The organism is Aeromonas sp. R9-2 (genome assembly GCF_040908025.1).
Lineage (GTDB): Bacteria > Pseudomonadota > Gammaproteobacteria > Enterobacterales > Aeromonadaceae > Aeromonas > Aeromonas veronii.
The window spans coordinates 1-53424 of the sequence record NZ_JBFOCX010000029.1 but is presented as its reverse complement, the minus strand read 5'-3'; the positions used below and the strand labels follow the sequence as shown (position 1 = coordinate 53424).

The following is a 53424-nucleotide window of genomic DNA, read 5'->3' as shown; positions in this document are numbered from 1 at the left end:
CTTGTCGGACACCACACGATTGTTGAACACAGTTTCAAAGGCTGCGAATAATATAGGAAATGCCTGAGATCAGGCAAGTGGCTTCGCAGAAAAAATAGGCAACCCCTGGTGAATTCTTCCCAAACGCTGGATCTGGTTCGTGTCGCTGTCCCGGTACCGTTACGCCGTCACTTCGACTATCTCTCTCCCCTGCCGTTACCTGCCCCCGGTTGCCGGGTCGAGATCCCTTTCGGTCCCCAGACCCTGGTCGGGCTGGTGGTGGATCATCCGGCTGACAGCCAGGTGCCCCGCAACAAGCTCAAGCCCATCAAACGGGTATTGGACACGGCTCCGGTGCTGGGGCCGGATATTCTGGCGCTGATGAACTGGAGCGCCAGCTACTACCAGCATCCGCTGGGGGAAGTGCTGCCTCACGCCCTGCCAGTGCTGGTGCGCAAGGGGGAGCCTGCCGCTTATCGTGAACTGGAGTTCTGGTTTGCCACCGAGGCAGGCATGGCCATCGACCTTAACGAGCTCAAGCGGGCGGCCAAGCAGCAGCAAGCGCTCGCCCTGCTGCGCAAAGGGTCGCAGACCCCCTCCGCCCTCAAGCAGGAGGAGATCCAGAGCGCCGCTCTCACCGCGCTGGAGAAGAAGGGGCTGCTGGAGAAGCGCTCGCTGGAGCCAAGCCATGACGGCGAGTGGGCTACCCGTTTCGAGCCGGGGGAGGGGCTGCGCCTCAACGGCGAACAGGCACTGGCCGTCTCCGCCGTTACCAGCCAGAGCGACAAGTTCGGTGCCTTCCTGCTCGATGGCATCACAGGTTCCGGCAAGACCGAGGTCTACCTGAGCATCCTCGAGCCGTTGCTCAAGGCGGGCAAGCAGGCGCTGGTGATGGTGCCGGAGATCGGCCTCACCCCACAGACCATCAACCGCTTCCGTCGCCGCTTCAACGTGCCTGTGGTGGCGATGAACTCCGCCATGAACGACAGGGAGCGGCTCGATGCCTGGCTCGCCTGTCGAGACGGCGCCGCCGCCATCCTGATCGGCACTCGCTCTGCGGTGTTCACCCCGTTTCACAACCTCGGCATCATTATCATCGACGAGGAGCACGACGGCTCCTTCAAGCAGCAGGACGGTTTTCGCTACCACGCGCGGGATCTGGCGGTGATGCGGGCCCATCGTGCCGGTATTCCCATTTTGCTTGGCTCGGCTACCCCGTCGCTGGAGACATTGCACAACGCCCGCACCGGCAAGTATCACCATCTCACCCTGACTCGCCGTGCCGGCAATGCCCAGACCGCCCGTCAGGTGATCCTGGATATCAAGAACGTGCGGCTGCAGGCCGGGCTCTCTCCCCAGCTGGAGCAGCTGATGGCAGAGCATCTGGCGGCGGGCAATCAGGTGATGCTGTTTCTCAACCGCCGTGGCTATGCCCCGGCTCTGATCTGCCACCAGTGCGGCTGGAGCGCCGCCTGTGAGCGCTGTGATGCCTGGTACACCTGGCATCAGGCCGGGCGACGGCTGCACTGCCACCACTGTGACAGCGTGCGCCCGTTGCCCCACCACTGCCCCGAGTGTGGCAGCAACGAACTGATCGGATCGGGAGTCGGCACCGAGCAGCTGGAACAGCTGCTCACCACGGTTTTCCCGCAATATCCGGTAGTACGCATCGATCGGGACAACACCCGCCGCAAGGGGGAGCTGGAGACCCATCTCGGCGACATCAAGGCGGGCAAGTACAAGATCCTGATCGGCACCCAGATGCTGGCCAAGGGCCACCACTTCCCGGATGTGACCTTGGTGGGTCTGCTGGATGTGGATGGCGCCCTGTTCAGCGCCGATTTTCGCGCCGCCGAGAAACTGGCCCAGCTCTACACCCAGGTGGCGGGCCGCGCCGGTCGCGCCAGCAAACCCGGGCTGGTAGTGCTGCAGAGCCACCATCCCGAGCACGCCCTGCTGCAGGATCTGACCCAGAATGGCTACGGCCACTTCGCCGATACGGCGCTGAAAGAGCGCCGCCTGCTGGGGCTGCCGCCGTTCAGCTATCAGGGGCTGTTTCGGGCCGAGGCCAACGGCCGTGACGAGGTGCAACTGTTCCTCTCTCGCCTCGCCGATACTCTGCGCAGCGCCCGCTATCCCCACGTTCAGGTGCTGGGGCCCATCAGCGGCTTTATGGAGCGCAAGGCGGGCAAGTTCCGCATGCAGTTGCTGGTGCAGGGGCCGAACCGGGCACCGCTGGCCCAACTGCTGGATTGGGCGGTGAAGGAGCTGGAAGGCTGGCCGGAAACCAAAAAGGTGCGCTGGAGTCTGGATATCGACCCCACCGAGCTGAGTTGATGGTGGCACCGGAGCCGGTCGCTGGCAGTTATCGTCAGCGACCGATGGGTGATTGCATTTCAAGGCTCAGACCCGCAGATCGATCTGCTGCACCCAGCCTCCTTTACCCTGTTCGGTGAGATAGAGGCCGGATTGGCGCAGCACCCCCTGATTGCCGCTCTCCCCCAGATGGTTGAAGGGGGTGTCGAGGGGGCGCAGCAGGATGGCGCCGATCCCCAGTTCGACCAGTGCGATAGGTGCGTGCTCCGGATGCCAGAACTGCAGGGCTGAAAACTGGCTATCCCCCTCATCCAGCACCCCGTTGCCATCCTCATCCAGGGTGGCCAACTCGCCGAAGCCATTGCCGGAGTGAGCACCAAACAGCTCGCCCCCATCGTCTATGGTGCCGTTGCCATTGCGATCCAGCGCCACAAAGCCGCTCCCTTCACTCAAGCCCGGCAGGCTATCCTCTTTGCCATCCTGATCTATATCGAAAGTGACCCGAGCCTCGGTCAGATCGGCAATCTTGCCATCCAGACTGAGCACCAGCGGATCCTTGAGGGCATTGAGGGTGGTGCGCCGCTGGCTCACCTCCAGCTGGCGCCAGTCGAGCACAAAGCCGAGATCGAGCTGAATAGTCTGACCATCCCGAGTCGCTACGCTGGCCGATGCCACCACGTTGAGCTGCTCCTGTTGCAGCAGGCTGTCGGTTACTTCCACCAGTTGATCCGGCTCGGCGGCTTGAGCCGCGGCGTCTCCTTGGGTCACCCCTTCGCCCCCCTCTTCGGTGGGCTTGATCGGCTTGGGCAGCTCGATTTCGTGGCCCAGCATCGCCTCGATCATCAGCTTGATCAGCCGCTGGCGGTTATCCAGCCCATCGTCGGGAATACCATCCTGCTCTTTGCCGACGTCCGCTGCGGGCGGGGCGGGAGGTGTTGCCGCTTGCTGGTTGGCGGCGGATTGCCTTGCGGTTTGCAGCGTCAGGGCGCTGGTGAGGGTCAGGGTGCTGTTGCGTTCGCCGGCCACTGCCGTGTTGTTGCCCTCCGGTGGATTAACGACGGGTGGCACGGGCCCGAGGTTGCGCACCTTGCGGCTCTGGGTCTGTTGTTGCCGGTATTGCACCTCCCCCCGGAGGTCGTAGTGATCGATGCGCATACGTTCGCCCTCGGTGCTATACATCTGGTCAGTTATCGACCAGTCAATGAGCAGGGCTTAACACCAAATCGGACTAATCAGAGAGGTGGTTAGTACTAGGTTGCAAGGTGGTGGCGTGGCAGGATGGCAAGAGACTGGATGGTGGCGCTGTAGTTGAACATTTTCAGGTAACGCGGCGCACTCTGGCTGACAAGCGGCATCGGTAAGGATAGGGAGAATTGCATGAGAAATTGTCTGGTGATGGACGTGGCGGGCTATGGTGGATTCCTGTCTGGCGCCCCTTGCATCAATGATGTTGAGGGCTGCACGCATGCGTAACTGTCTGGTGATGGGTGCGGCAGGATATATCGGTTCCTATCTGGTCCCTCACCTGCAAACGCTGGGCTACAGGGTGATTGCCGGGGCGCGACGTCCCTGCCGCTTGCCTGAGGGAGTCGAGTTTCGCCTCGCCGACAGCCTCAAGCCGATCTCCTTGCTGCCTGCGCTGGCGGGCATAGATACCGTCTTCTATCTGGTGCATGCCATGGGGGCGGGGGCAGATTTTCACCGATTGGAGCAGCAGGGGGTAAAGAACTTCGCTGCCGCCGCCCGTGCTGCCGGGGTGCGCCGTATCATCTATCTCGGGGCAATCCAGCCCGAGCAGTGCAACAGTCGCCATCTCAACTCCCGCCGCCATTGCGGCGAGCTGTTTCGTGACTCCGGTGTGCCGACGGTGGAGCTGCGCGCCGGCATCATCATCGGGCCAGGGTCAGCGGCGTTCGAGGTGATGCGGGATCTGGTGTTCAACCTGCCGATGATGGTGACGCCCAAATGGGTGCGCTCGCGCACGCCGCCGATTGCGCTGTCCAACCTGCTTCACTATCTGGGTGGGCTGGTGGAAGCCGACGAGGTGGATGGGCGCATCTTCAATGCGGTCGGCCCCGAGCTGCTCAGCTATCAGCAGCAGTTGCAGAAGTTCGCTGCCCATATCGGCAAGCGCTGCCCCATCATTCCCATCCCGTTTCTGAGTCCGCGCCTCTCCGCCTGGTGGCTGCAGTTTGTCACCTCTGTGCCGCAGCCGGTGGCCAAGGCGCTGGTGGGCGGTCTCAAGCACGATATTCCGGCCGACGATGGCCCGCTGCGTGCCCTGCTGCCGCAGACCCTGCTCAGCTTCGACGAGGCGCTGGCGGAGAGTCTGGCGCTGGAGCAGAAGCTGGGTGCGGAGCAGCAGGGGCAGGAGACGCCGCTCGGCCTGCGCTGGCGCCATCCCGAATATGGTTTCTATGACCGTACCGCCAGCGGCGAGGCCATCTGCCTCGCCTCTCCCGAGGTGGTGTGGCAGGTGTTGCAGCAGCTGGGGGGTGAGCAGCGCTACTTCTACATGAACCAGCTGTGGGTGGTGCGCGAATGGATGGATCATCTGAGCGGTGGCCCGGCCCGCACCCGTGGCCGCACCAATCCCGATCGCTTCGTGAAGGGGGATATGCTCGACTCCTGGCAGATCCTCGGGGTGGATGAGGGGCGCAGGCTCGATCTCTTGTTCAACATGAAGGCCCCGGGCGTCGGGCGGCTGGAGTTCAACATCCTGCCGGAGGAGTCCGGGTTGACCCGCATCCGGGTCACCGCTCACTGGCACCCGCAGGGCGCCTGGGGGTTGGCCTACTGGCTCGCCATGCTGCCGTTCCACCTCTTCATTTTTCAGGGGATGACAGAAGCCATCGCCCGTCAGGCCGAAGCGAGGGCAGGTATCCCGGTGATGGATTAACCCCTCTTCACACCATTCCCGCTGATAGAGTGCCCCGTTCGGGGCATTTTTTATGCGGCGACCATGCCCGGTAATGGCAGATAGTGGTAGGCGTCTCATGGCAAAGGCTGGCATCATGCCGCGGTCTTGTTTACCGCGGATAGATAATCAGTCAGAAAAAGAAGGGATTATGAAGAAAAAACCGTCAATTTTGGGGGGCGCCTGCATCATTGCCAGCGTCTGCGTGGGAGCCGGCATGCTCGGTCTGCCGAGTTCGGGGGCGGGGGCCTGGACCCTCTGGTCGGTGCTGGCGCTGACCGTCACCATGGTGATGATGACCCTCTCCGGCTGGATGTTGCTGGAATCCTTCCAGCACCACGATATGCGGGTCTCCTTCAATACCGTGACTCGCGAGCTGCTGGGGGAGAAGCTCAATCTCCTCAACAACCTCTCGGTCTACTTTGTTGGCGGCATTCTGCTCTACGCCTATATCACCTCCTCCGGTGCCATCCTGCAGGGGATACTGGGGATCGACAGCAAGCTCGCGTCCGTGCTGTTCGTGGCGCTCTTCTCTGCGGTGGTGTGGCACTCGACTCGCGCCGTTGACCGCATCTCTGTGGTGCTGATCGCCTTTATGATCCTCAGTTTCGCCCTCGGTGTGGCCGGGCTGCTCGGCAGTATCAAGCTGCCGACCCTGCTCGATCTGGCGGGCAGCGAGAGTCGCTACGCCCCCTATGCCATGGCAATGCTGCCGGTGGCGCTCACCTCGTTTGGCTATCACCACTCTGTTGCCTCCCTGCGTGCCTATTACCAGAACGAGCAGCAGGCCAGATGGGCCATTCTGGGGGGAACCCTGATCGCGCTGGCGCTCTACGTGCTCTGGCTGCTGGGGATCTTCGGCAACCTGCCCCGTCAGGATTTTGCCCCTGTGATTGCCAAAGGGGGAGACGTGAGTGTGCTGCTCTCCGCGCTTTCAGGGGTGATCGAATCGGAGAAGGTGGCCAGCGCCATCAACGGCTTCTCCATGGCGGCCATTCTCTCCTCCTTTATCGGGGTGGGGCTCGGGGTGTTCGACTATCTGGCTGATCTGTTCAAGTTCGACAACAGCCGCGTCGGTCGCAGCAAGACCTGGGCGGTCACCTTCCTGCCGCCGCTGGTGCTCTCCCTGCTCTTCCCGTTCGGCTTCCTGCTGGCCATCGGCTATGCCGGTGCCGCCGCCACCATCTGGACCTGCATCATCCCGGCATTGCTGGTGCTGCGCACCCGGGCGCGGGCCGAGCGGGGCGAAGTGACCCCCCACTTCGTCACCCCCGGCGGCAAGCTGATGGCCTGGCTGCTGATCCTGTTCGGATTGGCGACCGCGCTGTTCCACTTCCTGTCGATGGCAAATCTGTTGCCGGTCTATCTGGGCAACTGAGTCAGGTCTACAGCACTGACAGAAAGGGCGGCAAGGCCAATTTGCCGCCCTTTTTGCTCCATTTTTATCCCACGCGGCAGAATCTATAACTAAAGTGGTAGGTGTGGGTGGGGTAAGGTGCTGAAATAACTGGTCTGATCTGGCTAGCGGCAGCATGATCTGCTGGGCATGCCCACCGCTTTCTTTTATGATCCCCGCCCTTCTGTGTGCCCCCTGTCGGCACCTCATTTGCACCAACCACATCGGGGTCCCCCATGTCCGATCTGCGTCAAGAAGCACTCGATTACCACGCCCTGCCCGTACCGGGCAAAATTGCCATCGCCCTGACCAAGCCTGCCGAAACCGCCCGTGATCTGGCGCTGGCCTACAGCCCGGGTGTTGCCGAGCCGGTGCGCGAGATCGCCGCCAACCCGGCCGATGCCTATCGCTATACCGGCAAGGGCAATCTGGTGGCCGTCATCTCCAACGGCACCGCCATTCTGGGTCTGGGTAATCTGGGGCCGCTGGCCTCCAAGCCGGTGATGGAGGGCAAGGCCCTGCTGTTCAAGCGCTTTGCCGGCATCGACGCCATCGACATCGAGGTGAAGCACGAGACCAGCCAGCAGTTCATCGACACGGTGGCGGCCATCGCCGATACCTTCGGTGGCATCAATCTGGAAGATATCAAGGCACCTGAGTGTTTCGAGATTGAAGAGGCGCTGATCGCACGCTGCGATATTCCGGTGTTCCATGATGACCAGCACGGTACCGCCATCGTCACCGCCGCCGGTCTGCTCAACGCGCTGGAAGTGCAAGGCAAGCAGATCAGTGACAGCCGCATTGTGTGCATGGGGGCTGGGGCTGCCGCCACCGCCTGCATGGATCTGCTGATCAAGTGTGGCGCCAGAGCGCACAACATCTTCATGCTGGATCGTCAGGGTGTTATCCACACCGGCCGCAGCGATCTCAACAAGTACAAGCAGCGCTTCGCCAACGAGACCCCGCTGCGCACCCTGATGGATGTCATCGAAGGGGCGGATGTGTTTGTCGGTGTTTCCGGCCCAGACGTGTTGCCCGCCGAAGCGGTCGCCCTGATGGCGCCCAATCCGGTGATCTTCGCCTGCTCCAACCCGGATCCGGAGATCAAGCCGGCGCTGGCCCACGGGGTGCGCAGCGACCTCATCATGGGTACCGGTCGCTCCGATTACCCGAACCAGATTAACAACGTGCTCTGTTTCCCCTTCATCTTCCGCGGTGCCCTCGATGCCCGTGCCAGCCGCATCAACGATGCCATGAAGATTGCCGCGGTCGAGGCGATCCGTGCGCTGGCCAAGGAGCCGGTGCCGGCCGAGGTACTGACCGCCGCCGGGGTGAGCGAGCTCGCCTTCGGCAAGGATTACGTTATTCCCAAGCCGATGGATGCCCGTCTGCTGCCGCGCGTAGCCCGCGCCGTGGCGCTGGCGGCGGTGGCCTCCGGCGTCGCCCGCATCGAGCTGGCTGCGGACTACATGCTGTAATCCGGCGTTGCAAACGGCCCCATATCGGGGCCGTTTTTATCTCTGCTTCTGGCGACAGACAGAGACGCCATACGGGTGACAGGTTGGGGGAGATGGGGGCAAATCGGGTTCAAAGGTGGTCAAACAGCGCTCTCCTCTGACACAATATTGCCACTATGACGCTAACGAGAATCAAGATGCAGCAGCCTGTCAGCGGCCGTTTGGCCCACGCCCTCTCCTTCTTGCGCCATGATGGTCGCCACTTTGCCCAGTTTGTCTGGGGCCGTTTCCAGCAGGACAGATTGACGGTTACCGCCGGCTATCTGGCCTATGTCACCCTGCTTTCGCTGGTGCCGATGATTGCCGTGGTCTTTGGCATGATGTCCGCCTTCCCGGTGTTCCAGAGCCTCAAGCAGGCGATGGAGCAGTTCGTCTACCACAACTTCGTACCGACGGCGGGAGAGGTGCTCAAGGAGTACATCGATGGCTTCGTCGCCAATGCTACCAACACCACTGCGGTGGGGATCGGGGCGCTGGTGGTGGTGGCGCTGATGCTGATCTCCGCCATCGACAAGAACCTCAACTACATCTGGCGTTCGACCCAGGGCCGCCCGCTGGCGCAGGCCTTTGCCATGTACTGGATGATCCTGACCCTGGGGCCCGTGCTTATCGGGGCCAGTATCGCCATCTCCTCCTACATCTTCTCGCTGCGGCTGTTTGGCGCCGAGAGCCTGTTTGGCATCGGCTATCTGCTGCTGCGCGGCTTGCCGTTCCTCTTCTCGGTGCTCACCTTCCTGCTGGTCTATACCGTGGTACCGAACTGCAAGGTGCGGCTGGCACACGCCTTTATCGGCGCGCTGGTGGCGGCGACCCTGTTCGAGCTGGCCAAGCGCGGCTTTGCCATCTACATCACCAGCTTCCCCTCCTATCAGGCCATCTACGGCGCGCTGGCCACCATCCCGATCCTGTTTGTCTGGGTCTATTTGAGTTGGCTGGTGGTATTGCTTGGTGCTGAAACCACGGCCTGCCTCGGTGAATACGAGAAGCCAGCCAGTGAAGAGCTGGGCTAAGCCATCGTCTTGCCCACCGGTTTATTGGTAGCATCGACGACCGCCCCCGCGAGGGGGCGGTCGTTCTGTTTTCAAAGGAGAGGGATGTGATTGCATTGATTCAGCGGGTCAGCGAGGCCAGCGTGACTGTCGAGGGGGAGGTGACCGGCGCCATCGGTCAGGGATTGCTGGTACTGCTCGGGGTAGAGCAGGGGGATGACGAGGCCAAGGCCGACAAGCTGCTGCACAAGGTGAGCGGCTATCGGGTCTTCAGTGACGAGAACGGCAAGATGAACCTCAATGTCAGCCAGATCGGTGGCAGCCTGCTGGTGGTCTCCCAGTTTACCCTGGCGGCCGATACCAAGAGCGGGATGCGCCCCAGCTTCTCCTGCGGTGCCCACCCGAGCGAGGCCGAACGCCTCTATGACTACTTCGTGGCGAAGGCTGCTGCCAGCGGCATCCCGACCGCAACCGGGCGTTTTGCCGCCGACATGAAGGTGGCGCTGGTCAACGACGGCCCGGTTACCTTCTGGCTACAGGTCTGAGGATGCCTGATCCCGCGGTATGACGTGGACGATCACGTTGATGAGCCCTGCGACCGGATAGGGGGTGGCCGGGCCAATCCACTGTTCTATCAGTGTCAGGGCGTGGGTTAGCTCAAGTGCGGTGCGCGGCAACAGGTTGATGACCAGAGTGCCGCAGAGGCGGGGAGCCAGCGCCCGGTAGAGCCGCTCCTGAAACAGCAGCAGCGGGTTGCCATCCTGACTGAAGAGATCGAGCAGGATGAGGTCGTACTGCTGCTCGCTCTGCTCCAGAAAGGCGAGGGCATCGGCCTGATGGAGTGCCGGAGCAGCGCGTTCATCGCTCTCCTGATGCTGGAAAAACTGCTGATAAACGGTCAGCACCTCTTCGTCGAGGTCGACGCACTCGTGGCGTGCATCGGGCCAGCGCTGACTCAGGTGGCGGGTGAGATCGCCGCCACCCAGACCCAGTTCGAGGATCTGCTCAGCCCGCTCCGGCAGCAGGCAGGCGATGACCCGTTGATGGGGCAGACAGAGGGTCGCGGGGTCGGCGAGCGACATGGCGGATTGCACCACGCCGTCTATCTCCAGCCAGCGGTGCTGGTCATTTTCCTGTACCGTGAGGCGGCGCTGGGGTTTGACGCTGAGGTGCAACAAGAGATCGGCTTGGTACGCTTGCAGATTGAAGTCCATGAATTTGCACGGCAAGATGGTTTCCGACCAGTGTAACTCAAGGATGAAACTATGTACCGGGTAGTCACCCCTCAGACAGTCGCCGAGCTGGATGCCTACTACCAGTTGCGCTGGGAACTTCTGCGTAAGCCCTTCAATCTGCCCGTCGGTTCCGAGCGGGACGAGTACGATACGGTCGCCATTCACCGGCTGATGCTGGCACCCGATGGCACTCCCATCGCGGTAGGCCGCCTCTTTATCGGCGGTGACGAGGCGCAGATCCGCTTTATGGCGCTGCGGCCCGAATATCGCGGCCAGGGGCTGGGTGCCCAAATGGTGGAAGATCTCGAGCAGTTGGCCCGCAGCGAGAAGGTGAAACGGCTGGTGATGAACGCCCGTCAGGAAGCGGTGGAGTTCTATCGCAAGTGCGGCTTTCTCGAAGTGGGGGGCGGCCCCGTCTCCTTTGGTCGGATTCCCCATCGCCAGATGATCAAATCCCTGAGCCCGTTGCAGACTATCCAGTACCGGCCGGAGTGGTGTCAGGATCTCACCACCCGCTGGTCGCGCGGGGTACCCATCAGCGAGAAGATGGGGATGCACATCAGCCACTACGATGGCCAGACTTTCCACCTCAAGGCCAATCTGGCGGCCAACTTCAACGTGCATGGCAGCATGTTTGCCGGCAGTGTCTACAGCCAGTGCGTGCTGGCGGGCTGGGGGCTGATCTGGCTGCAGCTTAAAGAGGAGGGGCTGGTGGGCGAGCCGGTGCTGGCCGAGAGCACCATCAAATATCATGGCCCGGTCGATGAGGAGCCCGAGGCGCGAGTGGCCCGCGAGGGGATGCCCGCCGTGCTGCAGCCGCTCAAACGGGGCGAGCCTGCCACCTTCAGCCTCAAGATCCAGATGTTCAGCGGCAGCAAGCTGGCGGCGGAGTTCTGCGGTCACTACGTGGTGCAGCCGCCCCGCCGCCCGGGCCAGTAACCGCGTCGTTTCCCCATCAAACAACAAGGCCTCATCATGAGGCCTTGTCTGTTTTTACCCTTGCTGGCTGTCGCTTGTCTGCCCGGCTTGGGTCTGCACTTGGGCCTGGTTTTGGGCTTTCGGTGCGGGAGCCGGTCGCCAGAGCGGGGCGCTGTTGCCTTGCGGCGGATAGCGTACTCCCACTTCCCAGCCGCAGGCGTCCTGCTTCTGCGGGAAGCTCCAGGCCAGTGTGGGTTCCGTCAGCGGCCCGCGCCACTGGCCGAGCAGCTCGGCGCAGCGGTTGCCATTGAGCACTCCCAGATCGAGCTGCCACTGTTCGTTGACCAGATCGATCCCCCCTTGCAGCGCCAGCAGATGGGTGATGGTGGAGGCGCCAGCCTGCTCGACTTGTAGTTGCCCCTTGTCGATCTTGCCCAGCAGCTTGATGCGGTAGAAGGGGGTGTCACCCTCCTGCATCGCCTGCCACAGCTGATCCGGCGTCAGGGTGGGCGGGGTCGCCCCCTTGAACCACTCATCCAGCAGCGGATCTATCTTTACCTTGTCCCAGAACGGCTCGTCGGCATCGAGGGCAAAGCTCCCCTGCAGGGTCTGGCGCCACTCGCCTGCCGTTTTGCCATGTTCGGCTTGCAGATCGGCGCTCACGTCCGCCTTGCCTGCGAACGAGACAGGGGAGTGGAATATCTTGCCCCATTGCTGCAGATCCAGCTTGGTCGCCTGCAGTTGGAGGCGGCTGCTCTGGCCTGGTTCGCGGCCCCACTGGCCGCTCATGCTGAGGCTGCCCTCATCCGGCAGCGAGCTGGTGAGCTTGCCCAGTTGCCAGGAGCTGGGGGTCAGCTCCCCATCCAGCTCGCCGTTGCGGGCGCTGAGGCCATCCCACACCAGCTCGAACCACTTGCTCTCGATACGGGCACGGCCGAGCAGCGGGCCGGGTTGGTTATCGCGCAGGGCGAGATCGCTCAGATAGAGCTGCCAGCCGGTCAGCGACAGAGGGATGGAATCGTCGAAGGAGAGCACCTTGAGCTTGTCGAACGCCAGCTTGCGGATATCGACCTGCTGCGGGCGCCAGCTCTGCCAATCCTGCCACCACCCTTGCGGCAGGCTGATATCCATGCCGCTCAGCGCCACGTCTTTCAGGGTCAGCTTCTGCTGCTGGGTATCGAGGGAGAGCTCGACATTGAACGCCCCTTCATAGGCCTTGCCCTGCAGTTCGCCGTCGATCTGCTGGGGCGAGAAGGCGAGCTTGCCCTTGATCTCCTCCAGCTGGAACAGACCACGGCCCATGTCGCCCAGGGTGCCGCTCAGATAGCCGGTGGGCTGGTTGCCCGCCTGCCAGTTGAAGGCGGTGAGCTGGCCGCTGAAGTTGTTGAAGGAGAGCTCCTGATTGATGTCGTTGAGGCTGACGCCGTCCAGCTGACCGCGATCCAGCGACACTCTTTGCAACGGGAAGCGCTGCGGAAAGCCTTGCTGTGTCAGGTCACCCAGCTCTACCCGCATGCCGCGCGCCTTGAGATCGTGCAGTTGCAGGGTGCGGGCGGGCCAGTCCAGGACCATGCCGGTCTCCAGCAGACCGTCGAACAGGTTGGTCACCAGCTTGTCGCTGCGCAGCACTTCCCCCTCCAGCCGTCCTTGCAGGTTGAGACGGGCGAAGGTTAATTGCGGGGTCTCCAGCTGGCCGATATTGAGGCTCAGGTTGGCCTGTGGCTGCCGTTTCGGATCGATCAGCTCCCAGTCGCTCAGGGTGGCGTTGAGACCGCGCAGGGTCAGCTCGGGGCTCTCCAGACTGAGGCGATCGATAGTGCTGTCACTGATGGTGAGGGAGTGCACCGGCAGGCTCGGTAGCAGATTGGATAACGATTGAGGCAGCGGCAGCTTGATGGCGGGACGAATGAGATCGAGATGGGCGATGCGCACGTCGCGGCTCAGCCAGTCGATGCTCTCGATCTCCAGATAGATCTTGTCGAGGGAGACTGCATCGCCGTAGCGTACCTGCTCTGCCAGCAGGGTGTAAGGGTGGAGCGGGTTGAACACCAGTCGCCCTATGGTGACCGGCACGCCGGTCTGCTGGCTGATCCAGCTGGCGATGGGGCCTTTGGCGCGCTCGGCGTCGAACAGGCCGAGGGCAACCCAGACAAAGAGCAGCAGGAAGGCAAAGGTGTAGAGCAGGCCGCGTAGCCAGGAATTCATAAGTGCTTTCCTCCTGTATTATTGGTTGAGTGATCAGGCGTTGGCAGCGTGATTCCGCAGGTCAGGCATTGGAATAGTGATCCCGTAAGCCGAGCCAACGGCGAATCAAGGGTTCGACATGGCTTGGGTGCCTATCCATAAGGAAGCGCGCCATTTTTTGCACCTGCGGAATAAGCGGCTGATCCCGCACCAGATCGGCGATCTTGAGATCGGCCAGACCGGTCTGGCGAGTGCCGAGCAGTTCCCCCGGGCCGCGCAGTTCCAGATCGCGCTGGGCGATGAGGAAGCCGTCGTTGGTCTCCCGCAGCACCCCGAGTCGGCTCTGGGCCGTCTTGGACAAGGGGGCATGATAGAGCAGCACGCAGTGAGAGGCCACCGCCCCCCGGCCAACCCGACCGCGCAGCTGGTGCAACTGCGCCAGCCCGAGCCGTTCCGGGTTCTCGATGATCATCAGGCTGGCGTTGGGCACATCCACCCCCACCTCGATGACGGTGGTGGCGACCAGCAGCTGCAGTATGCCTGCCTTGAACTCCTCCATCACCCGCTGTTTCTCCACCGGCCGCATCCGGCCGTGTACCAGCCCGATATGCAGACCGGGCAACAGGTTCTGCAGCTCGGCGGCGGTATCCTCGGCGGCCTGGCACTCCAGCACCTCCGACTCCTCGATCAGGGTGCAGACCCAGTAGGCCTGCTTGCCCTCGGTGCAGGCGAGCTTGACCCGCTCGATCACATCGCCGCGACGGCTGTCGGGCAGCGCGACTGTGGTGATGGGGGTTCGGCCCGGCGGCAGCTCGTCGATGACCGAGGTGTCGAGATCGGCATAGGCGGTCATCGCCAGGGTGCGGGGGATGGGGGTGGCGGTCATGATGAGCTGATGGGGATGTACCCCTTCCCGCTCCCCTTTCTCGCGCAGGGCGAGGCGCTGATGCACCCCGAATCTGTGCTGTTCATCGATGATGACCAGCGCCAGACGCTGGAACACCACCTGCTCCTGAAAGATGGCGTGGGTGCCCACCACCATCTTGACGCTGCCATCGGCGATGGCGGCCAGCGACTCTTCCCGCGCCTTGCCTTTCTGCTTGCCCGCCAGCCAGCCGACTCCGATGCCGAGCGGCTCCAGCCACTTGGCGAAGTTGATGGCGTGCTGTTCCGCCAGCAGTTCGGTCGGCGCCATCAGGCCCACCTGACAGCCGTTGCCGATGGCCTGCAGGGCGGCCAGCGCTGCGACCAGCGTCTTGCCGGATCCCACATCCCCCTGCACCAGCCGCATCATGGGGTGGCTCTGTTGCAGATCCTTACTTATCTCGGCTACCACCCGGCTCTGGGCGCCGGTCGGCTTGAACGGCAGGGCGCCGAGCAGCTGTTCGACCAGCGCAGGCGCCGGTTTGAGGGCGCGGGCCAGCTGGGTTTGTGCCTGAGCGCGCACCTTCAAGACCGAGAGGTTGTGAGCCAGCAGCTCCTCCAGCACCAGCCGCTGCTGGGCCGGATGCTGGCCGCTTTCGAGCAGCGGCAGTGCCACCGAGGGGGGCGGACGGTGCAGCAGCTTCAGAGCAGCGGCCAGCTCAATCTGGTGGGGATAGAGGCCGGCGGGCAGCAGCTCCTCCACGCCGTAGAGGTCGAGCTGGGCCAGCGCCTGATCGGTGAGGCTGCGCAGGGTGAGCTGGCGCAGCCCTTCGGTCGTCGGGTAGACGGGGGTGAGCGCCTCTTCGGTCTGGCCGGCCTGCTCCTCGCCGAGCAGCTTGTACTCGGGATGGGCCATCTCTAGCCCGTATTTGCCGGGGCGCACCTCGCCAAAGCAGCGGATCAGGCGGCCCGCCGCCAGACTGTTTTTCTGGGCGGCGGTGAAGTTGAAGAAGCGCAGGGTGAGGGTGCCGGTACCGTCGCTGATGCGACAGACCATCATGCGGCGGCGCCCCATCACCAGTTGAGTGTCCTGGATTTCGCCCTCGACAGCGCCGTGCAGGCCGGGCGGCAGATCGCCGATGGGCCACACCTGGGTGCGGTCCTCGTAGCGCAGGGGAAGGTGGAACAGCAGATCCTGTACCGTGGCCAGCCCCAGCCGCTCGAGCTTCTCCAGCATCTTGCTGCCGACACCCTTGAGGCTATCGAGAGGAATTTTATCCAATTTCATCAATTAGATGCCCGAAAACACTGTAAATATGTCCAGATGATAGGGGTTGTTGAGGGGCCGATGCAAGCCGAGTTGCTGCTGGCTGGGCCGTCAAAGTGGGGGAAACGGCGGATACAACAAAGGCCTGCCGAAAACGGGAGGCCTTTGTGCGGCTGCCAACAGGCAAGGTGCGGGCGCATGGCGCCCGGAGTCAGATGATGCGTTTGAGCAGCAGGTGGGCCTTGACCCTGTGGATCCGTCCCAGCAGCTTGCGCACCTGTTCCGGGTAGTCCTGAATCTGCTCAACCTGATCAAAGTGGCTGATCCGCTTGGTGTTGGTCAGGATGTTCTCCCGCTCCGCGTTGAACTGGGGACGCAGCAGGTGGCGACGATCGTGCACCAGAAGGCCGTTCTCCAGATCCAGCGCCCAGGCGCGGGGGTTGAGGTTGTTGCCGGTGAGCAGGGCCCACTCGTCATCCACGAAGATCCCCTTGAGATGGTAGGAGTTGCGCTCGCAACACCAGAGCATCAGGTTGAGGCGACCGTCGTCGATGTGACGCTGGTTGCGCTCGGCGAACTTGCGCAGGTTGGTCTCGTAGAGATAGGGCAGGCCACCGATGGTGGAGAACTTCTCTTCCGGCGGAATGAAGAAGTCGTTGGCGGTCTTGTCGCCCACTACGATGGTGACTTTGCAACCGCGCTGCAGCAGATCCTCGATATCCTTGCTCAACTCCTTGGGCGGGTTGAAGTAAGGGGTGCAGATGAAGATCTCCCGCTCGGTGGCGCGCACCAGATTGCGGATCATCAGGTTGAGCTGATTGTTGCGCTTGCCCAGACCCACCATGGGGGTAACGGCCACCTCCTGGGTGTTGACCGGCATGGTGCTGAAGCGGTACTGGCTCTGGCGCAGGTTCTGCTTGAAGCGGCGGATTGGCCCCTTCAGCTGCTTGGCGCTGGGGATATCGCTGTGATCCAGTCGCTGCACCGCGTCGCTCTTCACGAACAGGTCATCCACATAGTTGACCATGCTGCGGGCCAGCTCCGGGCTGGTGATCTGGTGATAGCGATCGAAGCGGTAGCGATCCTGCTGGTGCAGGTAGATGTCGTTGAGGCTGGCACCGGAGTAGAGCACCACATCATCAAAGATGAAGCCCTTGAGGTGGAGCACGCCGAGCAGCTCGCGCCCCTTGACCGGCACGCCATAGATTTCGATCTGGTGCTCGTGTTCGGCAGCCATGGCCTGATACATCAGGTGGTTGCCGCCCTGCTTGCCCTTGCCGATCAGGCCGCGCTGGGCACGGTGGAAGTCGACGAACAGCTTGATGTCGAGGGCCGGATTGCGTTGCTTGGCGGCGTAGAGGGCGGAGAGGATCTCCCGGCCTGCTTCGTCATCCTGCAGATAGAGCGCGACCAGATAGATGCGCCGGGTGGCACTGGCGATAAGCGCAAGAATGCGGCGTTTGAAATCCTGGGCGCTGTAGAGCACTTCAAACTGATCCGCTGCGACGGCGATCTGGGGCAGGCGCGCCAGCAGTTGTCGATAATGGGCCGATGAATGCATAGATAAACCTGAAATCACGGGGTTAAGCGTTCCACTCGGAGCGATGAATAGGCGATTCTAGCAATCTAGCCCTCTCAGCCAAAGAAAGAATCATCAGAAAGATGAAAAAGGCCTCACGAGTGAGGCCTTTTTGTCAGCATTTCGCCCATGTCAGAGGAAGCTGTAGATGATCATCGCCATCACGCCGCCGGTGGTGCCGATGATGGTCTCCATCACGGTCCAGGTCTGCAGGGTCTGCTTCTCGGTCAGGCCGAGGTAGCGGTTCGCCAGCCAGAAACCGGAGTCGTTGACGTGGGAGAGCACGATGGCACCGCCGCCGATGGCGATGGTGACGGCAGCCAGCTGGGCACCGTTCAGACCGAGGGGCTCCAGCATCGGCAGCACCAGACCACAGGCGGTCAGCATGGCGACGGTGGCGGAGCCCTGAATCACCCGTACCGCAGCGGCCAGAATGAAGGCCAGCGCGACGATGGGCAGACCGGAATCGGCCAGCATGTTGCCAAGGGCAGCACCCACACCGGAATCAACCAGCACCTGCTTGAACACGCCACCGGCACCGGTAACCAGAATAATGACGCCAGCCGGCTGGATGGCGCTGTTGCAGACGCTCATCACCTCGTCGCGGGACATGCCACGGCGAATACCCAGCAGATAGAAGGCGGCCAGACAGGCGACCATGATGGCGGTGAAGGGGTGACCGATGAACTCCAGCCAGTTGTGCAGGGTGGAGCCCGCCTCGACGAAACGACCGACGATGGTCTTGAGGCCGATCAGCAGCAGCGGCAGACCGATGAGGCCCATGGCCAGCCCGAAAGAGGGCAGAGATTTGCTGTCATCGTGGACGCTGTTCTGGGCATCGGCAGGCAGCGGTACATCGACGATCTTGCTGATGAAGTCACCGAACAGCGGGCCAGCCAGGATCAGCGCCGGTACGGCGGCGATCAGGCCGAACAGGATCATGTAGCCGAAGTCGGCACCCAGCTGGGAAGCGACCAGGATCGGGCCCGGCGCCGGGATAAGGAAGGCCTGGCAAGTGGCGATACCGGCCAGCAGGGCGATACCGATTTTCACCACGCTGCCGCCGCCACGACGGACGATGGCGAAGGCGACGCCGATCAGCAGCACCACGGCCACGTCAAAGAAGAGCGGCAGGGCGCAGACAAAGCCGGTCAGGGCCATGGCCCAGTTGGCGCGCTTGACGCCGAACTTGCCGAGCAGAGTGTGGGCTACCCGGTCGAGGGCTCCGGTCACTTCCATCACCTTGCCGAACATGGCGCCCAGCGCCACCACTACCGCGACGAAACCGAGGGTGCCACCCATCCCTTTCTGGATGGTGTTGGCGATGTCGGCCGGGTTCATGCCAGCGGCGAGACCCGCCACCATGGAGACCAGGATCAGGGCTACCACGGCGTGGAGCCGGGCCTTCATCACCAGGAAGAGCAGCAGCACAATCGAGCCGGCGGCTGTCATGATCAGGGAGAGGTCAGACATTGTTATGCGTTCCTTTTTCCAAGTTCAGTCGTGACACCTTGCCGATCCGTCGGCAAACCATATCTTTATGATTTATTTAGATTTATGGCAAGGGCTCAACATCATATGCCCAGGTGACTATGGGTTTGCTCAGTCTGTGGCAGACTTCACATTTTCAATCGTTACCGGTAACATGTTACCGGTAACGTGTTAGATTAGAACCCATCAACAGCTGGTTTTTTGAAAAGTGGGACAGAGGTCAAATTATGGCGGGTAAGTGCATTATCGTGATGGGTGTGTGTGGTAGCGGCAAATCCAGCGTGGGTCTGAAAGTGGCCGAAGCGCTGGGCGCCAAGTTCATCGATGGTGATGACCTGCACCCCAAGGCCAACATCCAGAAGATGGCTGGCGGCAACCCCCTCAACGATGAGGATCGTGCCCCCTGGCTGGAGCGGATCCGCGACGCCGCCTACAGTCTCGAGCAGAAGAACGAGACCGGCATCATTGTCTGTTCCGCCCTCAAAAAGAAGTACCGCGACCAGATCCGCGAAGGCAACGAGTCGGTCAGCTTCATCTTCCTCGATGGCAGCCAGCCGCTGATCCTCGAGCGGATGCGTGCCCGCAAGGGCCACTTCATGCGTGAAAGCATGGTACAAAGTCAGTTCGATACCCTGGAGCGCCCGGATGGCGAAGCTGGTGTATTCCACATTGATATAGACGGCACCTTCGAACAGGTGGTTGACCGCGCCGTCACAGCATTGGAGCAAGCCCAATGATTCATAAGGTAATTTCCGACGTCACCGCCCGCATCCGCGAGCGCAGTGTCGCCCGTCGTCAGGCATTTCTGGCCCGCATCCAGCGTCAGGCAGAGCAGGGCAAGACCCGCGCCGCGCTGGCCTGCGGCAACCTGGCCCACGCCGTGGCCGCCTGCAGCAGTGACGAGAAGGGTCGCATTCTCGATATGACCCGCGCCAACGTCGGCATCGTCACCGCCTACAACGACATGCTGAGTGCCCATCAGCCCTATCAGGGCTATCCGGATATCATCAAGGGCGCGCTGGCCGAACTGGGCCACAGTGCTCAGGTTGCCGGTGGCGTGCCCGCCATGTGCGACGGTGTGACTCAGGGTCAGCCGGGGATGGACATGTCCCTCTTCTCCCGCGATCTGATCGCCCAGGCGACCGCGCTGTCTCTCTCTCACAACACCTTCGACGCCACCCTGCTGCTCGGCATCTGCGACAAGATCGCTCCGGGTCAGATCATGGGGGCCCTCTCCCACGCTCACCTGCCGACGGCATTTGTTCCTGCCGGCCCCATGGCGAGCGGCATCAGCAACGACGAGAAGGTGAAGGTGCGTCAGCAGTACGCCGCCGGTGAAGTGGGTCGCGATGCCCTGCTGGAGATGGAGTGCGGCGCCTACCACGCGGCAGGCACCTGCACCTTCTACGGCACCGCCAACACCAACCAGCTGGTGTTCGAGGCCATAGGCCTGATGCTGCCGGGCTCCGCCTTTGTGCACCCGCATAGTGAGCTGCGCCGCGCCCTGACCGCCGAAGCGGCCCGCCGTATCAGCGCCATGATCCCGGGATCTCCGGCCTATCGCCCGTTGAGCGAGGTGCTGGATGAGCGCTCGCTGGTCAACGGTCTGGTGGCCCTGCTCGCCTCCGGCGGCAGCACGAACCACAGCATTCACATGGTGGCACTGGCCCGTGCGGCCGGTCTGGTACTGACCTGGGATGACATCAGCGATCTCTCTGACGTGGTGCCGCTGCTGGTTCGCATGTACCCGAACGGCCCGGCCGACGTGAACGCCTTCGAACAGGCGGGCGGCGTGCCCGGCCTGATGCGCCGTCTGGCAGAAGAGGGGCTGATCCACATGGACGCAACTCCGGTCTTTGGCGAGATGCAGGATTACCTCAGCCGTCCGGCATTGGTCGATGGCCAGCTGGTATGGAAGCCGGTGGGCGAGAGCGGCGATGCGAGCGTGCTGTCGCCTTCCGGCAGCGTATTCCAGGCCACCGGCGGCACCAAGCTGCTGGCGGGCAATCTGGGCCGCGCCGTGGTCAAGGTATCCGCCGTGGCTCCCGAGTATCGGGTTATCGAAGCGCCAGCGCGGGTCTTCTCCTCCCAGCATGCGGTGGAAGCGGCCTACAAGGCGGGCGATCTCAATCAGGATGCCGTGATCGTGGTGCGCCACAATGGTCCGGCCGCCAACGGCATGCCGGAGCTGCACAAGCTGATGCCGGTGCTCGGCAACCTGCAGAAGGCGGGTTACAAGGTGGCGCTGGTCACCGATGGCCGTCTCTCCGGCGCCTCCGGCAAGATCCCGGCCGCCATCCACGTCACCCCGGAAGCGCTGCACGGCGGGGCCATCGGCCTGCTTGCCGATGGCGACCTGCTGCGGGTTGATGCGGTAAACGGCAGCCTCGACTGCCTGACCGATTTGAGTGGCCGTATCCAGGCCGAGATTGACCTCACTCTGGAACAAGAGGGGTGGGGCCGTGAACTGTTCAGCGTGATGCGTCGCGCGGTATCGAGCGCCGAGTGCGGCGCTACCATCTTTGACTAAGGAAGAGCTATGCAGAACTGGAAAGTGACCCCGGCCGAGGTGTTTGCCGCCTCCCCGCTGGTACCCGTGATGGTTATCAACGAGCTGGATCAGGCCCTGCCGATGGCCAAGGCGCTGCTCGACGGCGGCATCTCTGTCTTCGAAATCACCCTGCGCACCCCGGTGGCGCTCGATGCCATCGCCCTCATCGCCAAGGCGATGCCGGATGCCATGGTCGGTGCCGGTACCGTGCTCAACTGCGAGCAGTTTGACGCAGCCGTCGCTGCCGGTGCCCGCTTCGTCATCTCCCCGGGGATGACCCCGGCCCTGCTGGCCCACGCGGCCAAGAGCACTGCGCCGCTGATCCCGGGCGTGGCAACTCCGTCTGAAGTGATGCAGGCGCTGGAAGCGGGCTACGACCACCTGAAGTTCTTCCCGGCCGAAGCGAACGGCGGCACCAAAACACTCTCAGCCATTGCCGCCCCACTGCCCCAGGTGAAGTTCTGCCCGACCGGCGGTATCGGCCCGAAAAACGTGGCCGACTATCTGGCGCTCAAGTGCGTCGCCACCGTCGGCGGCTCCTGGATGCTGCCGGCCGATGCGGTCAAGAGCGGCAACTGGGAAGAGGTGACCCGCCTCTCCCGCGAAGCAGTTGAGCTGGTAAAACGCTAAGCATCAGTTGTGCAGAAAACCAAACAGGCCACCCTCGGGTGGCCTGTTTGTTATCGGCGTGACTTCAGTGGGTGAGGGAAGGGATTACCCAAGACTCTCCCCGACATAGAGGGAGAAGCCGATATCCTTGCGGGTGTCGGGTTGGGATTGGCCGTTGAGACGAGCCAGCAGCATGGTGGCCGCCTCCCGACCGATCGCTTCCCGCGGGGTGGCGATACTGGCCAGCTTGGGGGTCATGGCGTGGCCGATGTCGAGGGCGTTGCAACCGGCGATGGCGATCTGCTGGGGCACCGGGATCCACTTGGCCTGACACTGCAGCAGGGCGCCCACCGCCAGGTCATCGTTGGTGCAGAACAGGCCGTCTAGGTCGGGATAGCGCACCAGCGCCTGATCCAGCAGATCGCCCCCCAGAGTGAAGCTGGAGGATTGTTCGGTCAGCAGATGCTGGCCAGTGAGGCCGAAGTCGGTCATCGCCTGATAGTAACCCTCCATCCGCAGCTGGGTACGCACGTCGAGCCGCGCCCCCAGATAGACCACCTTGCGTCGGCCCCGGTGCAGCATCTCTGTTACCATGGCCCGGGCCGCGGCTCTATGGTCCATGCCGACCACCATGTCGATGGGGGTTTGTGGCAGATCCATTGTCTCCACCACCGGAATGCCGGCGGTGGCGATCATCTTGCGGGTGCGTTCGGTGTGCTGGCTGTCGGAGAGGATCAGCCCATCCACGTGATAGGAGAGCAGGGACGCGACCTGTTCCTCCTCTCTCTCCGGACTGTAGCCGTAGTGGGCCAGCAGGGTCTGGTAGCCAGCCGGTCGGGTCACCGACTCGATGCCGTGGATCACCGCCGAGAAGACCTGGTTGGAGAGGGAAGGGATCAGGATGCCGATCGCCTTGCTGGTCGCGTTGGAGAGAATGTCCGGCGCCCGGTTGGGGATATAACCCAGCTCTTCCACCACAGCCGCGATCCGCTCGCGGGTCCCCTCCGCCACAGTCTGCGGGTCGCGCAGATAGCGGCTGACAGTCATCTTGGTCACGCCGGTCTGGTCGGCGATATCTTGCAGGGTGGGGCGGCGCTTGCGGGTGGGGCTCATAGGGGTGTCCAGCGTGGATGTTACATGTAACATTACCGTTTTTGGCGGATAAAGTCAGCATATGAAGCCGTTTTTGCAGGAGTTTTCCGATGATCAGAGGCAAGCAGTTCGTGGATGTCCGGTTCGAGCAACAGGATGTGGAGGGGGAGCAGTTCTTGGAGTGCCGCTTTATCGGCTGCGACTTCTCCTGGCTGGATTTGAGCGATAGCCGCTTCATCGACTGCAGCTTCTACGATCGGGAGAGCGAACGGGGCTGCCTGTTGCAGGGTTGCGAGCTGCGCGAGGCCAGCTTCCTGCGCTGCGATCTCACCATGGCCGATTGCAGCCGCAGCCAGTGTCTGGGGTTGGAGATGCGCGACTGTCAGGCGGTCGGTATCAACTTCAGCCATGCCAGCTTCGCCAACCAGATCACCGCCAAAAGCTACTTCTGCGAGGCCCATCTGACCGGCAACAACTTCAGCTACGCCAGCTTCGAGGGCTGCCTGCTGGAGAAGTGCGAGCTGACCGGCAACCGTTGGCAGGGGGCCAACCTGTTTGGTGCCTCGCTGGCGGGTTCCGATCTCAGCGGCTCCGAGTTTGGCCAGATTGACTGGACCAGCTTCAAGCTGCAGGGCTGCGATCTGCGCCAGTGCGATCTGCCGGGGCTGGATCTGCGCCGGGTTGATCTGCAAGGGGTGCAGATCAACGAGGATCAGCAGCAGACCTTGCTGGAGCAGATCGGTCTGGTTGTCTTCCCCTGAGCCGAGCGAATAATTAGGTAATTTTTCATCAAATGGGAGTGACAGCGGGTTGCTGTACTCCTGAAACGACAAAAGCCTGCGTGAGGCAGGCTTTTGTTGTGAGCGTGTGAGGCGTTTGTCGGCCGGGTTGACTCAACCCTTGGCCAGCCATTTGGTCGGGTTGATCGCCTCGCCCTGATAGCGAATTTCGAAGTAGAGGCCCGGTCTGTCCTGACCGCCACTGTCACCGACCAGCGCCACCGGTTCACCCTGTTCCACATTCTGGCCAACCTGACGCAGCAGCGACTGATTGTGACCGTAGAGGCTCATATAGCCTTTACCGTGGTCGATCACCAGCAGCATACCGAAGCCGTCGAGCCAGTCGGCGTAGACCACTTGTCCCGGTGCAACCGCCTTGACCTGGGTTCCTTCGCTGGCGCCGATCAGGGTGCCTTTCCACTTGAGCTGGGCGGTACGGGGCGAGCCATAGGAGATGAGGATCGGTCCCTGTACCGGCCAGCGCAGGCTGCCATTGGTCTTGAGACCACTGTAGTGACCGGCACTGCTGATGCCCGAACCGCGCTCCGGTTTGCTGCTGGCTACCTCTTCGGCCGGTTCTGCCGGTTTGACGGTTTTGTTCTGCTGGGCGGCGAGTCGTTGTTGCTCGGCGCGGCGCTGTTCGGCCAGCTTGCGCTGACGCTCCTGCTCCGCTTTCAGCTTGGCCAACCGCTCCCGCTCGGCCCGTTCACGGCGCTCCTGCTCTTCACGCTTGCGACGTAACTCTTCCAGCCGGGCTTTCAGCGCTTTCTCCGCCTTGACCAGCTTGGTGAGCTTCTGCTCGTCATCTTGTACCGACTGCTGCAACTGGTTGCGCACCTTGGCCCGGCTCTGCTGGCTGGCCAGCAGGGTCTGGTGATGCTCCTGCTGTTCGGCAAGCAGGGTCTGCAGTCTGGTTTCGGTCTCTTTGGTGGCCTGCTGGTTTTTCGCCAGCTTGTCACGGGTGGCGCGCAGGGCGTCGATGGCCTCGATGCGGGCCTTGTTGAGGTAGTCGTAGTAGTCGAGGGAGCGGCTCAGTTTGGCCGGATCCTGCTGATTGAGCAGCAGTTTGAGGTAGTCGTGGTTGCCCGCTTGAAAGGCGCTCTCCGCCTGCTTGGCCAGCAACTGCTTTTGATGTTTGGCTTGAACTTCCAGCCCCAGCTTGTCTTTTTGCAGGGTCGCCAGCTTCTGCTGGTTCTGTTTCAACTGCTGCTTGGTCTGGTTGAGTTTGGCGGCGGCGGCCGAGATGGCCTGCTCGTCAGCCTTGAGTTGGGTATTGAGCTTGGCAAGCTCCTGCTTGCTGAGCTTGATGGTCTTCTGTTGCTCTTTGATCTGGGACTGCATGGTCCCCAGCTGCTGATTGGCGGCCAAAGCCGGTTTGCTGACGCCAAACGACAGGCAAAAAAACAGCGCGCCGGCCAACAGGCCGACGCGACTGGTTTTCTGTGAAATAACTTCGCATCCCCGCATGGGGAAGGATTATTTCAGAATCATCAGGGGCTTGCCAGTCATTTCCGGCGGCACCGGCAGACCCATCAGGGTCAGCATGGTGGGGGCCAGATCGGACAGTTTGCCACCTTCAACTACCTCGGCTTTGCGACCGAAATAGATGAGAGGAACCGGCAGATTAGTGTGGGCGGTGTGGGCCTGACCAGTCTCTTCGTCCAGCATCTTCTCGGCGTTACCGTGGTCGGCAGTGATCAGGCACTCGCCACCCACTTCGGCCAGGGCGTCGGTCACGCGGCCGATGCAGTGGTCAACGGCTTCACAGGCTTTGACGGCGGCATCGAACACACCGGTGTGACCAACCATGTCGCCATTCGGGTAGTTACAGATGATGACGTCGTACTTGCCGCTCTTGATGGCCGCAACCAGCTTGTCGGTCAGCTCTTCGGAGCTCATTTCCGGCTGCAGGTCATAAGTTGCCACTTTCGGGCTGGCCACGATCTCGCGATCTTCGCCGGTGAAGCAGGACTCTTCGCCACCGTTGAAGAAGAAGGTGACGTGAGCATACTTCTCGGTTTCGGAGATGCGCAGCTGGGTCTTGCCCTGCTTGGCCAGCCACTCACCCAGGGTGTTGACCAGAGCGGTCGGCGGGTAGGCACAGGCAGTTTTGATGTCGGCCGCGTATTCGGTCAGCATCACGAAGTTCAGCTTAGGCTCGACTGCACGGGCGAAGCCGGTGAAGTCGGTGTCAACGAAGGCGCGGGTGATTTCACGGGCACGGTCGGCACGGAAGTTCATGAAAATCAGCGCATCGCCGTCGATCATCGGGGCAGCTTCGCCGATGCGGGTGGCTTTGACGAACTCGTCGTTCTCATCGCGGGCATAAGCGGCAGCCAGTGCTTCGGTGGCGCTCTCGGCGGTGAACTCGCCCTTGCCCTGGGTCATCAGGTCATAGGCTTGCTGCACGCGATCCCAGCGGTTGTCACGGTCCATGGCGAAGTAACGACCAATCATGGAGGCGAAACGACCCTTGCCCAGCTTGGCGAACAGGGCATCGAACAGCTCGATGGAGGACTGGGCGGAGCGCGGCGGAACGTCACGGCCATCCAGGAAGGCATGCAGGTAGATCTTCTCGGCGCCACGCTTTGCGGCCATTTCGATCATGCCCATAATGTGCTCTTCGTGGCTGTGTACGCCACCCGGGGACATCAGGCCCATGATGTGAACGGCTTTGCCGTTGGTGACGGCAGCGTCAACAGCCTTGGCCAGCTCGACGTTCTGGAAGAATTCGCCGTCCTGGATGTCTTTGGAGATGCGGGTCAGCTCCTGATAGACGATGCGACCGGCACCGATGTTGACGTGGCCCACTTCGGAGTTGCCCATCTGGCCATCCGGCAGACCGACGTCCAGACCGGAACCGGAGATCAGGGTGCTGGTGTAGTCACGGGCCAGACGATCGAGGTTGGGAGTCTTGGCGGCAGCGACGGCGTTGTGCTCTTGCTTGGTGCTGTAGCCCCAACCGTCCATGATGACCAGAACCAAAGGTTTCTTAGCTGTTGACATAAGACTATGTCCTCTCGGATTGGAAAAAATGCGGGAAATGAAACTAGCGTAATATTACTACATCTGCCGAAATAGTCACCTGATAGCCAAGGGGCGCTCCCGTGGCCCCGCAAGCCACGCCCTTCCTGCCATGCTCGCTGCCCAATGATGATGGGAGCCTGCTCGCGCTTTGCCGCCAAGATGGCTGATCTTATCAATACCCCCATGTATACTCGGGCCCTTGTCTTGGTCCCTGGATAGTAGAAGATGCAAGAGTATTTGGATTTTGCGGCCCGTAACCCGCTGCTGACCGCAGCCTGGTTGGGTCTGGCTGGCACCCTGGTTTACACCACTGTGCGTGCCCGTTTGTCCCCGGTAAAAACCGTCAACAACCACACCGCGACCCTGCTGATCAACCGCGAGAATGCCACCGTGGTAGATATTCGCAGTCAGGAAGAGTACGCCAAGGGCCATCTGGCCGGTGCCCAGCACCTGCCGCTGACCCAGATCCAGAGCAATAATCTGGGCCCGGTTGAAAAGCATAAAGATGCCCCCATCATAGTGGTGTGCGAGTCGGGAATGACTGCGGGCGGCGCGGGCCGTCAGCTGAGCAAAGCTGGCTTCAAGCAGGTTTATGTGCTCGGCGGTGGCATGGCCCAATGGCGTGCAGAAAATCTGCCGGTAACCAAGAAACGCTGATTTAAGCAGGGCCTGAGCCCACTTATCCATATAACAAGGAATCAAACGAAATGGCTGACGAGATCAACAACCAGGAAGTACAACCGGAATTCCACATCCAGCGTGTTTACACCAAGGATGTCTCTTTCGAAGCGCCGAACACCCCGCACATCTTCCAGAAAGAGTGGCAGCCGGACGTCAAGCTGGATATGGATACCAAGACCAACATCCTGGCTGAGAACGTGTACGAGGTTGTCCTGACCCTGACCGTAACTTGCAAACTGGAAACCGAAACCGCCTTCCTGTGCGAAGTACAGCAAGCCGGTATCTTCACCATCGGTAACCTGCCGGAGCCGCAACTGGCTCACTGCCTGGCTGCCTTCTGCCCGAACATCCTGTTCCCGTATGCCCGCGAAGCCGTGGCCAACATGGTGAGTAAGGGTTCCTTCCCGCAGCTGAACCTGGCACCGGTCAACTTCGATGCCCTGTTTGCCCAGCACATGGCGCAAGCACAGGCCCAGCAGGCGACTGCGGAAGCCTGATAATGGCTGACCAGATCGCTATCTCGGTCTTGGGGGCGGGGTCTTATGGCTCCGCCCTTGCCATTTCTCTGGCGCGCAACGGTCATCCGACCCTGCTGTGGGGTCACGACCCTGCTCATGTCGCCGAGCTGGAACAAGACCGCTGCAACAAGGCATTTTTGCCTGATGTCCCTTTTCCCGCCGATCTGCAGCTGACTGCGGATCTGCAACGTGCGGTACAAGCGGCTCCCGTGCTGCTGTTGGTCGTGCCGAGCCATGTCTTTGGTGATGTACTGACCCGGATCAAACCCTTCCTGCGCCCCGATACCCGTATCGCCTGGGCCACCAAGGGTCTGGAGCCGGATAGTGGCCGTCTGCTGCAGGACGTGGCTCGTGAAGTGCTGGGGGACGAGATGCCGCTGGCGGTGATCTCCGGCCCCACCTTCGCCAAGGAGCTGGCTGCCGGTTTGCCGACCGCCATCTCGGTCGCCTCGACTCACGACGAGTTCGCCGACGATCTCTCCCACCTGCTGCACTGTGGCCGCTCGTTCCGGGTCTATACCAATCCGGACTTCGTCGGTCTACAGCTGGGTGGGGCGGTGAAGAACGTCATCGCCATCGGTGCCGGTCTCTCCGACGGGCTCGGGTTTGGCGCCAATGCCAGAACCGCGCTCATCACCCGGGGTCTGGTGGAGATGCAGCGTCTGGGTGCGGCGCTGGGTGCCGATGCCAAAACCTTTATGGGGATGGCGGGGCTCGGGGATCTGGTGCTCACCTGTACCGACAACCAGTCGCGCAACCGTCGCTTCGGGCTGGCCCTCGGGGCTGGCAAGGATGTGAACACCGCCATGACCGAGATCGGTCAGGTGGTGGAGGGATATCGCAACACCAAAGAGGTGCATCTGCTGGCGGCCCGCTGCGGCGTCGAGATGCCCATCTGCGAGCAGATCTTCAAGGTGCTTTACGAGGGTAAGAACCCGAAAGAGGCGGCCATCGCCCTGCTGTCGCGAGACAAGAAGGACGAGTAATCTGCCGATTGCCCATGCAAAAGGCCCCGCCAGATGGCGGGGCCTTTTCTTTGCTGCAAGGGCTGCAAATCAGTAGTAGGAGTGGTCGCCGCGCTGGTGCTCGGTGGCGTCTTTCACACCGTTGAGCTCACCCGGGAACTTCTCCAGCAGCTGCTTCTCGATTCCCTCTTTCAGGGTGTAATCGACCATGGAGCAACCGTTGCAACCACCGCCAAACTGCAGGATGGCCAGTTTGTCTTCAGTCAGCTCGACCAGGGTGACTTTGCCACCGTGACCGGCCAGCATGGGGTTCACTTCGGACATCAACACGTACTCGATGCGCTCGATCAGCGGCGCGTCGTCGGCCACTTTACGCATCTTGGCGTTCGGTGCTTTCAGGGTGAGCTGGGAGCCCATCTGATCGGTCACGAAGTCGATGGTGGCATCCACCAGGAAGGGGGCGCTCAGGGGATCAACCATGCAGTCGAAGCCGCTGAAGGGCAGGTGTTGATCTTCCGGGTCCACGGCATCGGGCGGGCAATACGATACGCCACACTCGGCATTCTGGGTTCCCGGATTGACCACAAACACCCGGATATTGGTGCCATCAGGCTGTTTTTCCAGCAGTTTACGGAAATGGGCCTGGGCGGCGTCGGAAATGCTGATCATCACTATCCTCATAAACCTGAGTGTACGACTAGGGTATTCATGATAACGCGGTTATTAATGCTTGGGTAGCATGCCGATGGCTACTTGTTGTGCCGCAGGGTTCGACAGATTGCCCATACTTCTACCTTTGTGATGCCGCTCTCATGGAGCAAACGGCTGAGCTGCCCAGCGGTGGCGCCTGTGGTCACGACGTCATCGAGCAGGGCGACATGGCGATAGTGGTGGGGGCGGATCCGGAATGCCCCGCGCAGATTGCGCCGCCGTTGCCCGGCGCTCAGGGTTGTTTGTTGCGGGGTCGCCTTGATGCGCTGCAACAAAGTGTTGTCGCAGGGAATGTCGGTGAACTCGCCAAGGGCTTGCGCGATCTCCTCCGCCTGATTGAACCCTCGCCGCCACTGCCGCCACCAGTGCAGGGGAACCGGAATGATCGCCTCCGGCGGCTCGCGGCCATCCAGATGATCGGCCAAGAGGCGTGCCAGTAGCGGCGCCAGCAGGATCTGGCCGGAATATTTGAGCCGGGGGATCAGCATGGGGTAGGGAGCCTGGTAGTCGCCGATCACCTGCAACCGCTCCCAGGGGGGAGGTCTGCGCTGGCAGCGGCCGCAGACCGGTATGCTCTCTTCTATATAGTCAGCCAGCGGTGCGGCGCAGAGGTGGCATCTCGGCTGTGACTGGTGCAGCGCCTGCCGACACCAGCTGCAGAGCAGGGGCTCGTTGTCGCAAGGCTGATGACAGAGGAGGCAACTCCCTTGCCAGTCGCCGTGGTTGCCGAGCAGCGGGCTTGCTTTAGCGAGCAGTCGCTTTAACATGCTGACCCCAAGAGCATGAACAGGGATCTTGAGTCTAGATGAGCATATCGGTAGAGCAGTTTGGCCAGGGGCCCGATCTGGTGCTGTTGCACGGTTGGGGGATGAACGGTGCGGTCTGGCATGGCATTGCCCAACTGTTGGCGCCCCACTATCGGGTTCATCTGGTAGATTTGCCCGGTTTTGGCAACAGCCTGCTGGCAGACGAGGTGGATTACAGCCTGCCCTGGCTTGCCGAGCAGGTGGCCGCCATCTTGCCGCAGAAGTGTCATCTGCTTGGCTGGTCGCTCGGCGGTCTGGTGGCAAGCCAGTTGGCGCTGACTCATCCCGATCGGTTGCATTCCCTGATCACGGTAGCCAGCTCTCCCTGCTTTATGGCGCGGGACGAGTGGCCCGGAATTGCCCCCAAGGTACTGACCGGCTTCAACCAGATGTTGGCGGGGGATTTTCGCCAGACCATAGAGCGCTTTCTGGCGATCCAGGCAATGGGCAGCGAACATGCCCGAGATGATATCCGTCAGTTGCGCCACTGGCTGGCCGAGCGCCCGGCGCCCCAGTTTGCCGCACTTGAGGCCGGGCTGACGCTGTTGGCCGACATTGACCTGCGCGAACCGCTGCGGGACCTGGATCTGCCCTGGTTGCGGATCTATGGCCGACTGGATTCATTGGTGCCCAAGGTGGCCATTCCCCTGCTGGATGATCTCTACCCTGCCAGCCGCAGCGTGACTCTCAATAAGGCCTCACACGCACCTTTTATCTCCCACCCTGACGAATTCATTGAAATCGTTCGAGATTTTGTTGGCTAAAAAACAGCCGGCAAGCTTCATTAATCCTCTGGTCTGGCGGATAATTAAGCTGTGACCAGAGGAGTAACACCATGCGTATTGATTCTGCTTTCAACAGCGGGGTACAGGGATTTCAGCGAGCCGAGCAGATTGCCGACAAGGCATCCAATCAGATCGCCCGCCTCAACACCCCCAGCGGGGATCAGGTGCAAGTGACCGATGAGCTTGTCAATCTCAAGGTGGCTGAGCAGCAGGCTGGCGCTTCTGCCAAGGTAGTGCAGACCGCCAGCGAGATGATGGGAACCCTGATCGACATCCGGGTGTGAGATGAACATCAATGTCAGTCTGCCTCCCCTTATCCCGACACAGCTGCAACCCCAAGTGGAAGCGGCGAGGACGGATAATCGCCGGGCAGAACTGATCCCGCAGGCCCGGGCGGGCCAAGCCTCCGTTGCCGAATCCGAAGTCGGCTCCCAGAAAGAGAAATCCAAAGCCGGTCAGGCCTCCAGCAATCAGAGCTCCCAGAACAGCCGTGAAACCGGGCAATTAGCCCCGACGACACTGCCAGACAATCGCTTTGTCGAGGCAACCGGTGAGGATGGGCAGCGCAAGCAGCAAGATCCCAAACAACAGGAGCAGCAACAGCGGCAAGAGCAGCAGGTTCAGGATCTTATCGAGCGTGACAAGGAGGTGCGCACTCACGAGCAGGCGCACCAGTCTGCGGGTGGAGAGTACGCCAGCTCGCCCACCTATCAGTTTACGCAAGGGCCGGATGGCAAGCGTTATGCGACGGGTGGCGAAGTCCAGATCGATACCAGTGTCGTACCCGGTGACCCTGCCGCTACCATCGCCAAGATGCAGCAGATCCGCTCTGCAGCGCTGGCGCCTGCCGAGCCTTCTGCGCAGGATTTGGCCGTCGCGCGCAGCGCCGCCGCCAGTGAAGCCAAGGCGCGCAAAGAGCTGATGGCCGAGCAGAGCGCAAAATCGGGCGGCGTGCTGAGTGCCTATATGGACAAGCGCAACAGCGTCATCGCGGGCCACTATCAACAGGCTGTCAGCCCGGCCTTGACCCAGTCCCTCAGTCTGCATATCTGAATCACTCTCGCCAAACTTTCAGCTGCTTTGCCTGTTTTGCAACTAACCTGAAGATCAGGCCCATTCCAATTTCACAGGAGCTGTCATGCATTTCGATGAAGTCAAAGCGGAAGATTTCACCACCTTCTCCCGTGTACCGCCTCCCCACCTGCAGATGGAGCAGTTTCTGATGCAGCTTGGAGGAGGGGGAACTGAAGGAACCAGTTTCAAGAAGAAAGTGATGCTGGCGGCTGGCTGGAGCCACACCGGTGTCGTCTCTTACGGCAAGTATCCGCAAGAGGCCTGCAAGGCATTCAACCGACTGCGGGAGGTGCTGGCCCAGCATGGAGAGCCCGAGAGCATTCTTGCTGCCCTGGCGCAGTAATCCTGAGCTTCGCGTGTAAAAAAGCCCCTTGCGGGGCTTTTTGCATTCAGAGGCGTTCCGGACGGTGTCGTTACTTTTTCGCTTTGGAGAGCGCTGCCGCAAAGGCGTTGCCCATGGCACCACCCATAGGGGGGCTTTGCCGCGGCTCATTTCTTGGTTGGGTGTTGCCGGCACCGCTGTTGCGCGCTTCAGCCGGTTTGCGGGCAGCTTGTCCCGCTTTCTCGTCGAGGCGCATGGTCAGGCTAATCCGCTTGCGCGGGGCGTCCACTTCCAGCACCTTGACCCGCACAATATCGCCCGCCTTGACCACCTCGCGGGGATCCTTGACGAAACGGTCGGTCAGGGAGGAGATGTGCACCAGCCCGTCCTGATGAACACCGATATCGACGAAGGCGCCGAAGTTGGTGACGTTGGTGACCACCCCTTCCAGCACCATTTCTGGCACCAGGTCGCTGATCTGTTCCACCCCTTCCTTGAAGGTCGCGGTTTTGAACTCGGGGCGCGGGTCACGGCCCGGCTTGTCCAGCTCGCCGATGATGTCGGTGACGGTAGGTACGCCGAATTGCTCATCGGTGTAATCGACCGGTTTCAGGCTGCGCAGCAGGCTGCTGTTGCCGAGCAGGCTCTCCACTGTCTGCTCCAGCTTGGCGATGATCCGCTCCACCACCGGATAGGACTCCGGGTGCACCGCCGAGCTGTCGAGGGGATTGCTGCCGCCGCGAATGCGTAGGAAGCCGGCGCACTGTTCGAAGGCTTTGGGGCCGAGTCGGCTCACTTTCAGCAACTGCTGACGGCTCTTGAAAGCGCCGTGCTCATCCCGGTAGGCGACGATGTTCTGGGCCAGCGTCTGGGATAGGCCGGAAACCCGGTTGAGCAGGGCGACCGAGGCGGTGTTCACATCGACCCCGACCGCGTTCACGCAATCCTCGACCACGGCATCCAGCCGGCGGGCCAGCTGGCTCTGGCCGACGTCGTGCTGATACTGGCCCACCCCGATGCTCTTGGGGTCGATTTTGACCAGCTCGGCCAGCGGGTCTTGCAGGCGGCGGGCGATGGAGACGGCGCCACGGATCGAGACGTCGAGATCCGGGAACTCCTGAGAGGCGAGCTCGGAGGCGGAGTAGACCGAGGCCCCCGCTTCGCTCACGACTATCTTCTGCGCCTTAGCGGCGGGGTAGCGCTCGAACAGGTCGCTGACCAGCCGGTCGGTCTCCCGCGAGGCGGTGCCGTTGCCGATGCTGATGAGCTCGACCTTGTGCTTCTGGCACAACTCGCTCAGGGTCTTGAGGCTTTGATCAATCTGGCGTTTTGGTTCGAACGGATAGATGGTGGCGTGATCGACCAGTTTGCCGGTGGCATCCACCACGGCAACCTTGACCCCGGTGCGGATGCCCGGATCCAGCCCCATGGTGCAGCGCATGCCCGCCGGGGCCGCCATCAGCAGATCCTTGAGGTTCATGGCGAACACCTTGATCGCCTCCTCCTCTGCCGATTCGCGGATACGGCCGATCAGCTCGGTCTCCATCTGAAGCGACAACTTGATCTTCCAGGTCCAGCTCACCACCCCATGCAGCCATTTGTCGGCCGGGCGGTTCTGCAGATTGAGCTTGAGGTGGTGGGCAATAATCCCTTCGCAGGGGCTGGCACTCTCATCGTCACCGGTTACCAGAGCCAGATTGAGGATCCCTTCATTGCGGCCGCGCAGCATGGCCAGCACCCGGTGGGAGGGGGCCTTGTGCAGTGGTTCGTCGTGTTCGAAATAGTCCTTGAACTTGGCCCCTTCCTGCTCCTTGCCTGCCACCACGCGGGCGCGCAGGGTGGCGTTCTGCCACAGGTAGTCGCGCAGCTTCTCCAGCAGGTCGGCCTGCTCGGCGAAGCGCTCCATCAGGATATAGCGGGCGCCGTCGAGGGCCGCTTTGCTGTCGGCAATGCCCTGTTCGGCATTGAGGAAGGTGGCTGCAGCTTGCTCGGGATCCTGCATCGGGTCGCTGAGCAGCAGGTTGGCCAGCGGCTCCAACCCGGCTTCGATCGCCATCTGCCCCTTGGTGCGGCGTTTGGGCTTGTAGGGGAGGTAGAGGTCTTCCAGTCGGGTCTTGCTGTCGGCGCCGTTCAACTCGCGGGCCAACTCGGGGGTCAGCTTGCCCTGCTCTTCGATGGAGCGAATGATCACCTGACGGCGATCTTCCAGTTCACGCAGATAGCCGAGGCGGCTCTCCAGAGTACGTAGCTGGCTGTCGTCCAGACCGCCGGTCACCTCTTTACGGTAACGGGCGATAAAGGGCACGGTCGAGCCTTCATCCAGCAGGCGCACTGCGGCCTGCACCTGCTCCGGGCGAGCATTGAGCTCACCGGCAATCTGTCTCTCTATGGTTTGCATCATGATGTTGTTGAGGGCCTCTGTGGTCGAGTCCGCGCCATCAGGCGCCAAGTGTGAGCACTATATGGGGTCGTGTTGCGGGATGCCACCCTGCGCCGGGGTCTGCACCCGTCAGACTGATAAAGTTGCAGGGGAGGGCGTTTATCTTGCCATTGCACCTGTGACTCAGGATGTGCCTGTGGCAAGCAGTCCGGCTATTTGGGGTAGCTGATCTCGTTGATATACCAGCAGACGTCACCAACTGGCGTACGGACGATGGCCTCATCACCGACCTCTTTCTTGAGCAGGGCGCGGGCCATGGGGGAGTCGATGGAGATGTAATCCTTGCGCTCGAAGATCTCGTCATAGCCGACGATGCGAAAGCGCTTGGTCTCGCCCTCATCGTTTTCCACCTCGACCCAGGCGCCGAAGAAGACCTTGCCCTCCTGCGCGGGGGCATAGTCGACGATCCCCAGCTCTTCGAGGGATTTGCGCAGGTAGCGCACCCGCCGGTCGATCTCCCGCAGCCGCTTCTTGTTGTACTGGTAGTCGGCATTTTCGCTGCGATCCCCCAGGCTGGCGGCCCATGCCACCTTCCTGGTGACCTCGGGGCGCTCCTGACGCCAGAGGAAATCGAGCTCTTCTTTCAGCTTGTTGTAGCCTTCGCGAGTGATCAGCTTTGTCTTCATGGTGATCCGGACCTGGTCAAAGAGGGGTATTCATCGCTAACTGCTCGGGAATATTAGCTTTTGTCCTCTTGCTGTCGAGGGAAATCGTGATGGCTCGGCTGGCGCCATTCAGGGAGTCGCTGGCCAGCGCATTGACTTGATGGCCGTCACGCTCTCGGGAAGGGTAATAACCGGTAACATATTTGTGCTTTGCTCCCGCTATATCCCCCCCTAGTATTGGGGGCAGCTAAAGAATGAAGAGGCAAAGCAATGAGTCAGCAGCAATACAAGGTCCTGGTCGTGGACGATGACCTGAAATTACGTTCCCTGTTGGAACGCTATCTCACCGAGCAGGGATTCGTAGTGCGCGGCGTGGCCAATGGCGAGCAGGCCGATCGCTTGCTGACTCGTGAAAATTTCAGCCTGATGGTGCTCGACCTGATGTTGCCGGGGGAGGATGGGCTCTCCATCTGCCGCCGCCTGCGGGAAGCTGGCAACCAGATCCCGGTGCTGATGCTCACCGCCAAGGGAGATGAAGTGGATCGCATCGTCGGGCTCGAGATGGGGGCTGATGACTATCTGCCCAAGCCGTTTAACCCCCGCGAACTGCTGGCGCGGATCCGTGCCGTGCTGCGCCGCCATACCGTCGAGCTGCCGGGGGCTCCCTCTGCTGCAGAAAAGGTGGTCAACTTCGGAGCTTTTCAACTCAATCTCGCGACCCGCGAGCTGAGTCGGGATGGCGAGCCGATGGCGCTCACCAGCGGTGAATTTGCGGTGCTCAAGGTGCTGGTCAGCCATCCGCGCGAGCCGCTCTCCCGCGACAAGCTGATGAATCTGGCTCGTGGCCGCGAATACACCGCCACCGAGCGCAGTATTGACGTACAGGTCTCTCGCCTGCGCCGCCTGCTGGAACAGGATCCGGCCCAGCCCCGCTACCTGCAGACCGTCTGGGGTCTGGGGTATGTGTTCGTGCCAGATGGTGACGGTGCATGAAAAAGGTCGGCAGCATGTTCTCGCGCATGCTCTGGTTTCTGGCTGCCGTTTTGGTGGTCTATCAAGCAGTCTCTTACGTCACCTTCTACAACTATCTGCTGGCGCCAACCGTCAAGCAGATCAGTCACTTGCTGGCCAATCAGGTCAAGCTGATCTTTCCGGTCAACACGGAACAACTGGCGCTGAGCGAAGATGCCGAGGCGCTGGTTTATGTGACGACGGGTACCGATATCTATACCCAGAGCGAGGCGGTGCAGCATGGCTTCAACGATGCCAAGCCATACCCCTATCTGGAGGAGAACATCAGTCGCGAACTGGGTGGCCCGGCCAAGGTGCGGGTCGAGATCCAGGATCACTACATCATCTGGATCCAGCCGCCCCAGGCCAGCAAAATCTGGGTGCGGATCCCGCTGACCGAGATTGAAGATGACGATATCGAACCCCTCATCATCTATCTGAGCGTGCTGCTGGTGATCACCCTGTTTGCGGCCTGGCGCTTTGCCCGGCAGTTGGTGCGCCCGCTCGAGGATCTCGAGGCTGGTGCCGTTGCTGTTGCCAGGGGCCATTTCCCTGAGGCGCTGGGGGAGCTGGGCTCAAGGGAGGTGCGGCGGCTGACCCGCACCTTTAACCATATGTCGCACTCCATCAAGAGCCTGATCGAAGAGCGTAACCTGATGATGGCGGGGGTCTCCCATGATCTGCGTACCCCGCTGACCCGCATCCGGCTGGCCACCGAGATGATGTCCTCCGGTGACGAGTACCTCAAGGAGAGCATCAACGCCGATATCGATGAGTCCAATGCCATCATCGATCAGTTCATCGACTACATCCGCCCGGATGAAGGGCAGGATCTGGAGCCGATCGATCTGACCCAACTGGTGCACGATACCTTGCTGATCTACTCGGAGCAGGGGCTGGAGGTCGATCTGGCGCTGCCGCAAGAGGCGGTGCGGGTGGCCTGCAATCCGGTCAGTATCCGGCGAGTGTTGAATAACCTCTCAAGCAACTCGCAGCGTTACGGGGCGGGCCGCTTGCATGCCGAGCTCAAGGACGACGGGCACTGGGTGCGCCTGCGCCTATCCGATGATGGCCCCGGGATTCCAGAGCAGGACTACTCCCGGGTGCTCAAGCCGTTTACTCAGGGGAATGTGGCGCGGACCGTCGGCGGTAGTGGGCTGGGGTTGGCCATCGTGGCCAAGATAGTCGCCCAGCACCATGGCACTATCCGGTTGGGAAGTTCGGATCTCGGCGGCTTGCTGGTCGAGATGCGGCTGCCAAAACATCAGCCACAGGAGTGGATGGATTGAGAGAAGGGCGTATCCGTGGATACGCCCTTCTGCATGGTCAGCTCTTGGTTTCGGCTGATGCACGATAGCGTTTACCGTACTTGAGCTGCTGGATCAGCAGGGCGGCAACGATGAGCGCCAACCCGATGGGGGTGGCCGGATGGATGGCTTCGCCGATCAACAGGTTGAGCAGCACCAGTGAGGCAAACGGCGAGATAAAGATGAGGTTGCTGATGGGGGCCGTGTTGGTGGCATGGCGCAGCGCCATCAGCCAGAGCACGAAACCGAAGCCCATTTCGAACAGTCCCACATAGATGGCTCCAGCCCATCCCTGCCAGGCGGTCATGGCAAAATCGGAGAGCAACCAGGTTGCAACGACGATAAAAGGCAGGCTGATCATAAAGCCGAGCAACAGGCTGACAATGGGATCGCCCTGATTACGGGTGTTGAGGATCCAGTAGCTGGCCCAGATGAGGGTCGAGACCAGCGCCAGCGTCACGCCGAGGGGGCTGTCGAACTGGAGGCCGAATACATCCCCTCTGGTGGCGATTACCAGCGCGCCAAAATACCCCAGCACGATAGCGACGCCATCACGCCGACGCAGCTTCTGGCCGAGGAAGGGTACGGCCAGCAGACTGAGGGTAATGGCCCAGGTGTAGTTGAGGGTCTGTGCCTGCTGGGCAGGCAGCAGATCATAGGCTTTGAACAGCAACAGGTAATAGAGAAAGGGATTCAGCACGCCCAGAGTCAGGTAGTAGAAAGGGCGGGCCTTGATGTAGCTCCCCAGCAGCGGCAGTTTGCCCTGTTTGGCGACGACGGCTGTCAGCGTGAGAGTCGAGGTGAAGGCGGCCACAAGCAACAGTTGCACAGGTTCGAAATAGGCGAGGGAGATCTTGAAGGCTGTGGCGACCGTCGACCAGAGGGCAACGGCGCAAAGGCCATACTGATAGGCTTTCTTTTGATCTTTGAGCATGGGATGTCGTTCCACTGACAGAGGCAAGCGCACAGTCTACCAGTCTGCTTGTAACATTGTCGTTACCTGGGTGTTGGCACAGAGTGGTTGCCGCAGGCGAGATCCATCTGTCACATAAAACTGCGCACAATCTGTTCGCTCTCCCTTGCGCAAATTTGAAAAATCCGTATAATCCCCTCCGCTTACCCATGAGGTAAGCCAGACGATATGTCTGCTGCTGAGTTTCCTGTTTACAGGAGCCAGCCATACAGTCCTCCCGATATGGGGGGAAACGTGAAAAATCACACCTCTGGCGGGAGAAATCTCGGTCGGGCGGTGTTGATTTATGTTCTTTTATCTATTGGAGCTCTGTCAATGCAGAACCAAAGAATCCGTATCCGCCTGAAGGCTTTTGATCATCGCCTGATTGATCAATCCACTGCGGAAATCGTTGAAACTGCTAAGCGCACTGGCGCGCAGGTTCGCGGTCCTATTCCGCTGCCGACTCGCAAAGAGCGCTTCACCGTCCTGATCTCCCCGCACGTCAACAAAGATGCGCGTGATCAGTACGAGATCCGCACTCACAAGCGTCTGGTAGACATCGTTGAGCCGACTGACAAGACCGTAGACGCCCTGATGCGTCTGGATCTGGCAGCTGGTGTAGACGTCCAGATCAGCCTGGGTTAATTACGGAAAGAGGTTGATAACAATGACAATCGGTCTTGTAGGTCGCAAAGTGGGTATGACTCGCATCTTCACTGAAGATGGCGTTTCTATCCCGGTGACTGTTATCGAAGTTGAAGCTAACCGTGTAACTCAGGTCAAATCTGTAGAAACCGACGGCTACAACGCTATTCAGGTTACCACTGGCGCCAAGAAAGCCAGCCGTGTGACCAAGCCGGAAGCTGGCCACTTCGCCAAAGCTGGTGTAGAAGCCGGTCGCGGTCTGTGGGAATTCCGCCTGAACAACGGTGAAACTTTCACTGTTGGTAGCGAGCTGAAAGTAGATCTTCTCGCTGACGTTAAGCTGGTAGACGTTACCGGCACATCCAAAGGTAAGGGCTTTGCTGGTACTGTTAAGCGCCACAACTTCCGCACCCAGGATATGACCCACGGTAACTCCTTGTCTCACCGCGTTCCGGGTTCTATCGGTCAGAACCAGACTCCGGGTCGTGTATTCAAGGGCAAAAAGATGGCTGGTCACATGGGTGCTGAGCGTGTAACGACTCAGAACCTGGAACTGGTTCGTGTTGACGCTGAACGCAACCTGCTGCTCATCAAAGGTGCAGTACCGGGTGCAACCAACGGCAACGTGATCGTCAAACCTGCCGTCAAAGCGTAACGTCTGAGGAGATAGTAATGGAATTGGTAATGAAAGACGCCAAGAGCGCTCTTGAAGTTTCCGAGACTACCTTCGGGCGCGAATTCAACGAAGCTCTGGTTCACCAGGTCGTCGTTGCATATGCCGCTGGTGCCCGTCAGGGTACTCGTGCGCAGCTGACTCGCTCTGAAGTGTCTGGTGGCGGCAAAAAGCCGTGGCGTCAGAAGGGTACTGGTCGTGCCCGTGCTGGCTCCATCCGTTCGCCCATCTGGCGTTCCGGTGGTGTGACTTTTGCTGCTAAGCCGCAAGATCACAGCCAGAAAGTAAACAAGAAGATGTACCGCGGCGCTATCCGTAGCATTCTGTCCGAGCTGGTACGTCAAGAGCGCCTGATCGTTGTTGAGAAGTTCGGCATCGAAGCTCCGAAGACCAAAGAACTGATCGCCAAGCTGAAAGAAATGGAACTGACTGACGTTCTGATCGTGACTGCTGAAGTCGATGAGAACCTGTTCCTGGCTGCTCGCAACCTGTACAAAGTTGACGTGCGTGACGTTGCCGGTATCGACCCGGTCAGCCTGATCGCTTTCGACAAGGTTCTGATGACTGCTGACGCAGTTAAGCAAATCGAGGAGATGCTGGCATGATCCGTGAAGAGCGTCTGCTGAAAGTTCTGAAGGCTCCGCACATCTCTGAAAAGAGCACCATGGTTGCAGAAAAGCAGAACACTATCGTGTTCAAAGTTGCTGTTGATGCTACCAAGGCGGAAGTCAAAGCTGCAGTTGCGAAACTGTTCGAGGTCGAAGTTGAGACCGTCCGTACCCTGAACATGAAGGGTAAGACCAAGCGCGCAGGTGCACGCGTAGGCCGTCGTTCCGATTGGAAAAAGGCTTATGTAACCCTGAAAGCTGGTCAGGACATCGACTTCATGGGCGCAGCCGAGTAAGAGGAGTTCTCAAAAATGGCAATCGTTAAGTGCAAGCCTACTTCTCCGGGCCGCCGCCACGTCGTCAAGATCGTCAATCAAGAGCTGTACAAGGGCAAGCCCTTCGCCGCTCTGCTGGACAGCAAAAGCAAGTCCGGTGGTCGTAACAACAACGGCCGTATCACTACCCGTCATATCGGTGGTGGTCACAAGCAGCACTACCGTATCGTCGACTTCAAGCGCGACAAAGACGGTATCCCGGCTAAAGTAGAGCGCCTGGAATACGATCCGAACCGTACCGCTAACATCGCTCTGGTGTTGTATGCAGACGGTGAGCGTCGTTACATCCTGGCTCCGAAAGGCCTGAAAGCTGGTGACGCGATCGCTTCTGGTGCTGATGCAGCCATCAAGGTAGGTAACGCCCTGCCGATGCGCAACATCCCGGTTGGTTCTACCGTTCACGCTGTAGAGATGAAGCCTGGTAAAGGTGCCCAGCTGGCTCGTTCCGCTGGTACTTTCATCCAGATCCTGGCTCGTGAAGGTAACTATGTAACTCTGCGTCTGCGTTCCGGCGAAGTACGTAAAGTTCTGGCCGAGTGCCGCGCTACCATCGGTGAAGTCGGTAACTCCGAGCACATGTTGCGTCAACTGGGTAAAGCCGGTGCAAACCGCTGGCGTGGTATTCGTCCGACCGTTCGCGGTATGGCGATGAACCCGGTTGACCACCCGCACGGTGGTGGTGAGGGTCGTAACAAGGGCATGCAGCCTGTGTCCCCATGGGGCCAGAAGGCTAAAGGCTTCAAGACCCGTAAGAACAAGCGTACCGACAAGTACATCGTACGTCGTCGTAACAAGTAATTGTTAACATAGAGGAATCACCATGCCACGTTCTCTCAAGAAGGGTCCATTTATTGACCTGCACTTGCTGAAGAAGGTAGAGAAAGCGGTGGAAAGCGGGGATAAAAAGCCGGTTAAAACCTGGTCCCGTCGTTCAATGATCATCCCGAACATGATCGGTTTGACCATCGCTGTCCATAATGGTCGTCAGCACGTTCCGGTTTTCGTTACCGAAGAAATGATCGGTCACAAACTGGGTGAATTCGCACCGACTCGTACTTATCGCGGCCATGCTGCTGATAAGAAGGCTAAGAAGCGCTAAGGGATAAATGATGGAAGCTATCGCTAAACACCGTTATGCCCGTACTTCTGCCCAGAAAGCTCGTCTGGTAGCCGATCAAGTACGTGGTCTGTCCGTAGACAAGGCTCTGAATATCCTGACCTTCAGCCCGAAAAAGGCTGCAGTGCTGGTTAAGAAAGTGCTGGAATCTGCCATTGCAAACGCTGAGCACAACGAAGGCGCCGATATCGACGCGCTGCGTGTTGCTACTATCATGGTCGACGAAGGTCCCTCCATGAAGCGCATCCGTCCGCGTGCCAAAGGTCGTGCGGATCGTATCCTCAAGCGTACCGCTCACATCACTGTAGTGGTATCCGACGCTAAGGCTGGGAGATAAGCAATGGGTCAGAAAGTACATCCTAATGGCATTCGCCTGGGTATTACCAAGCCTTGGAATTCTACCTGGTTCGCGAACACCAAAGACTTCGCTGACAACCTGTACAGCGATTTTCAAGTACGCCAGTTCCTGACCAAGGAACTGAAAAACGCGTCCTTGTCCAAGATCACCATTGAGCGTCCGGCCAAGAGCATCCGTGTGACCATTCACACCGCTCGTCCGGGTGTTGTCATCGGTAAGAAAGGCGAAGACGTTGAGAAGCTGCGCAAAGCTGTAGCCACTATTGCTGGCGTGCCTGCTCAGATCAACATTTCCGAAGTCCGCAAGCCGGAGCTGGATGGCAAACTCGTTGCCGACAGCATCACTTCCCAGCTGGAGCGTCGTGTAATGTTCCGTCGTGCTATGAAGCGCGCCGTACAGAACGCAATGCGCCTGGGTGCCAAGGGCATCAAAGTGGAAGTTTCCGGTCGTCTGGGCGGCGCTGAAATCGCGCGTACCGAATGGTACCGTGAAGGTCGTGTGCCGTTGCACACCCTGCGTGCCGACATCGACTACGCAACTTCTGAAGCCCACACCACTTACGGTGTGATCGGCGTTAAAGTTTGGATCTTCAAGGGCGAAGTTCTGGGCGGTCTGGCTGCTGTTAACGCTGCCGCTGCTCAAGAGCAAGCTCCTGCAAAGCCCAAGCGTGACAACAAGCGCCGCGCTGCTAAGTAAGGAGATTCGGTAAATGTTGCAACCTAAGCGTACTAAATTCCGCAAGACCCACAAGGGTCGTAACCGCGGTCTGGCCACCTCTGGTAACGAAGTATCCTTCGGTACCTTTGGCCTGAAGGCGACATCCCGTGGTCAACTGACTGCTCGTCAAATCGAAGCAGCCCGTCGTGCCATGACCCGTCACGTTAAGCGTCAAGGTAAGATCTGGATCCGTGTGTTCCCGGACAAGCCCATCACCGAAAAGCCCCTCGAAGTTCGTATGGGTAAAGGTAAGGGTAACGTGGAATACTGGGTTTGCCCGATCCAGCCTGGCAAGGTTCTGTACGAGATGGACGGTGTACCTGAGGCTCTGGCGCGTGAAGCGTTTGCCCTGGCCGCAGCTAAGCTGTCTGTTCAGACCACTTTCGTAATTAAGACGGTGATGTGATGAAAGCCCAAGATCTGCGTCAAAAGAGCGTCGAAGAACTGAACCAGGAGCTGCTGGGCCTGCTGCGTGAGCAATTCAACATGCGCATGCAAGCGTCCACCGGCCAGCTGGCTCAGACTCACACTCTGAAACAAGTGCGTCGTGACGTCGCACGTATCAAGACTGTACTGACTGAGAAGGCAGGTGCGTAATGACTGACAAGATCCGTACTCTGCAAGGTCGTGTAATCAGCGACAAGATGGACAAGTCCATCACTGTTGCTATCGAGCGCAAGGTAAAGCACCCGATCTACGGTAAGATCATCAAGCGCACTACCAAGCTGCACGTACATGACGAAAACAACGAGTGCAAAGCTGGCGACCTCGTGGAAATCCGCGAATGCCGCCCGCTGTCCAAGACCAAGTCCTGGACCCTGGTTGCCGTTGTAGAAAAGGCCTAATCGGTACTTTGTAGTCCAAGCGGCCCCTTTCAGGGGCCGTTTGTTTTTTAGGCTACCTTTTCTGAAAATCCTGTGTTATAGTTTCGCGCCTTTTGAAGGCAGCCAGATCCCATTAGGGATAAGAAGTAAACAAAGCGGAGCACTAAGATGATCCAGATGCAAAGTATGCTGGGTGTTGCCGACAACTCCGGCGCTCGCAGTGTAATGTGTATTAAGGTTCTGGGTGGCTCGCACCGCCGTTACGCCGGCATCGGCGACATCATCAAGGTTTCCATCAAGGAAGCCATTCCTCGCGGTAAAGTGAAGAAAGGTGATGTGTATAACGCGGTGGTCGTACGCACCCGTAAAGGCGTTCGTCGTCCGGACGGCTCTGTCATCCGTTTCGACAACAATGCGGCTGTGTTGCTTAACAACAACCAACAGCCAATCGGTACTCGTATTTTTGGCCCGGTGACCCGTGAACTGCGTAATGAGAAGTTCATGAAGATTGTGTCCCTGGCACCCGAAGTACTGTAAGGAGTCGAACGATGGCAGCTAAAATCCGTCGCGAAGACGAAGTGATTGTTCTTACCGGCAAAGACAAGGGCAAGCGTGGCAAAGTCACTCAAGTCCTGATTGCAAAAGGTAAGGTAATCGTGGAAGGCATCAACCAGGTGAAGAAACACCAGAAGCCGGTACCCGCACTGGGTCAGGCTGGCGGTATCGTCACCAAAGAAGCCCCCATCGATGTATCAAACGTAGCGCTGTTCAACTCTGCCACTGGCAAAGCTGACCGCGTTGGTTTCCGGATTGAAGACGGCAAAAAAGTCCGTTTCTTCAAATCCACCGGCGAACTTGTGAAGTAATTGGAGTTTAACGATGGCGAAACTGCATGATTACTACAAATCCGATGTAGTAAATGAACTGTCCAAGCAGTTCGGTTACAAGACTATCATGCAAGTCCCTCGGATCGAGAAAATCACCCTGAACATGGGTGTTGGTGAAGCGATCTCTGACAAGAAATTGCTGGAAAATGCTGCTGCCGATATGGCTGCCATTTCCGGTCAGAAGCCGCTGATCACCAAAGCTCGCAAATCTGTTGCGGGCTTCAAGATTCGTGAAGGCTACCCGATAGGTTGTAAAGTAACCCTGCGTGGCGAGCGTATGTGGGAGTTCCTGGAACGGCTGATCTGCATCTCCGTACCGCGTATCCGTGACTTCCGTGGCCTGAACGCTAAAGCGTTCGATGGTCGTGGTAACTACTCCATGGGCGTGCGTGAGCAGATCATCTTCCCGGAAATCGACTATGACAAAGTCGATCGCGTCCGTGGTCTGGATATCACCATCACCACTTCCGCGAATACCGATGAAGAAGGCCGTGCTCTGCTGGCTGCCTTTAACTTCCCATTCCGCAAGTAAGGTTAGGGTTATGGCTAAAACATCCATGAAAGCGCGCGAAGCAAAGCGTGCCAAGCTGGTAGCCAAGTACGCGACCAAGCGTGCCGAGCTGAAAGCTATCATCGTTGACATGAACGCTTCTGAAGAAGCGCGTTGGGATGCTGTACTGCAACTGCAACAGCTGCCCCGTGATTCCAGTCCGTCCCGCCAGCGTAACCGTTGCAATATTACTGGTCGTCCGCACGGTTTCCTGCGCAAGTTTGGCCTGTCTCGCATCAAGGTGCGTGAGCATGCCATGAAGGGCGAAATTCCGGGCCTGAAGAAGGCTTCTTGGTAACGAATCTCGGGAGTTAGACTTATGAGCATGCAAGATCCGATCGCGGATATGCTGACCCGCATCCGTAACGGTCAGGCGGCGAGCAAAGTTGCGGTTTCCATGCCTTCTTCCAAGCTGAAAGTGGCTATCGCCAAAGTGCTGAAAGAAGAAGGTTACATCGCTGGCTACTCCGTAGCTGGTGACGTGAAGCCGGAACTGGAAATTGAACTGAAATATTTCCAGGGCAAGCCAGTTGTAGAACTGATCCAACGCGTGAGCCGTCCAGGCCTGCGTATTTACAAGCGCACTACTGATCTGCCGAAAGTTATGGGCGGTCTCGGTGTTGCTATCGTGTCCACGTCTAAAGGTGTGATGACTGACCGTGCTGCTCGCAAAGCAAGCATGGGCGGTGAGATCATCTGCTACGTCGCTTAATAGGAGGTAGGAAATGTCTCGTGTTGCTAAGGCACCCGTCACTATTCCTGCTGGCGTAGAGGTGACTCTGAACGGCCAAGAACTGACCATCAAAGGTGGTAAAGGTTCTCTGGTTCGCTCTATTCACGCCGGTGTAGAAGTGACCAAAGAAGACAATGTACTGAAGTTCGCCCCGCGCGGCAGCATCGCTGGTGCTGACGCTCAGGCCGGTACTGCCCGTGCATTGGTCAACAACATGGTAATCGGTGTTACCCAAGGCTTCGAGCGCAAGCTGCAGCTGGTTGGTGTAGGTTATAAAGCCTCCATCAAGGGCAATGCTGTTGCGCTGGCTCTGGGCTTCTCTCACCCGGTAGAGCATGCGCTGCCGGCTGGTGTGACCGCTGAGTGCCCGACTGCTACAGAAATCGTTCTGCGTGGCGTCGACAAGCAGCTGGTTGGCCAAGTCGCCGCCGATATCCGTGCTTACCGCGCTCCGGAGCCCTACAAGGGCAAGGGTGTACGCTATGCCAACGAGCAAGTGCGTACTAAAGAAGCTAAGAAGAAGTAAGGTAACACTATGGACAAGAAAGCAGCTCGTCTCCGTCGTGCTACTCGTGCTCGGAAAAAGATGCAGGAACTGGGAGCTACCCGTCTGGTTGTTCACCGTACCCCGCGTCATATCTATGCGCAGGTTATTGCAGCCAACGGTTCCGAAGTTCTGGCCTCTGCTTCCACAGTAGAGAAAGCCATCAGTGAAGCTCTGAAATACACCGGTAACGCAGATGCTGCTACCGCTGTAGGTAAAGCTATCGCTGAGCGTGCTATTGCCAAAGGCGTTCAGAACGTATCTTTCGATCGTTCCGGTTTCAAGTATCACGGTCGCATCGCTGCCCTGGCAGCTGCCGCACGTGACGCTGGTCTTCAGTTCTAAGCTAGGAGTCGAAGATGGCTAAAGTCGAATCTCAAGCCGGCGAACTGCAAGAAAAGCTCATTGCAGTAAACCGTGTTTCGAAAACTGTTAAAGGTGGTCGTATCATGTCCTTCACCGCGTTGACCGTGGTGGGTGATGGTAACGGCCGTGTAGGTTACGGTTACGGTAAAGCCCGTGAAGTTCCGGCTGCTATTCAAAAAGCAATGGAACAGGCTAAGCGTAACCTGAACAAGGTTGAGCTGAACAACGGCACTCTGCACCACCCGGTGCGTGGTGTTCACTCTGGCTCCACCGTGTTCATGAAGCCGGCCTCCCAAGGTACTGGTATCATTGCAGGCGGCGCCATGCGTGCTGTTCTGGAAGTTGCCGGTATCCACAACGTGCTGGCCAAGACCTACGGTTCCACCAACCCAATCAACGTTGTTCGCGCTACTGTAGACGCTCTGGTTCACGGTCAATCACCGGAACAGATCGCTGCCAAGCGTGGTCTGCGCGTTGAAGAAATTCTGGGGTAATGCGACATGGCTAACACTGTAAAAGTAACTCAAACTCGCAGCTCTATCGGCCGTCTGCCAAAGCACAAGGCGACTCTGCGTGGTCTGGGTCTGCGTCGCATTGGTCACACCGTTGAGCTGGAAGATACTCCTTGCGTACGCGGCATGATCAACCAGGTTTATTACATGGTTAAGGTGGAGGGCTAAGCATGCGTCTGAACACTCTGTCTCCGGCCGCTGGTTCCAAGCCTGAAAAACAACGTCGTGGTCGTGGTATCGGCTCCGGCCTGGGCAAGACTGGTGGTCGTGGTGTTAAAGGCCAAACCTCTCGTTCCGGTGGCGGCAAAGTCCGCAACGGTTTCGAAGGCGGCCAGATGCCTTTGAAAATCCGTCTGCCGAAGTTCGGTTTCTTCTCTCGCAAATCTTTGGTTTCTGCCGAAGTGCGTCTGAACGAAATCGCCCTGGTAGAAGGTGATGTGGTCGACCTGAGCACTCTGAAGCAAGCCGGTGTTGTTACTAAGAACATCGTGTTCGCTAAAGTTGTTCTGTCAGGCAACATTGACCGTGCTGTGACCGTTCGTGGTCTGTCCGTCACCAAAGGTGCACGCGCAGCCATCGAGGCCGCTGGCGGTAAAATCGAGGAATAATCAGTACAATGGCTAAGAAACCAGGATTGGATGTTAAAGCACAGGGTGGTCTGAGTGAACTGAAGAGCCGTCTGCTCTTCGTTCTCGGGGCGATTATCGTTTTCCGTGCAGGCTCTTATGTGCCGATTCCTGGTATTGACGCCGCCGTACTGGCCGAGTTGTTCCAGCAACAGAAGGGCACCATCATTGAGATGTTCAACATGTTCAGTGGTGGTGCACTCTCGCGTGCTTCTATTCTTGCGTTGGGGATCATGCCGTACATTTCGGCATCGATCATTATCCAGCTGCTGACAGTGGTTCACCCCGCTCTTGCTGAACTCAAGAAAGAAGGTGAATCCGGCCGTCGCAAGATTAGCCAATATACCCGTTGGGGCACGCTGGTTTTGGGAACTTTCCAGGCCATTGGTATTGCAACCGGTCTGCCGAATATGATGCATGGACTCGTGACTAATCCGGGTCTAGGCTTCTATTTCACAGCGGTTGTGAGTCTGGTCACCGGTACCATGTTTTTGATGTGGTTGGGTGAGCAGATTACCGAGCGTGGGATTGGTAATGGTATCTCGTTGATTATTTTCACAGGTATCGTTGCTGGTCTGCCGCATGCCATTGGCGCTACGGCCGAACAGGCACGTCAAGGGGAATTGCACATCCTGCTGTTGTTGTTGCTGGGCTTGATTGTTTTCGCAGTGACTTACTTTGTGGTGTTCGTGGAGCGTGGTCAGCGTCGTATCGTCGTTAACTATGCCAAGCGTCAACAAGGCCGCCAGGTATTTGCCGCGCAAAGCACACATCTGCCGTTGAAAGTGAATATGGCTGGTGTGATTCCTGCGATTTTCGCATCCAGTATCATCCTCTTCCCAGGGACCATTACTTCTTGGTTTGGTCAGGGTGAGGGTAAAGTAGCTGATATCCTGCAACAGGTCTCTATGGTCCTGCAGCCGGGTCAACCGCTTTACGAGATGCTGTATGCAGCAGCCATTATCTTCTTCTGCTTCTTCTATACCGCGCTGGTGTTCAACCCCCGCGAGACAGCAGATAATCTGAAGAAGAGTGGAGCCTTTATCCCGGGGATTCGCCCGGGCGAGCAGACAGCACGTTACATCGATAAGGTTATGACTCGCCTGACATTGGCAGGTGCGCTCTATATAACCTTTATCTGTCTGGTACCCCAGTTCTTGATGACTGCCTGGAACGTACAGTTCTACTTCGGTGGCACTTCGCTGCTGATTATCGTGGTTGTTATCATGGACTTCATGGCTCAGGTACAAACCCATATGATGTCTCATCAATATGGCGACGTCCTGAGGAAGGCCAACCTGAAGGGCTACGGCCGCTAAAGGTCGGCGTAGTTACGGAGTTAAGCAATGAAAGTTCGTGCTTCCGTTAAGGCAATCTGCCGTAACTGCAAAATCATCAAGCGTCACGGTGTGGTGCGTGTGATTTGCAGCGAGCCAAAGCATAAACAGCGCCAAGGCTAATTTTTTACGGTTAGTACTTGCAACAAATAGTTGTGCTGGCTAATATAGCCAGCCAACTTTTGTTGTGTATTGGTTGACCGCCACGTATCCGCTCACGGGCTTTGTGGTGGTCGTAATCTACTATATGTAGGAGTGAATAGTGGCCCGTATCGCTGGCATTAACATTCCTGACCATAAGCATGCAGTCATCGCTTTGACTGCGATTTATGGCGTCGGTCGTACCCGCTCCAAGGCCATCTGTGCCGCAGCCGGTATCGCTGAGAATGTGAAAATTAAAGACCTGGACGAAGCTCAGATCGAGAGTCTGCGTGAACAAGTAGGTAAATTCACCGTTGAAGGTGACCTGCGTCGTCAGATTTCCATGAACATCAAGCGATTGATGGATCTGGGTTGCTACCGTGGTTTGCGTCACCGTCGTAGCCTGCCTGTTCGTGGTCAACGTACCAAGACCAACGCTCGTACCCGCAAGGGTCCGCGCAAGGCTATCAAGAAGTAACGGGAAGGTAGAAAATGGCTAAAACTCCGACTCGTGCTCGCAAGCGCGTTAAAAAGCAAGTGAGCGACGGTATTGCGCACGTTCATGCATCTTTCAACAACACAATCGTGACCATTACTGACCGTCAGGGCAATGCTCTGTCTTGGGCTACTTCTGGTGGTTCCGGTTTCCGTGGTTCTCGTAAGTCCACCCCGTTCGCTGCTCAGGTAGCTGCCGAGCGCGCTGGTGAGATGGCCAAAGAATATGGCGTCAAGAACCTGGAAGTCATGGTCAAAGGTCCGGGTCCCGGTCGTGAGTCTTCCATCCGCGCCCTGAACGCGGCTGGTTTCCGCATCACTAACATTACTGATGTGACTCCGATCCCGCACAACGGTTGTCGTCCTCCCAAGAAGCGCCGCGTATAACGCTGTAGCTACTTGGTCTAGGATTGTTGGAGAAAGAAGATGGCAAGATATATCGGTCCTAAGCTTAAGCTTAGCCGTCGTGAGGGCACCGACCTCTTCCTGAAGTCAGGTGTTCGTGCGATTGATTCTAAGTGCAAGATTGACACCGCCCCTGGTCAGCACGGTGCGCGTAAAGCGCGTCTGTCCGACTACGGTGTTCAGCTGCGCGAGAAACAAAAAGTTCGTCGTATCTACGGCGTATTGGAAAAACAGTTCCGCAACTACTACCGCGACGCTGCCCGTCAAAAGGGTAACACCGGTGAAAACCTGTTGCAGCTGCTGGAAGGTCGTTTGGACAACGTTGTTTACCGTATGGGCTTCGGCGCTACCCGTGCTGAATCTCGTCAGCTGGTGAGCCACAAGGCCATCATGGTAAACGGTCGCGTTGTGAACATTCCTTCTTTCCAGGTTTCCCCTGAGGACGTGATCTGCGTTCGTGAGAAGGCTAAGAAGCAAGCGCGTATCAAAGCTTCCCTGGAAGTTGCTGGTCAGCGTGAGAAGCCGACTTGGGTAGAGGTTGACGCCGCTAAAATGGAAGGTGCTTTCAAGCGTCTGCCAGAGCGTTCCGACCTGTCTGCCGACATTAACGAACAGCTGATCGTCGAGCTTTACTCCAAGTAAAGCTAGCTTCTAAAGAGAGGACACAATGCTGGGTTCTGTAACAGATTTTCTTAAACCGCGGCTAGTTGACATCGAGCAAGTTAGCCCGACTCATGCGAAAGTGACTCTTGAGCCACTCGAGCGTGGCTTTGGTCACACGCTGGGCAACGCCCTGCGTCGTATTTTGCTGTCATCTATGCCCGGTTGTGCAGTTACTGAAGTCGAAATTGACGGGGTACTGCATGAGTACAGCAGCAAAGAAGGTGTACAGGAAGACATTCTTGAAATCCTGCTCAACCTGAAAGGTATCGCTGTGAAGCTGGAAGGCAAGGACGAGGTAACTCTGTCCCTGACCAAGTCTGGAACAGGCCCCGTTACCGCTGGTGATATCACTCACGGTGATGAAGTCGAGATCGTAAACCCGGAGCACGTAATCTGCCACCTGACAGGTGCCAATGCTGAAATCAGCATGCGCCTGAAAGTTCAGCGCGGTCGTGGTTATGTGCCTGCTTCTGCTCGTGTTCACAACGATGATGAAGAGCGTCCTATTGGTCGCCTGCTGTTGGACTCCGCGTTCAGCCCCATCGTTCGTATTGCCTACAATGTTGAGGCAGCACGTGTGGAACAGCGTACCGACTTGGACAAGCTGGTCATCGACATGGAGACCAATGGTACCCTGGATCCTGAAGAAGCCATCCGTCGTTCTGCCACTATCCTGGCAGAGCAACTGGAAGCCTTCGTGGATCTGCGCGATGTCAGCGTGCCCGAGAAGAAAGAAGAGAAACCCGAGTTTGATCCGATTCTGCTACGTCCTGTCGATGATTTGGAGCTGACAGTTCGTTCTGCGAACTGTCTGAAGGCAGAAGCTATCCACTATATTGGTGATCTGGTACAGCGTACCGAAGTTGAGTTGCTGAAGACTCCTAACCTCGGTAAGAAGTCCCTGACTGAGATCAAGGACGTGTTGGCCTCCCGTGGTCTGTCTCTTGGCATGCGCCTTGAGAACTGGCCGCCCGCCAGCATCGCTGACGAGTAATCCAGATTACGGGTTTCACAGATTTAGTTAGAAGGATAAGGTCATGCGCCATCGTTTGAGTGGTCGTCAACTGAACCGGAACAGCAGCCATCGTCAGGCTATGTTCCGCAACATGGCCAGCTCCCTGGTTCGTCATGAGATCATCAAGACGACTCTGCCTAAGGCAAAAGAGCTGCGTCGTGTAGTTGAACCGCTGATCACCCTTGCCAAGACTGATAGCGTTGCTAATCGTCGTCTGGCATTTGCCCGCACTCGCGACAACGCGATCGTGGCTAAGCTGTTCAATGAACTGGGCCCGCGCTACCTGGAGCGCGCCGGCGGTTATACTCGCATTCTGAAATGCGGTTTCCGTGCTGGCGACAACGCCCCAATGGCTTACATTGAGCTGGTAGACCGCCCGGCCGCTGCTGAAGCAGCTGCTGAGTGATAAAGAAAAAGCCGGGCTTGTCCCGGCTTTTCTTTTAATGAATTCTGATACTGCCTCAACTGCCTCAACTGCCTCAACTGCCTCAACTGCCTCAACTGCCTCAACTGCCTCAACTGCCTCAACTGCCTCAACTGCCTCAACTGCCTCAACTTACCATTCAACCTCTTCTTCTATATAAGAATATAAGAACTAAGAGTTGTCCCAGAGCCTAGCGGAAGAGTTAATTGCTTGCCCTGTTCATTTAGCATCATCGGCCAGTTCGATATCGCCCACCAGTGTCGCGCAGGGATCTACATATACTACTTTGCCCAGTTGCGTGCATTTTCCCTTGTAGGGTCTCAGTCGCAAGTCCATCTTGGCCTCCTTGTTTTCGGCCATTCTAGCAATCTCGCACTGGTTTCTGTGGATAAGTTTGTATAAAAGCTGTGTCTGGATATGAATAACTAAAAAAGTGCTGTTTTTTGCAATTTTATTGCAGATAGGGGGTTGCCAGAAAGAATCTGTTCCCTATAATGCGCCTCCATCGACAGGGCAAGCGGTAACGCAAACAACCTCGTCGATAACCTCGAAAAGCCCT

Annotated in this window: 63 protein-coding genes and 1 pseudogene; 48 read left to right on the top strand and 16 right to left on the bottom strand. The window is 59.2% G+C overall.

The genetic code is table 11. The annotated features are described in order from the left end of the window. Positions 1–108 precede the first annotated feature (108 nt). Positions 109–2316, top strand: coding sequence for a primosomal protein N' (gene priA, locus AB5Y71_RS16230; RefSeq protein ID WP_368172007.1), 2208 nt, complete (start codon positions 109–111; stop codon positions 2314–2316). Positions 2317–2382: 66 nt separating this feature from the next. On the opposite strand, the gene AB5Y71_RS16225 is transcribed toward priA, so the two are convergent. Then, positions 2383–3474 carry a hypothetical protein gene (locus AB5Y71_RS16225; protein ID WP_279500541.1) on the bottom strand — a complete coding sequence of 364 codons (1092 nt, stop codon included), beginning with the start codon at positions 3472–3474 and terminating at the stop codon, positions 2383–2385. A gap of 71 nt (positions 3475–3545) precedes the next feature. Beyond that, the gene (locus tag AB5Y71_RS16220) at positions 3546–3674 is read right to left on the bottom strand and encodes a hypothetical protein (protein ID WP_279500543.1); all 129 of its coding nucleotides are present in this window, start codon (positions 3672–3674) and stop codon (positions 3546–3548) included. A gap of 86 nt (positions 3675–3760) precedes the next feature. Here AB5Y71_RS16220 and AB5Y71_RS16215 point away from each other — a divergent pair, with 86 nt between their 5' ends. The 5 genes from AB5Y71_RS16215 to dtd all read left to right on the top strand — a co-directional run bounded on the left by AB5Y71_RS16215 (position 3761) and on the right by dtd (position 9659). Next, positions 3761–5194 (top strand): DUF2867 domain-containing protein, encoded by a 1434-nt coding sequence (locus tag AB5Y71_RS16215; RefSeq protein ID WP_368172006.1) that lies wholly within the window; start codon positions 3761–3763, stop codon positions 5192–5194. A gap of 169 nt (positions 5195–5363) precedes the next feature. Further along, positions 5364–6590 (top strand): aromatic amino acid transporter, encoded by a 1227-nt coding sequence (locus tag AB5Y71_RS16210; RefSeq protein WP_139442314.1) that lies wholly within the window; start codon positions 5364–5366, stop codon positions 6588–6590. Positions 6591–6844: 254 nt separating this feature from the next. After that, entirely contained in the window at positions 6845–8086 is a 1242-nt protein-coding gene (locus tag AB5Y71_RS16205; protein WP_111900460.1) for a malic enzyme-like NAD(P)-binding protein, read from the top strand. 176 nt (positions 8087–8262) lie between these two features. Next, the gene (locus AB5Y71_RS16200) at positions 8263–9135 is read left to right on the top strand and encodes a virulence factor BrkB family protein (protein WP_041209731.1); all 873 of its coding nucleotides are present in this window, start codon (positions 8263–8265) and stop codon (positions 9133–9135) included. Positions 9136–9221: 86 nt separating this feature from the next. Then, complete coding sequence (gene dtd / locus AB5Y71_RS16195; protein ID WP_033138812.1) at positions 9222–9659, top strand: D-aminoacyl-tRNA deacylase; 438 nt, start codon at positions 9222–9224, stop codon at positions 9657–9659. Here dtd and AB5Y71_RS16190 read toward each other — a convergent pair. Next, positions 9648–10328, bottom strand: a complete 681-nt coding sequence (locus tag AB5Y71_RS16190) for a spermidine synthase (protein WP_236320571.1) — start codon at positions 10326–10328, stop codon at positions 9648–9650. The two genes, dtd and AB5Y71_RS16190, sit on opposite strands and share 12 nt — an antisense overlap. 51 nt (positions 10329–10379) lie before the next feature. Between AB5Y71_RS16190 and AB5Y71_RS16185 the strand changes: the two genes are divergently transcribed. Then, entirely contained in the window at positions 10380–11288 is a 909-nt protein-coding gene (locus AB5Y71_RS16185; protein WP_368172005.1) for a YiiD C-terminal domain-containing protein, read from the top strand. A gap of 54 nt (positions 11289–11342) precedes the next feature. Here AB5Y71_RS16185 and AB5Y71_RS16180 read toward each other — a convergent pair whose 3' ends face one another. From AB5Y71_RS16180 to gntU, 4 genes are all read right to left on the bottom strand, one after another. Then, complete coding sequence (locus AB5Y71_RS16180; protein ID WP_159162704.1) at positions 11343–13472, bottom strand: AsmA family protein; 2130 nt, start codon at positions 13470–13472, stop codon at positions 11343–11345. A 61-nt stretch (positions 13473–13533) separates the two neighbouring features. Further along, positions 13534–15603, bottom strand: a complete 2070-nt coding sequence (recG, locus tag AB5Y71_RS16175) for an ATP-dependent DNA helicase RecG (RefSeq protein ID WP_270905947.1) — start codon at positions 15601–15603, stop codon at positions 13534–13536. A 190-nt stretch (positions 15604–15793) separates the two neighbouring features. Beyond that, positions 15794–17143 carry a CDP-diacylglycerol--serine O-phosphatidyltransferase gene (gene pssA / locus AB5Y71_RS16170; RefSeq protein ID WP_005342654.1) on the bottom strand — a complete coding sequence of 450 codons (1350 nt, stop codon included), beginning with the start codon at positions 17141–17143 and terminating at the stop codon, positions 15794–15796. A 150-nt stretch (positions 17144–17293) separates the two neighbouring features. Further along, on the bottom strand, positions 17294–18634 hold the full coding sequence (gntU, locus tag AB5Y71_RS16165) for a gluconate transporter (protein ID WP_005355418.1): 1341 nt from the start codon (positions 18632–18634) through the stop codon (positions 17294–17296). Positions 18635–18879: 245 nt separating this feature from the next. Here gntU and AB5Y71_RS16160 point away from each other — a divergent pair, with 245 nt between their 5' ends. From AB5Y71_RS16160 to AB5Y71_RS16150, 3 genes are read left to right on the top strand one after another with little or no spacing between them, the layout of a single operon-like run. Beyond that, entirely contained in the window at positions 18880–19389 is a 510-nt protein-coding gene (locus AB5Y71_RS16160; RefSeq protein ID WP_005340649.1) for a gluconokinase, read from the top strand. Then, the gene (gene edd, locus AB5Y71_RS16155; RefSeq protein ID WP_368172004.1) at positions 19386–21182 is read left to right on the top strand and encodes a phosphogluconate dehydratase; all 1797 of its coding nucleotides are present in this window, start codon (positions 19386–19388) and stop codon (positions 21180–21182) included. The genes AB5Y71_RS16160 and edd overlap by 4 nt, the downstream gene beginning before the upstream one ends. Before the next feature lie 9 nt (positions 21183–21191). Next, positions 21192–21833, top strand: coding sequence for a bifunctional 4-hydroxy-2-oxoglutarate aldolase/2-dehydro-3-deoxy-phosphogluconate aldolase (locus AB5Y71_RS16150; RefSeq protein WP_368172003.1), 642 nt, complete (start codon positions 21192–21194; stop codon positions 21831–21833). A gap of 84 nt (positions 21834–21917) precedes the next feature. Here AB5Y71_RS16150 and AB5Y71_RS16145 read toward each other — a convergent pair whose 3' ends face one another. Continuing rightward, a complete protein-coding gene (locus AB5Y71_RS16145) occupies positions 21918–22925 on the bottom strand; it encodes a substrate-binding domain-containing protein (RefSeq protein WP_368172002.1) in 1008 nt (335 codons plus the stop codon). Between the two features lie 89 nt (positions 22926–23014). Here AB5Y71_RS16145 and AB5Y71_RS16140 point away from each other — a divergent pair, with 89 nt between their 5' ends. After that, positions 23015–23665 (top strand): Qnr family pentapeptide repeat protein, encoded by a 651-nt coding sequence (locus AB5Y71_RS16140; protein ID WP_368172001.1) that lies wholly within the window; start codon positions 23015–23017, stop codon positions 23663–23665. 132 nt (positions 23666–23797) lie between these two features. Here the strand turns inward: AB5Y71_RS16140 and envC are convergent, their stop codons facing one another. Both envC and gpmM read right to left on the bottom strand, forming a co-directional pair. After that, on the bottom strand, positions 23798–25150 hold the full coding sequence (envC, locus tag AB5Y71_RS16135) for a murein hydrolase activator EnvC (RefSeq protein ID WP_368172000.1): 1353 nt from the start codon (positions 25148–25150) through the stop codon (positions 23798–23800). Positions 25151–25159: 9 nt separating this feature from the next. Continuing rightward, positions 25160–26689: a 2,3-bisphosphoglycerate-independent phosphoglycerate mutase gene (gene gpmM / locus AB5Y71_RS16130; RefSeq protein WP_069527613.1), complete on the bottom strand. Its 1530-nt coding sequence runs from the start codon at positions 26687–26689 to the stop codon at positions 25160–25162. 246 nt (positions 26690–26935) lie between these two features. Between gpmM and AB5Y71_RS16125 the strand changes: the two genes are divergently transcribed. The 3 genes from AB5Y71_RS16125 to gpsA are packed head-to-tail and all read left to right on the top strand — an operon-like array spanning position 26936 to position 28895. Continuing rightward, a complete protein-coding gene (locus AB5Y71_RS16125; protein WP_005340640.1) occupies positions 26936–27367 on the top strand; it encodes a rhodanese-like domain-containing protein in 432 nt (143 codons plus the stop codon). A 50-nt stretch (positions 27368–27417) separates the two neighbouring features. Then, positions 27418–27888, top strand: a complete 471-nt coding sequence (gene secB, locus AB5Y71_RS16120) for a protein-export chaperone SecB (RefSeq protein WP_005340639.1) — start codon at positions 27418–27420, stop codon at positions 27886–27888. A gap of 2 nt (positions 27889–27890) precedes the next feature. Continuing rightward, a complete protein-coding gene (gene gpsA / locus AB5Y71_RS16115) occupies positions 27891–28895 on the top strand; it encodes an NAD(P)H-dependent glycerol-3-phosphate dehydrogenase (RefSeq protein WP_019445045.1) in 1005 nt (334 codons plus the stop codon). 69 nt (positions 28896–28964) lie between these two features. Here the strand turns inward: gpsA and nfuA are convergent, their stop codons facing one another. Continuing rightward, positions 28965–29543: a Fe-S biogenesis protein NfuA gene (gene nfuA / locus AB5Y71_RS16110; protein WP_005340636.1), complete on the bottom strand. Its 579-nt coding sequence runs from the start codon at positions 29541–29543 to the stop codon at positions 28965–28967. An 80-nt stretch (positions 29544–29623) separates the two neighbouring features. Further along, complete coding sequence (locus AB5Y71_RS16105) at positions 29624–30352, bottom strand: ComF family protein (protein WP_279497299.1); 729 nt, start codon at positions 30350–30352, stop codon at positions 29624–29626. A gap of 38 nt (positions 30353–30390) precedes the next feature. Between AB5Y71_RS16105 and bioH the strand changes: the two genes are divergently transcribed. The 4 genes from bioH to AB5Y71_RS16085 all read left to right on the top strand — a co-directional run bounded on the left by bioH (position 30391) and on the right by AB5Y71_RS16085 (position 32593). After that, complete coding sequence (gene bioH, locus AB5Y71_RS16100; RefSeq protein ID WP_279497300.1) at positions 30391–31155, top strand: pimeloyl-ACP methyl ester esterase BioH; 765 nt, start codon at positions 30391–30393, stop codon at positions 31153–31155. Positions 31156–31226: 71 nt separating this feature from the next. Continuing rightward, positions 31227–31460: a flagellar basal body rod C-terminal domain-containing protein gene (locus AB5Y71_RS16095; RefSeq protein WP_005342675.1), complete on the top strand. Its 234-nt coding sequence runs from the start codon at positions 31227–31229 to the stop codon at positions 31458–31460. Between the two features lies 1 nt (position 31461). After that, a complete protein-coding gene (locus tag AB5Y71_RS16090; RefSeq protein WP_368171999.1) occupies positions 31462–32229 on the top strand; it encodes a putative metalloprotease CJM1_0395 family protein in 768 nt (255 codons plus the stop codon). A gap of 85 nt (positions 32230–32314) precedes the next feature. Continuing rightward, positions 32315–32593: a hypothetical protein gene (locus AB5Y71_RS16085; RefSeq protein ID WP_005340630.1), complete on the top strand. Its 279-nt coding sequence runs from the start codon at positions 32315–32317 to the stop codon at positions 32591–32593. Between the two features lie 70 nt (positions 32594–32663). Here the strand turns inward: AB5Y71_RS16085 and AB5Y71_RS16080 are convergent, their stop codons facing one another. Together AB5Y71_RS16080 and greB are read right to left on the bottom strand one after the other, a co-directional pair. Beyond that, complete coding sequence (locus tag AB5Y71_RS16080) at positions 32664–34973, bottom strand: Tex family protein (protein WP_368171998.1); 2310 nt, start codon at positions 34971–34973, stop codon at positions 32664–32666. Between the two features lie 191 nt (positions 34974–35164). After that, a complete protein-coding gene (gene greB, locus AB5Y71_RS16075) occupies positions 35165–35638 on the bottom strand; it encodes a transcription elongation factor GreB (RefSeq protein WP_368171997.1) in 474 nt (157 codons plus the stop codon). Between the two features lie 249 nt (positions 35639–35887). On the opposite strand from greB, the gene ompR reads away from it, so the two are divergent. Together ompR and envZ are read left to right on the top strand one after the other, a co-directional pair. Continuing rightward, positions 35888–36610, top strand: a complete 723-nt coding sequence (gene ompR / locus AB5Y71_RS16070; protein ID WP_005340625.1) for a two-component system response regulator OmpR — start codon at positions 35888–35890, stop codon at positions 36608–36610. Further along, complete coding sequence (gene envZ / locus AB5Y71_RS16065) at positions 36607–37917, top strand: two-component system sensor histidine kinase EnvZ (RefSeq protein ID WP_144715631.1); 1311 nt, start codon at positions 36607–36609, stop codon at positions 37915–37917. Before ompR ends, envZ begins: the two co-directional genes overlap by 4 nt. Positions 37918–37954: 37 nt before the next feature. Here the strand turns inward: envZ and AB5Y71_RS16060 are convergent, their stop codons facing one another. Beyond that, on the bottom strand, positions 37955–38869 hold the full coding sequence (locus AB5Y71_RS16060; RefSeq protein WP_108613250.1) for a DMT family transporter: 915 nt from the start codon (positions 38867–38869) through the stop codon (positions 37955–37957). Positions 38870–39223: 354 nt separating this feature from the next. On the opposite strand from AB5Y71_RS16060, the gene rpsJ reads away from it, so the two are divergent. The 28 genes from rpsJ to rplQ all read left to right on the top strand — a co-directional run bounded on the left by rpsJ (position 39224) and on the right by rplQ (position 52847). Continuing rightward, the gene (gene rpsJ / locus AB5Y71_RS16055; RefSeq protein WP_005307944.1) at positions 39224–39535 is read left to right on the top strand and encodes a 30S ribosomal protein S10; all 312 of its coding nucleotides are present in this window, start codon (positions 39224–39226) and stop codon (positions 39533–39535) included. 22 nt (positions 39536–39557) lie between these two features. Then, complete coding sequence (rplC, locus tag AB5Y71_RS16050; protein WP_005340620.1) at positions 39558–40190, top strand: 50S ribosomal protein L3; 633 nt, start codon at positions 39558–39560, stop codon at positions 40188–40190. Positions 40191–40207: 17 nt separating this feature from the next. Further along, positions 40208–40813: a 50S ribosomal protein L4 gene (gene rplD, locus AB5Y71_RS16045; RefSeq protein WP_005340616.1), complete on the top strand. Its 606-nt coding sequence runs from the start codon at positions 40208–40210 to the stop codon at positions 40811–40813. After that, the gene (rplW, locus tag AB5Y71_RS16040) at positions 40813–41112 is read left to right on the top strand and encodes a 50S ribosomal protein L23 (RefSeq protein ID WP_342690021.1); all 300 of its coding nucleotides are present in this window, start codon (positions 40813–40815) and stop codon (positions 41110–41112) included. The genes rplD and rplW overlap by 1 nt, the downstream gene beginning before the upstream one ends. Before the next feature lie 15 nt (positions 41113–41127). Beyond that, positions 41128–41949 carry a 50S ribosomal protein L2 gene (gene rplB, locus AB5Y71_RS16035; protein WP_005340614.1) on the top strand — a complete coding sequence of 274 codons (822 nt, stop codon included), beginning with the start codon at positions 41128–41130 and terminating at the stop codon, positions 41947–41949. 22 nt (positions 41950–41971) lie between these two features. Continuing rightward, complete coding sequence (gene rpsS, locus AB5Y71_RS16030) at positions 41972–42250, top strand: 30S ribosomal protein S19 (protein WP_005307960.1); 279 nt, start codon at positions 41972–41974, stop codon at positions 42248–42250. 10 nt (positions 42251–42260) lie between these two features. Beyond that, positions 42261–42605, top strand: a complete 345-nt coding sequence (gene rplV / locus AB5Y71_RS16025) for a 50S ribosomal protein L22 (RefSeq protein ID WP_005319741.1) — start codon at positions 42261–42263, stop codon at positions 42603–42605. A gap of 3 nt (positions 42606–42608) precedes the next feature. Continuing rightward, positions 42609–43322, top strand: a complete 714-nt coding sequence (gene rpsC / locus AB5Y71_RS16020) for a 30S ribosomal protein S3 (protein ID WP_005307962.1) — start codon at positions 42609–42611, stop codon at positions 43320–43322. Positions 43323–43335: 13 nt separating this feature from the next. Further along, complete coding sequence (gene rplP, locus AB5Y71_RS16015) at positions 43336–43749, top strand: 50S ribosomal protein L16 (RefSeq protein ID WP_005340612.1); 414 nt, start codon at positions 43336–43338, stop codon at positions 43747–43749. Beyond that, a complete protein-coding gene (gene rpmC, locus AB5Y71_RS16010; protein ID WP_005307965.1) occupies positions 43749–43940 on the top strand; it encodes a 50S ribosomal protein L29 in 192 nt (63 codons plus the stop codon). The genes rplP and rpmC overlap by 1 nt, the downstream gene beginning before the upstream one ends. Next, positions 43940–44188, top strand: coding sequence for a 30S ribosomal protein S17 (gene rpsQ, locus AB5Y71_RS16005; RefSeq protein WP_005307966.1), 249 nt, complete (start codon positions 43940–43942; stop codon positions 44186–44188). The genes rpmC and rpsQ overlap by 1 nt, the downstream gene beginning before the upstream one ends. Before the next feature lie 147 nt (positions 44189–44335). Further along, entirely contained in the window at positions 44336–44704 is a 369-nt protein-coding gene (gene rplN / locus AB5Y71_RS16000; protein WP_005307975.1) for a 50S ribosomal protein L14, read from the top strand. 11 nt (positions 44705–44715) lie between these two features. After that, positions 44716–45033, top strand: a complete 318-nt coding sequence (gene rplX, locus AB5Y71_RS15995; protein ID WP_005307977.1) for a 50S ribosomal protein L24 — start codon at positions 44716–44718, stop codon at positions 45031–45033. Between the two features lie 13 nt (positions 45034–45046). Continuing rightward, positions 45047–45586 carry a 50S ribosomal protein L5 gene (gene rplE, locus AB5Y71_RS15990; protein WP_005331162.1) on the top strand — a complete coding sequence of 180 codons (540 nt, stop codon included), beginning with the start codon at positions 45047–45049 and terminating at the stop codon, positions 45584–45586. Between the two features lie 10 nt (positions 45587–45596). Further along, positions 45597–45902, top strand: a complete 306-nt coding sequence (gene rpsN, locus AB5Y71_RS15985) for a 30S ribosomal protein S14 (RefSeq protein WP_005340609.1) — start codon at positions 45597–45599, stop codon at positions 45900–45902. A 21-nt stretch (positions 45903–45923) separates the two neighbouring features. Next, entirely contained in the window at positions 45924–46316 is a 393-nt protein-coding gene (rpsH, locus tag AB5Y71_RS15980; RefSeq protein WP_005307980.1) for a 30S ribosomal protein S8, read from the top strand. A 13-nt stretch (positions 46317–46329) separates the two neighbouring features. After that, a complete protein-coding gene (gene rplF, locus AB5Y71_RS15975; RefSeq protein WP_005340607.1) occupies positions 46330–46863 on the top strand; it encodes a 50S ribosomal protein L6 in 534 nt (177 codons plus the stop codon). 9 nt (positions 46864–46872) lie between these two features. Continuing rightward, complete coding sequence (gene rplR / locus AB5Y71_RS15970; RefSeq protein ID WP_005340606.1) at positions 46873–47226, top strand: 50S ribosomal protein L18; 354 nt, start codon at positions 46873–46875, stop codon at positions 47224–47226. A 14-nt stretch (positions 47227–47240) separates the two neighbouring features. Then, on the top strand, positions 47241–47741 hold the full coding sequence (gene rpsE / locus AB5Y71_RS15965; protein ID WP_005340605.1) for a 30S ribosomal protein S5: 501 nt from the start codon (positions 47241–47243) through the stop codon (positions 47739–47741). A 6-nt stretch (positions 47742–47747) separates the two neighbouring features. Then, positions 47748–47927: a 50S ribosomal protein L30 gene (gene rpmD / locus AB5Y71_RS15960; protein ID WP_005307985.1), complete on the top strand. Its 180-nt coding sequence runs from the start codon at positions 47748–47750 to the stop codon at positions 47925–47927. A gap of 2 nt (positions 47928–47929) precedes the next feature. Continuing rightward, positions 47930–48367 carry a 50S ribosomal protein L15 gene (gene rplO, locus AB5Y71_RS15955; protein WP_005340604.1) on the top strand — a complete coding sequence of 146 codons (438 nt, stop codon included), beginning with the start codon at positions 47930–47932 and terminating at the stop codon, positions 48365–48367. An 8-nt stretch (positions 48368–48375) separates the two neighbouring features. After that, complete coding sequence (gene secY, locus AB5Y71_RS15950; protein WP_005340602.1) at positions 48376–49704, top strand: preprotein translocase subunit SecY; 1329 nt, start codon at positions 48376–48378, stop codon at positions 49702–49704. Between the two features lie 27 nt (positions 49705–49731). Next, on the top strand, positions 49732–49845 hold the full coding sequence (gene rpmJ / locus AB5Y71_RS15945) for a 50S ribosomal protein L36 (RefSeq protein WP_005319705.1): 114 nt from the start codon (positions 49732–49734) through the stop codon (positions 49843–49845). A 139-nt stretch (positions 49846–49984) separates the two neighbouring features. Further along, positions 49985–50341, top strand: coding sequence for a 30S ribosomal protein S13 (gene rpsM / locus AB5Y71_RS15940; protein WP_005307991.1), 357 nt, complete (start codon positions 49985–49987; stop codon positions 50339–50341). Between the two features lie 14 nt (positions 50342–50355). After that, positions 50356–50745, top strand: a complete 390-nt coding sequence (rpsK, locus tag AB5Y71_RS15935) for a 30S ribosomal protein S11 (protein WP_005307993.1) — start codon at positions 50356–50358, stop codon at positions 50743–50745. A gap of 39 nt (positions 50746–50784) precedes the next feature. Continuing rightward, positions 50785–51405 (top strand): 30S ribosomal protein S4, encoded by a 621-nt coding sequence (gene rpsD / locus AB5Y71_RS15930; RefSeq protein ID WP_005340600.1) that lies wholly within the window; start codon positions 50785–50787, stop codon positions 51403–51405. A gap of 25 nt (positions 51406–51430) precedes the next feature. Further along, positions 51431–52420 carry a DNA-directed RNA polymerase subunit alpha gene (gene rpoA / locus AB5Y71_RS15925; RefSeq protein ID WP_005307997.1) on the top strand — a complete coding sequence of 330 codons (990 nt, stop codon included), beginning with the start codon at positions 51431–51433 and terminating at the stop codon, positions 52418–52420. Between the two features lie 43 nt (positions 52421–52463). Continuing rightward, complete coding sequence (rplQ, locus tag AB5Y71_RS15920; RefSeq protein WP_005307999.1) at positions 52464–52847, top strand: 50S ribosomal protein L17; 384 nt, start codon at positions 52464–52466, stop codon at positions 52845–52847. A gap of 243 nt (positions 52848–53090) precedes the next feature. Here the strand turns inward: rplQ and AB5Y71_RS15915 are convergent. Beyond that, positions 53091–53201: pseudogene (locus tag AB5Y71_RS15915) on the bottom strand (gamma carbonic anhydrase family protein); the annotation flags it as partial. Positions 53202–53424 lie beyond the last annotated feature (223 nt).

Excerpts from the sequence above, each read along its gene's own strand:
- AB5Y71_RS16150 (WP_368172003.1), top strand. The coding sequence starts at position 21,192 with ATGCAGAACTGGAAAGTGACCCCGGCCGAGGTGTTTGCCGCCTCCCCG.
- AB5Y71_RS16090 (WP_368171999.1), top strand. The coding sequence starts at position 31,462 with ATGAACATCAATGTCAGTCTGCCTCCCCTTATCCCGACACAGCTGCAA.
- rpsJ (WP_005307944.1), top strand. The coding sequence starts at position 39,224 with ATGCAGAACCAAAGAATCCGTATCCGCCTGAAGGCTTTTGATCATCGC.
- envC (WP_368172000.1), bottom strand. The coding sequence starts at position 25,150 with ATGCGGGGATGCGAAGTTATTTCACAGAAAACCAGTCGCGTCGGCCTG.
- rplP (WP_005340612.1), top strand. The coding sequence starts at position 43,336 with ATGTTGCAACCTAAGCGTACTAAATTCCGCAAGACCCACAAGGGTCGT.
- gntU (WP_005355418.1), bottom strand. The coding sequence starts at position 18,634 with ATGTCTGACCTCTCCCTGATCATGACAGCCGCCGGCTCGATTGTGCTG.
- AB5Y71_RS16140 (WP_368172001.1), top strand. The coding sequence starts at position 23,015 with ATGATCAGAGGCAAGCAGTTCGTGGATGTCCGGTTCGAGCAACAGGAT.
- rplN (WP_005307975.1), top strand. The coding sequence starts at position 44,336 with ATGATCCAGATGCAAAGTATGCTGGGTGTTGCCGACAACTCCGGCGCT.
- gpsA (WP_019445045.1), top strand. The coding sequence starts at position 27,891 with ATGGCTGACCAGATCGCTATCTCGGTCTTGGGGGCGGGGTCTTATGGC.
- rpsQ (WP_005307966.1), top strand. The coding sequence starts at position 43,940 with ATGACTGACAAGATCCGTACTCTGCAAGGTCGTGTAATCAGCGACAAG.
- AB5Y71_RS16160 (WP_005340649.1), top strand. The coding sequence starts at position 18,880 with ATGGCGGGTAAGTGCATTATCGTGATGGGTGTGTGTGGTAGCGGCAAA.
- bioH (WP_279497300.1), top strand. The coding sequence starts at position 30,391 with ATGAGCATATCGGTAGAGCAGTTTGGCCAGGGGCCCGATCTGGTGCTG.
- AB5Y71_RS16095 (WP_005342675.1), top strand. The coding sequence starts at position 31,227 with ATGCGTATTGATTCTGCTTTCAACAGCGGGGTACAGGGATTTCAGCGA.
- AB5Y71_RS16225 (WP_279500541.1), bottom strand. The coding sequence starts at position 3,474 with ATGTATAGCACCGAGGGCGAACGTATGCGCATCGATCACTACGACCTC.
- greB (WP_368171997.1), bottom strand. The coding sequence starts at position 35,638 with ATGAAGACAAAGCTGATCACTCGCGAAGGCTACAACAAGCTGAAAGAA.
- AB5Y71_RS16180 (WP_159162704.1), bottom strand. The coding sequence starts at position 13,472 with ATGAATTCCTGGCTACGCGGCCTGCTCTACACCTTTGCCTTCCTGCTG.
- AB5Y71_RS16205 (WP_111900460.1), top strand. The coding sequence starts at position 6,845 with ATGTCCGATCTGCGTCAAGAAGCACTCGATTACCACGCCCTGCCCGTA.
- AB5Y71_RS16215 (WP_368172006.1), top strand. The coding sequence starts at position 3,761 with ATGCGTAACTGTCTGGTGATGGGTGCGGCAGGATATATCGGTTCCTAT.
- rpsS (WP_005307960.1), top strand. The coding sequence starts at position 41,972 with ATGCCACGTTCTCTCAAGAAGGGTCCATTTATTGACCTGCACTTGCTG.
- AB5Y71_RS16185 (WP_368172005.1), top strand. The coding sequence starts at position 10,380 with ATGTACCGGGTAGTCACCCCTCAGACAGTCGCCGAGCTGGATGCCTAC.
- rpsC (WP_005307962.1), top strand. The coding sequence starts at position 42,609 with ATGGGTCAGAAAGTACATCCTAATGGCATTCGCCTGGGTATTACCAAG.
- ompR (WP_005340625.1), top strand. The coding sequence starts at position 35,888 with ATGAGTCAGCAGCAATACAAGGTCCTGGTCGTGGACGATGACCTGAAA.
- rpoA (WP_005307997.1), top strand. The coding sequence starts at position 51,431 with ATGCTGGGTTCTGTAACAGATTTTCTTAAACCGCGGCTAGTTGACATC.
- AB5Y71_RS16125 (WP_005340640.1), top strand. The coding sequence starts at position 26,936 with ATGCAAGAGTATTTGGATTTTGCGGCCCGTAACCCGCTGCTGACCGCA.
- rplC (WP_005340620.1), top strand. The coding sequence starts at position 39,558 with ATGACAATCGGTCTTGTAGGTCGCAAAGTGGGTATGACTCGCATCTTC.
- rplQ (WP_005307999.1), top strand. The coding sequence starts at position 52,464 with ATGCGCCATCGTTTGAGTGGTCGTCAACTGAACCGGAACAGCAGCCAT.
- recG (WP_270905947.1), bottom strand. The coding sequence starts at position 15,603 with ATGAAATTGGATAAAATTCCTCTCGATAGCCTCAAGGGTGTCGGCAGC.
- rplB (WP_005340614.1), top strand. The coding sequence starts at position 41,128 with ATGGCAATCGTTAAGTGCAAGCCTACTTCTCCGGGCCGCCGCCACGTC.
- AB5Y71_RS16200 (WP_041209731.1), top strand. The coding sequence starts at position 8,263 with ATGCAGCAGCCTGTCAGCGGCCGTTTGGCCCACGCCCTCTCCTTCTTG.
- AB5Y71_RS16145 (WP_368172002.1), bottom strand. The coding sequence starts at position 22,925 with ATGAGCCCCACCCGCAAGCGCCGCCCCACCCTGCAAGATATCGCCGAC.
- rpmC (WP_005307965.1), top strand. The coding sequence starts at position 43,749 with ATGAAAGCCCAAGATCTGCGTCAAAAGAGCGTCGAAGAACTGAACCAG.
- AB5Y71_RS16080 (WP_368171998.1), bottom strand. The coding sequence starts at position 34,973 with ATGATGCAAACCATAGAGAGACAGATTGCCGGTGAGCTCAATGCTCGC.
- edd (WP_368172004.1), top strand. The coding sequence starts at position 19,386 with ATGATTCATAAGGTAATTTCCGACGTCACCGCCCGCATCCGCGAGCGC.
- rpsD (WP_005340600.1), top strand. The coding sequence starts at position 50,785 with ATGGCAAGATATATCGGTCCTAAGCTTAAGCTTAGCCGTCGTGAGGGC.
- envZ (WP_144715631.1), top strand. The coding sequence starts at position 36,607 with ATGAAAAAGGTCGGCAGCATGTTCTCGCGCATGCTCTGGTTTCTGGCT.
- secY (WP_005340602.1), top strand. The coding sequence starts at position 48,376 with ATGGCTAAGAAACCAGGATTGGATGTTAAAGCACAGGGTGGTCTGAGT.
- rpmJ (WP_005319705.1), top strand. The coding sequence starts at position 49,732 with ATGAAAGTTCGTGCTTCCGTTAAGGCAATCTGCCGTAACTGCAAAATC.
- rplE (WP_005331162.1), top strand. The coding sequence starts at position 45,047 with ATGGCGAAACTGCATGATTACTACAAATCCGATGTAGTAAATGAACTG.
- rpsE (WP_005340605.1), top strand. The coding sequence starts at position 47,241 with ATGGCTAAAGTCGAATCTCAAGCCGGCGAACTGCAAGAAAAGCTCATT.
- gpmM (WP_069527613.1), bottom strand. The coding sequence starts at position 26,689 with ATGTCAACAGCTAAGAAACCTTTGGTTCTGGTCATCATGGACGGTTGG.
- secB (WP_005340639.1), top strand. The coding sequence starts at position 27,418 with ATGGCTGACGAGATCAACAACCAGGAAGTACAACCGGAATTCCACATC.
- AB5Y71_RS16085 (WP_005340630.1), top strand. The coding sequence starts at position 32,315 with ATGCATTTCGATGAAGTCAAAGCGGAAGATTTCACCACCTTCTCCCGT.
- AB5Y71_RS16190 (WP_236320571.1), bottom strand. The coding sequence starts at position 10,328 with ATGGACTTCAATCTGCAAGCGTACCAAGCCGATCTCTTGTTGCACCTC.
- AB5Y71_RS16105 (WP_279497299.1), bottom strand. The coding sequence starts at position 30,352 with ATGTTAAAGCGACTGCTCGCTAAAGCAAGCCCGCTGCTCGGCAACCAC.
- AB5Y71_RS16210 (WP_139442314.1), top strand. The coding sequence starts at position 5,364 with ATGAAGAAAAAACCGTCAATTTTGGGGGGCGCCTGCATCATTGCCAGC.
- pssA (WP_005342654.1), bottom strand. The coding sequence starts at position 17,143 with ATGCATTCATCGGCCCATTATCGACAACTGCTGGCGCGCCTGCCCCAG.
- AB5Y71_RS16060 (WP_108613250.1), bottom strand. The coding sequence starts at position 38,869 with ATGCTCAAAGATCAAAAGAAAGCCTATCAGTATGGCCTTTGCGCCGTT.
- rplV (WP_005319741.1), top strand. The coding sequence starts at position 42,261 with ATGGAAGCTATCGCTAAACACCGTTATGCCCGTACTTCTGCCCAGAAA.
- rplX (WP_005307977.1), top strand. The coding sequence starts at position 44,716 with ATGGCAGCTAAAATCCGTCGCGAAGACGAAGTGATTGTTCTTACCGGC.
- rpsH (WP_005307980.1), top strand. The coding sequence starts at position 45,924 with ATGAGCATGCAAGATCCGATCGCGGATATGCTGACCCGCATCCGTAAC.
- AB5Y71_RS16220 (WP_279500543.1), bottom strand. The coding sequence starts at position 3,674 with ATGCAATTCTCCCTATCCTTACCGATGCCGCTTGTCAGCCAGAGTGCG.
- rplO (WP_005340604.1), top strand. The coding sequence starts at position 47,930 with ATGCGTCTGAACACTCTGTCTCCGGCCGCTGGTTCCAAGCCTGAAAAA.
- rpmD (WP_005307985.1), top strand. The coding sequence starts at position 47,748 with ATGGCTAACACTGTAAAAGTAACTCAAACTCGCAGCTCTATCGGCCGT.
- rpsN (WP_005340609.1), top strand. The coding sequence starts at position 45,597 with ATGGCTAAAACATCCATGAAAGCGCGCGAAGCAAAGCGTGCCAAGCTG.
- rpsK (WP_005307993.1), top strand. The coding sequence starts at position 50,356 with ATGGCTAAAACTCCGACTCGTGCTCGCAAGCGCGTTAAAAAGCAAGTG.
- rplD (WP_005340616.1), top strand. The coding sequence starts at position 40,208 with ATGGAATTGGTAATGAAAGACGCCAAGAGCGCTCTTGAAGTTTCCGAG.
- rplR (WP_005340606.1), top strand. The coding sequence starts at position 46,873 with ATGGACAAGAAAGCAGCTCGTCTCCGTCGTGCTACTCGTGCTCGGAAA.
- nfuA (WP_005340636.1), bottom strand. The coding sequence starts at position 29,543 with ATGATCAGCATTTCCGACGCCGCCCAGGCCCATTTCCGTAAACTGCTG.
- rplF (WP_005340607.1), top strand. The coding sequence starts at position 46,330 with ATGTCTCGTGTTGCTAAGGCACCCGTCACTATTCCTGCTGGCGTAGAG.